53 protein-coding genes and 4 tRNA genes (2 of these 57 cut by a window edge) are annotated in these 57671 nt (G+C 45.8%); 36 read left to right on the top strand and 21 right to left on the bottom strand.

Translation table 11 applies throughout. The features are described from left to right. From P3C17_RS15115 to P3C17_RS15040, 16 genes are all read left to right on the top strand, one after another. On the top strand, positions 1-2062 hold the 3' portion of the coding sequence (locus P3C17_RS15115) for a TonB-dependent receptor (protein WP_300930200.1). 641 nt of this gene lie to the left of the window's left edge; only the last 2062 of its 2703 coding nucleotides appear in the window; its start codon lies beyond the left edge, outside the window; it ends in the stop codon at positions 2060-2062. Positions 2063-2532: 470 nt separating this feature from the next. Then, a complete protein-coding gene (locus tag P3C17_RS15110; protein ID WP_300930199.1) occupies positions 2533-4476 on the top strand; it encodes a S9 family peptidase in 1944 nt (647 codons plus the stop codon). Positions 4477-4653: 177 nt separating this feature from the next. Next, the gene (locus P3C17_RS15105) at positions 4654-4977 is read left to right on the top strand and encodes a hypothetical protein (RefSeq protein WP_233080109.1); all 324 of its coding nucleotides are present in this window, start codon (positions 4654-4656) and stop codon (positions 4975-4977) included. Positions 4978-5029: 52 nt separating this feature from the next. Then, positions 5030-5878, top strand: a complete 849-nt coding sequence (locus tag P3C17_RS15100; RefSeq protein WP_300930198.1) for a DUF692 domain-containing protein — start codon at positions 5030-5032, stop codon at positions 5876-5878. 1 nt (position 5879) lies between these two features. Further along, positions 5880-6617 (top strand): putative DNA-binding domain-containing protein, encoded by a 738-nt coding sequence (locus tag P3C17_RS15095; protein ID WP_300930197.1) that lies wholly within the window; start codon positions 5880-5882, stop codon positions 6615-6617. A gap of 273 nt (positions 6618-6890) precedes the next feature. Further along, a complete protein-coding gene (gene apt / locus P3C17_RS15090) occupies positions 6891-7439 on the top strand; it encodes an adenine phosphoribosyltransferase (RefSeq protein WP_233080106.1) in 549 nt (182 codons plus the stop codon). 65 nt (positions 7440-7504) lie between these two features. After that, the gene (gene dnaX / locus P3C17_RS15085; protein ID WP_300930195.1) at positions 7505-9694 is read left to right on the top strand and encodes a DNA polymerase III subunit gamma/tau; all 2190 of its coding nucleotides are present in this window, start codon (positions 7505-7507) and stop codon (positions 9692-9694) included. Between the two features lie 76 nt (positions 9695-9770). Continuing rightward, the gene (locus P3C17_RS15080) at positions 9771-10106 is read left to right on the top strand and encodes a YbaB/EbfC family nucleoid-associated protein (protein ID WP_300930194.1); all 336 of its coding nucleotides are present in this window, start codon (positions 9771-9773) and stop codon (positions 10104-10106) included. 18 nt (positions 10107-10124) lie between these two features. Next, a complete protein-coding gene (gene recR, locus P3C17_RS15075) occupies positions 10125-10727 on the top strand; it encodes a recombination mediator RecR (RefSeq protein ID WP_300930193.1) in 603 nt (200 codons plus the stop codon). Positions 10728-11119: 392 nt separating this feature from the next. Then, complete coding sequence (gene htpG, locus P3C17_RS15070; RefSeq protein WP_300930192.1) at positions 11120-13051, top strand: molecular chaperone HtpG; 1932 nt, start codon at positions 11120-11122, stop codon at positions 13049-13051. 267 nt (positions 13052-13318) lie between these two features. Then, on the top strand, positions 13319-13960 hold the full coding sequence (locus P3C17_RS15065) for a DoxX family membrane protein (RefSeq protein WP_300930191.1): 642 nt from the start codon (positions 13319-13321) through the stop codon (positions 13958-13960). An 89-nt stretch (positions 13961-14049) separates the two neighbouring features. Beyond that, complete coding sequence (locus P3C17_RS15060; RefSeq protein ID WP_300930190.1) at positions 14050-14610, top strand: sigma-70 family RNA polymerase sigma factor; 561 nt, start codon at positions 14050-14052, stop codon at positions 14608-14610. Then, on the top strand, positions 14603-15313 hold the full coding sequence (locus tag P3C17_RS15055) for a DUF3379 family protein (protein ID WP_300930189.1): 711 nt from the start codon (positions 14603-14605) through the stop codon (positions 15311-15313). Before P3C17_RS15060 ends, P3C17_RS15055 begins: the two co-directional genes overlap by 8 nt. Positions 15314-15780: 467 nt before the next feature. Then, complete coding sequence (gene adk, locus P3C17_RS15050; RefSeq protein ID WP_300930188.1) at positions 15781-16425, top strand: adenylate kinase; 645 nt, start codon at positions 15781-15783, stop codon at positions 16423-16425. A gap of 149 nt (positions 16426-16574) precedes the next feature. Beyond that, positions 16575-16955 (top strand): MAPEG family protein, encoded by a 381-nt coding sequence (locus tag P3C17_RS15045; RefSeq protein WP_300930187.1) that lies wholly within the window; start codon positions 16575-16577, stop codon positions 16953-16955. 3 nt (positions 16956-16958) lie between these two features. Then, positions 16959-17726 (top strand): alpha/beta hydrolase, encoded by a 768-nt coding sequence (locus P3C17_RS15040; protein ID WP_300930186.1) that lies wholly within the window; start codon positions 16959-16961, stop codon positions 17724-17726. On the opposite strand, the gene P3C17_RS15035 is transcribed toward P3C17_RS15040, so the two are convergent. Continuing rightward, positions 17713-18195 carry an Hsp20 family protein gene (locus tag P3C17_RS15035; protein WP_300930331.1) on the bottom strand — a complete coding sequence of 161 codons (483 nt, stop codon included), beginning with the start codon at positions 18193-18195 and terminating at the stop codon, positions 17713-17715. The genes P3C17_RS15040 and P3C17_RS15035 overlap by 14 nt on opposite strands. A 144-nt stretch (positions 18196-18339) precedes the next feature. Beyond that, positions 18340-18948, bottom strand: coding sequence for a thiol peroxidase (gene tpx / locus P3C17_RS15030; protein ID WP_233080096.1), 609 nt, complete (start codon positions 18946-18948; stop codon positions 18340-18342). 145 nt (positions 18949-19093) lie between these two features. Between tpx and P3C17_RS15025 the strand changes: the two genes are divergently transcribed. Beyond that, positions 19094-20125, top strand: coding sequence for a response regulator (locus P3C17_RS15025; RefSeq protein WP_300930185.1), 1032 nt, complete (start codon positions 19094-19096; stop codon positions 20123-20125). Continuing rightward, positions 20126-21082 (top strand): sensor domain-containing diguanylate cyclase, encoded by a 957-nt coding sequence (locus tag P3C17_RS15020; RefSeq protein WP_300930184.1) that lies wholly within the window; start codon positions 20126-20128, stop codon positions 21080-21082. 28 nt (positions 21083-21110) lie between these two features. On the opposite strand, the gene P3C17_RS15015 is transcribed toward P3C17_RS15020, so the two are convergent. The 4 genes from P3C17_RS15015 to P3C17_RS15000 form a co-directional block, all read right to left on the bottom strand. Beyond that, positions 21111-22613 (bottom strand): SpoVR family protein, encoded by a 1503-nt coding sequence (locus P3C17_RS15015; protein ID WP_300930183.1) that lies wholly within the window; start codon positions 22611-22613, stop codon positions 21111-21113. A gap of 23 nt (positions 22614-22636) precedes the next feature. Beyond that, the gene (locus tag P3C17_RS15010; protein ID WP_300930182.1) at positions 22637-23905 is read right to left on the bottom strand and encodes a YeaH/YhbH family protein; all 1269 of its coding nucleotides are present in this window, start codon (positions 23903-23905) and stop codon (positions 22637-22639) included. Between the two features lie 21 nt (positions 23906-23926). Next, a complete protein-coding gene (locus P3C17_RS15005) occupies positions 23927-25849 on the bottom strand; it encodes a PrkA family serine protein kinase (RefSeq protein WP_300930181.1) in 1923 nt (640 codons plus the stop codon). A 231-nt stretch (positions 25850-26080) separates the two neighbouring features. After that, the gene (locus tag P3C17_RS15000; RefSeq protein WP_300930180.1) at positions 26081-26665 is read right to left on the bottom strand and encodes a Fe-Mn family superoxide dismutase; all 585 of its coding nucleotides are present in this window, start codon (positions 26663-26665) and stop codon (positions 26081-26083) included. A gap of 225 nt (positions 26666-26890) precedes the next feature. On the opposite strand from P3C17_RS15000, the gene P3C17_RS14995 reads away from it, so the two are divergent. Further along, on the top strand, positions 26891-27229 hold the full coding sequence (locus P3C17_RS14995) for a Grx4 family monothiol glutaredoxin (RefSeq protein ID WP_300930179.1): 339 nt from the start codon (positions 26891-26893) through the stop codon (positions 27227-27229). A gap of 75 nt (positions 27230-27304) precedes the next feature. On the opposite strand, the gene rnt is transcribed toward P3C17_RS14995, so the two are convergent. After that, positions 27305-27982, bottom strand: a complete 678-nt coding sequence (gene rnt / locus P3C17_RS14990) for a ribonuclease T (protein WP_300930178.1) — start codon at positions 27980-27982, stop codon at positions 27305-27307. Between the two features lie 130 nt (positions 27983-28112). Here rnt and P3C17_RS14985 point away from each other — a divergent pair, with 130 nt between their 5' ends. Further along, positions 28113-28979 carry an OmpA family protein gene (locus P3C17_RS14985; protein WP_300930177.1) on the top strand — a complete coding sequence of 289 codons (867 nt, stop codon included), beginning with the start codon at positions 28113-28115 and terminating at the stop codon, positions 28977-28979. A gap of 19 nt (positions 28980-28998) precedes the next feature. Here the strand turns inward: P3C17_RS14985 and P3C17_RS14980 are convergent, their stop codons facing one another. Genes P3C17_RS14980 through mnmC form a run of 3 tightly spaced genes read right to left on the bottom strand, consistent with a single transcriptional unit; the run spans position 28999 to position 31884 of the window. Beyond that, positions 28999-29436, bottom strand: coding sequence for a response regulator (locus P3C17_RS14980; RefSeq protein ID WP_300930176.1), 438 nt, complete (start codon positions 29434-29436; stop codon positions 28999-29001). Next, a complete protein-coding gene (locus P3C17_RS14975) occupies positions 29421-30035 on the bottom strand; it encodes a response regulator (protein ID WP_300930175.1) in 615 nt (204 codons plus the stop codon). Before P3C17_RS14975 ends, P3C17_RS14980 begins: the two co-directional genes overlap by 16 nt. Before the next feature lies 1 nt (position 30036). Next, positions 30037-31884 carry a bifunctional tRNA (5-methylaminomethyl-2-thiouridine)(34)-methyltransferase MnmD/FAD-dependent 5-carboxymethylaminomethyl-2-thiouridine(34) oxidoreductase MnmC gene (gene mnmC, locus P3C17_RS14970; RefSeq protein ID WP_300930174.1) on the bottom strand — a complete coding sequence of 616 codons (1848 nt, stop codon included), beginning with the start codon at positions 31882-31884 and terminating at the stop codon, positions 30037-30039. A 165-nt stretch (positions 31885-32049) separates the two neighbouring features. Here mnmC and fabB point away from each other — a divergent pair, with 165 nt between their 5' ends. The 10 genes from fabB to purF all read left to right on the top strand — a co-directional run bounded on the left by fabB (position 32050) and on the right by purF (position 44828). After that, positions 32050-33264 carry a beta-ketoacyl-ACP synthase I gene (fabB, locus tag P3C17_RS14965; RefSeq protein WP_300930173.1) on the top strand — a complete coding sequence of 405 codons (1215 nt, stop codon included), beginning with the start codon at positions 32050-32052 and terminating at the stop codon, positions 33262-33264. Positions 33265-33394: 130 nt separating this feature from the next. Next, entirely contained in the window at positions 33395-34522 is a 1128-nt protein-coding gene (locus P3C17_RS14960; protein WP_300930172.1) for a 4-phosphoerythronate dehydrogenase, read from the top strand. Between the two features lie 20 nt (positions 34523-34542). Then, positions 34543-35562 carry an aspartate-semialdehyde dehydrogenase gene (locus P3C17_RS14955; RefSeq protein ID WP_233080082.1) on the top strand — a complete coding sequence of 340 codons (1020 nt, stop codon included), beginning with the start codon at positions 34543-34545 and terminating at the stop codon, positions 35560-35562. Between the two features lie 190 nt (positions 35563-35752). Then, positions 35753-38761, top strand: a complete 3009-nt coding sequence (locus P3C17_RS14950; RefSeq protein ID WP_300930171.1) for a FimV/HubP family polar landmark protein — start codon at positions 35753-35755, stop codon at positions 38759-38761. A 181-nt stretch (positions 38762-38942) separates the two neighbouring features. After that, positions 38943-39737: a tRNA pseudouridine(38-40) synthase TruA gene (gene truA / locus P3C17_RS14945; RefSeq protein ID WP_300930170.1), complete on the top strand. Its 795-nt coding sequence runs from the start codon at positions 38943-38945 to the stop codon at positions 39735-39737. Positions 39738-39872: 135 nt separating this feature from the next. Then, positions 39873-40745: an acetyl-CoA carboxylase, carboxyltransferase subunit beta gene (accD, locus tag P3C17_RS14940; protein ID WP_233080079.1), complete on the top strand. Its 873-nt coding sequence runs from the start codon at positions 39873-39875 to the stop codon at positions 40743-40745. 9 nt (positions 40746-40754) lie between these two features. Continuing rightward, complete coding sequence (folC, locus tag P3C17_RS14935; protein ID WP_300930169.1) at positions 40755-42035, top strand: bifunctional tetrahydrofolate synthase/dihydrofolate synthase; 1281 nt, start codon at positions 40755-40757, stop codon at positions 42033-42035. Continuing rightward, positions 42032-42745, top strand: a complete 714-nt coding sequence (locus P3C17_RS14930; RefSeq protein ID WP_300930168.1) for an SPOR domain-containing protein — start codon at positions 42032-42034, stop codon at positions 42743-42745. The genes folC and P3C17_RS14930 overlap by 4 nt, the downstream gene beginning before the upstream one ends. Before the next feature lie 59 nt (positions 42746-42804). Next, positions 42805-43293, top strand: a complete 489-nt coding sequence (locus P3C17_RS14925) for a CvpA family protein (RefSeq protein WP_300930167.1) — start codon at positions 42805-42807, stop codon at positions 43291-43293. A gap of 20 nt (positions 43294-43313) precedes the next feature. Further along, positions 43314-44828 (top strand): amidophosphoribosyltransferase, encoded by a 1515-nt coding sequence (gene purF / locus P3C17_RS14920; protein WP_233080075.1) that lies wholly within the window; start codon positions 43314-43316, stop codon positions 44826-44828. A gap of 100 nt (positions 44829-44928) precedes the next feature. Here the strand turns inward: purF and P3C17_RS14915 are convergent, their stop codons facing one another. From P3C17_RS14915 to P3C17_RS14900, 4 genes are all read right to left on the bottom strand, one after another. Continuing rightward, positions 44929-45528 carry a Yip1 family protein gene (locus P3C17_RS14915; RefSeq protein ID WP_233080074.1) on the bottom strand — a complete coding sequence of 200 codons (600 nt, stop codon included), beginning with the start codon at positions 45526-45528 and terminating at the stop codon, positions 44929-44931. Positions 45529-45703: 175 nt separating this feature from the next. Continuing rightward, positions 45704-46471: a tRNA isopentenyl-2-thiomethyl-A-37 hydroxylase MiaE gene (gene miaE / locus P3C17_RS14910; protein WP_300930166.1), complete on the bottom strand. Its 768-nt coding sequence runs from the start codon at positions 46469-46471 to the stop codon at positions 45704-45706. Positions 46472-46484: 13 nt separating this feature from the next. Beyond that, positions 46485-47228: a UDP-2,3-diacylglucosamine diphosphatase gene (lpxH, locus tag P3C17_RS14905; protein WP_300930165.1), complete on the bottom strand. Its 744-nt coding sequence runs from the start codon at positions 47226-47228 to the stop codon at positions 46485-46487. Beyond that, on the bottom strand, positions 47221-47715 hold the full coding sequence (locus P3C17_RS14900) for a peptidylprolyl isomerase (protein ID WP_300930164.1): 495 nt from the start codon (positions 47713-47715) through the stop codon (positions 47221-47223). Before P3C17_RS14900 ends, lpxH begins: the two co-directional genes overlap by 8 nt. Before the next feature lie 181 nt (positions 47716-47896). Here P3C17_RS14900 and cysS point away from each other — a divergent pair, with 181 nt between their 5' ends. Then, complete coding sequence (gene cysS / locus P3C17_RS14895) at positions 47897-49276, top strand: cysteine--tRNA ligase (protein ID WP_300930163.1); 1380 nt, start codon at positions 47897-47899, stop codon at positions 49274-49276. 62 nt (positions 49277-49338) lie between these two features. On the opposite strand, the gene folD is transcribed toward cysS, so the two are convergent. Beyond that, positions 49339-50196: a bifunctional methylenetetrahydrofolate dehydrogenase/methenyltetrahydrofolate cyclohydrolase FolD gene (folD, locus tag P3C17_RS14890; RefSeq protein ID WP_233080070.1), complete on the bottom strand. Its 858-nt coding sequence runs from the start codon at positions 50194-50196 to the stop codon at positions 49339-49341. Between the two features lie 243 nt (positions 50197-50439). Here folD and P3C17_RS14885 point away from each other — a divergent pair. From P3C17_RS14885 to P3C17_RS14870, 4 genes are all read left to right on the top strand, one after another. Further along, positions 50440-50516 (top strand) — tRNA-Pro (locus P3C17_RS14885). A 29-nt stretch (positions 50517-50545) separates the two neighbouring features. Beyond that, positions 50546-50622: transfer RNA gene (locus P3C17_RS14880), tRNA-Arg, on the top strand. Positions 50623-50649: 27 nt separating this feature from the next. Beyond that, a tRNA-His gene (locus P3C17_RS14875) sits at positions 50650-50725 on the top strand. Between the two features lie 20 nt (positions 50726-50745). Next, positions 50746-50822 (top strand) — tRNA-Pro (locus tag P3C17_RS14870). A gap of 219 nt (positions 50823-51041) precedes the next feature. Here the strand turns inward: P3C17_RS14870 and fadE are convergent. Continuing rightward, the gene (fadE, locus tag P3C17_RS14865) at positions 51042-53504 is read right to left on the bottom strand and encodes an acyl-CoA dehydrogenase FadE (protein WP_300930162.1); all 2463 of its coding nucleotides are present in this window, start codon (positions 53502-53504) and stop codon (positions 51042-51044) included. Positions 53505-53664: 160 nt separating this feature from the next. On the opposite strand from fadE, the gene P3C17_RS14860 reads away from it, so the two are divergent. Continuing rightward, on the top strand, positions 53665-54429 hold the full coding sequence (locus P3C17_RS14860) for a class II glutamine amidotransferase (protein ID WP_300930161.1): 765 nt from the start codon (positions 53665-53667) through the stop codon (positions 54427-54429). Positions 54430-54450: 21 nt separating this feature from the next. On the opposite strand, the gene P3C17_RS14855 is transcribed toward P3C17_RS14860, so the two are convergent. The 5 genes from P3C17_RS14855 to P3C17_RS14835 form a co-directional block, all read right to left on the bottom strand. Next, positions 54451-55182, bottom strand: a complete 732-nt coding sequence (locus P3C17_RS14855; RefSeq protein ID WP_300930160.1) for a DUF3108 domain-containing protein — start codon at positions 55180-55182, stop codon at positions 54451-54453. Further along, positions 55163-55813 carry a phosphoribosylglycinamide formyltransferase gene (purN, locus tag P3C17_RS14850; protein ID WP_300930159.1) on the bottom strand — a complete coding sequence of 217 codons (651 nt, stop codon included), beginning with the start codon at positions 55811-55813 and terminating at the stop codon, positions 55163-55165. The genes P3C17_RS14855 and purN overlap by 20 nt, the downstream gene beginning before the upstream one ends. 8 nt (positions 55814-55821) lie before the next feature. Then, positions 55822-56865, bottom strand: coding sequence for a phosphoribosylformylglycinamidine cyclo-ligase (gene purM, locus P3C17_RS14845; protein WP_233080065.1), 1044 nt, complete (start codon positions 56863-56865; stop codon positions 55822-55824). 143 nt (positions 56866-57008) lie between these two features. Then, on the bottom strand, positions 57009-57416 hold the full coding sequence (locus P3C17_RS14840; RefSeq protein ID WP_300930158.1) for a hypothetical protein: 408 nt from the start codon (positions 57414-57416) through the stop codon (positions 57009-57011). Positions 57417-57429: 13 nt separating this feature from the next. Continuing rightward, on the bottom strand, positions 57430-57671 hold the end of the coding sequence (locus P3C17_RS14835; RefSeq protein WP_300930157.1) for a LysR family transcriptional regulator. Its footprint extends 652 nt past the window's final position; the window shows 242 of its 894 coding nt (coding positions 653-894); its start codon lies beyond the right edge, outside the window; its stop codon occupies positions 57430-57432.

Genomic DNA, 57671 nt, shown 5'->3' with positions numbered 1-57671 from the left:
TGCGTCAATGAATAACCGTGATGTAATCTTTACCCGTGACCGTGATTATTGGTATCAGTCGCCAGGTCTGTCTACTTACTCGAATAACTTTGGTGTAAAACAGCCTTCAGGCCACTTAACCCAACTTGGTGCTAGCAACCGCTTAAAGCACCCTACTAACGGTGCAGCAGTACCTGGCCTGTGTACTAATGGCGATCAGAGCGATCTGTTCTATACAACTGGTAGCACTGCCGATGACATAAGCTGTCAGTTCGACCATGCTGCTACTTCAGCCAACCTGACTGCGCTGAAAAATACCTCCTTGTTTGGTCGTACTAACTACCAGATCAACGATGACTGGTCACTGTACTTCAACGGCGACATGACCAAGGTAAAAAGTTTTGGTCGTTTTGCTGCATTACCTTCTTCTCCTTGGGTAGGTGGTGCTATCTCTCTGTTACCAGGTACACCTAACCACCCTGGTACTGCACCGGAAGATGGCGGTTTAAACCCGTTCTATGATTCTTACTATGCATCATTTGCTGATCAGGAATTGTCACTGTACCACCGCTTTGCTGCTCTTGGTCCACGCGACAACACTGTTGAAAACACTACGCTGAGCTTTTCTGGTGGTTTTGAAGGTACTATTGGCGAAGTTACAGTAGATATGGGGGCGCGCTATGTTGAAGGTCGTGCACTGAATCTGGGACAAAACTATGTGGTTGGTGGCTTGGCTCAGGCGCCAATTACCAGCGGTGCATACAATATTTATGACCCGTTCTCAGGCAACCCAAGCGCACTGGGTATGACAGCTACAACCAGCCGTGACATGTTCTCTGTGGTTAAAGAGTTCTACGCCAATGCGTCTTTTGATGTGTTTGACTTGCCAGCCGGTACAGTGGCTGCTGCGGTTGGTGCTGAGTACCGTGAAGAAAGATTCCAGGATAAATATGACTTGCTGTCAGCAGCTGGTCAGGTAGCTGGTTCTTCAGGTGCTTCTTCTGGTGGTGATCGTGATGTGACCTCGCTGTTTGGTGAAATGTTGTTCCCGGTACTTGATACTTTAGACATTGAAATCGCAGGCCGCTATGATAAATACAACGACTATGGTAGTGATTTTTCACCAAAAGTTGCTGCCCGCTGGAAACCTATTGAAGACCTGTTACTTCGTGCTTCATATGGTGAAGGTTTCCGTGCTCCAACGCTGAGTAACCTGACCAGCCAGCCAGCATTCGGCGCGGCTTTTACCAGTGACCCTGCGACCTGTATCGCACTGACTGGCGCGGTTTGTACTTCTCCTGTGCAGATCACAACCTACAGCATGGGTAACGTCAACCTGCAGTCAGAGCAATCCAAACAGTACAGTCTGGGCATTGTGTGGAACACGACTGAATGGCTGAACATGAGCGTGGATTACTACAACATTGAGATTGATGGTGCCATCAGCACAACCAGTCTGGCGACAGTAGTAGGCTGTTTACGCGGCACCACAGCTGTTTGTCCTCCTGGCCTGACTCAGTTCCCGAACGGCACACCGATCCCGAACCAGTCGTTAGGTTTAGGTGCTATGTTTGAAGGCAACGATGTAAACGGTGCTATCACAGGTGCGCAATTAGGTTCTGTTAACCTGGGTGTTGTAAACACCAGTGGTTTCGACTTCACTACTCAAACCAAATTCGATTTGGGCTGGGGCCGCTTGAATAACAACTTTAGCATTAGCTATGTTGAAGAGTACTCTTCAAACAATGGTCCAAATGCAGTGGGTGATGATGGCTTCCCTGAATTACGTGCTTCGTTAACCAACGGTCTGGCCGTAGGTGATTTCGACCTGAACTGGAATATCAACTTGATTGATAGCATGGACGATGTCATTGGTACTACTGAGTACCATATTCCAAGCTCGGTGACTCACAATATTCAGGTTACTTACAACACAGCATGGGATGCCAAAATTGCTTTTGGTGTGAACAACCTGACGGACAGAGATCCGGCTGATGCTGCGCTGTTCTCTACTGGCTATAACTCTGAGCTGTACAGCCCATGGGGCCGTGTACCATACGTTCGTTACACTCAACGTTTCTGATAAACGCGTGTAGTTAAAACGTAAGCGAAAATACCAATGCCAGTCAGGTCATCTGACTGGCATTTTTTTTAACTCTAAATCAGCAGCCAGATTGATTGATCTATCCCTCTATGTTTCCAAGCTGCAAATACTTGAAATTTAAAGTGTCGAAGCTGTCGATTCAGGATGAAAAATTCAGTTGTTGTAACAGAATTATTCTGATGACAGATGCGTATGCAGAATCAAAGGGTAAGAAGAAACGGGTTTTGTCGCTGGTGAAAATAGTCAGAAAATAGCGTCGAGTATACAAACTTGTGCTTTGCAAAAGAATACATCTGATCATAAGCTGAGTTTTTGAACAACTATAGTTTGATGGGTTAAAAAATGTTTTTGCTTTTCCCCACAGCTAAAGATTATTTTTAGCTTTAAAAGTGACATAATTGATAATAATATTGAGATACCAAAACTTATAATGTTAAAGGAGTGTAACTTTGTTTTTACTACGTATCTGGATTTTTAGCTGTGCTGTATTGTTTAGCACAACAGCTATTGCAACTATTCCTACCAGTCATTTTTTTGAGCATGCCAAGGTTCGCAACATGAAACTGTCGCCTGATGGTTCTCAGGTCGCTTTTAGCTATGAACATGGTACTGAAGTGAGATTGGCTATTATGCAGGTAGCCAGCAAAAAAATTAAAAGTAGCTTTAACTTTGGTGAGAACAAGCATGTGGTAGCTTTTCATTGGGCTAATAATGAAAGAGTCTTGATGGAAGTCGCTGAAGTGACCGGTAATCTGGTCAGTAAAGAAGGTGTGAGAGTCGATCTTTACGCTGCGAATGCTGACGGTAGCCGCCGCAACTTGATTTTTGAAACGGGAATGTCTGGCTACACCATATTGCATTTATTACCCGACCAACCGGAACGCATACTGATTGGCAAGTTTCATTGGGCAGAGGACAAGGGCATGCGTGCCTTTACATTGGACATTTACAAAGGGAAAGATGCATTTCTGGGTGATCAGCCGCCAGGTGTTGTTGCCAGTCTGATGGCCGATAATAGTGGCACCTTGCGCATGGGGGTTGAGTTTATCGAAGGAAAGACGTTTGACGATAACAAAACCGTATTGCATATCAAAGCTGAAGGCAAATGGCAGCGTCTTGAGTTGCCGGTCAAAAGAGCTAATCCGGTCGTTCAGCCTTTAGGTTTTACTGCAGATAACGAAACTGCTTATTTTGTCTCAAACTTTGACATGCCTGAAGGCGATCGCCAAGGGTTGTTTGCTTACAATTTTAAGACTAAATCACTGGAGTTGGTTGGCCGTCACGAATACTCTGACATCAGTGGCCGTTCACTGGGTCATGATGGTGAGTTACTGGCGATCGACTATGGTACAAGTATCACTGAACATGCTTTTATTAACCAGCGTCATCCGGATGCCTTATTATTAGCGGGTTTAAAAAACGCCTTTGCCGGACAGAAAGTAACTATTACTTCTTTTGACAGCAAAGGGCAGCAAGCTTTATTCCATGTCAGTAGTGACCGCAACCCAGGCGAATTTTATCTGTACGATCTGGAAAATAAACAAGCCCGTTATCTCGCTTCAGTCAGCGCCAATTTGAAAAGTGAACAATTGGTGGCTATGAAACAGGTAAGTTTTAAGGCTCGGGATGGCAAGGAAATTCGTGGTTTCCTGACAACTCCAGCGAATGCGGATAAAAAAGTGCCGCTGATTGTGAATGTCCATGGTGGTCCTTTTGGCGTCTACGACGCTTGGGGTTTTAACCCTGAAGCGCAGTTTTTCGCCAGTCGCGGTTATGCAACCTTGCAAATAAACTTCCGGGGTTCAGGTGGTTATGGTGACGACTTTACGCGTGCGGGCCGATTGCAGTGGGGTAAGTCTATGCAGGACGATGTTACTGATGGTACACGCTGGGCCATAGAACAGGGCATTACTGATCCGGATCGCATTTGTATCTATGGTGGTAGTTATGGTGGTTATGCTGCACTGTGGGGAGTGATCAAAGAGCCTGACTTGTATAAGTGCACCGTTGGTTATGTTGGCGTATACGATATGCCACTGTTTTTTGATGGTGATGGCTCTGATGCCAGCAACAGCCGTAATATCGAGCAGTATATAACATCTCATGTGGGAACTGGAGATGACTATATGCGTTCAATTTCTCCTGTGCATCATGTTGATAAAATCAAAGCAAATATCTTTATTGTGCATGGTTCTAAAGATGTGCGTGTGCCATTAGTACATGCGAACAACCTTAGAAAAGCCTTGGACAAAATTGGTAAGCCTTACGAATGGATGGTAAAAGAAGAAGGCCATGGTTTCTACAAAGTAGAAAACAGGGTCGAGCTTTATAATAAAATGCTGGCGTTTTTTGATAAAAACATCGGTAATGCATCTCAGGTGAATAAGAAGTAGTAACAGATACAGCAACCACAGCCTTAGGTGTGGTTGCTGTATCCTTCAATCGTCATGTCCTTTAACAACTCTCTTGCTGTGCATCAGAAAATTAAATAATGTGCGGCACTCTGAAATTTTCTCTCTGCTTTGCTGGTCTACTTAACGCAACTTATTGCAACTACAAGGAACATCGACATGAAAACGAATAAAACTACTGCTGTTGCCGTCAGCGCTTTAGTATTGGGTTCTTTATCTACTTTAAGCTTAAGCGCCAATGCGAATCCATTTTCAGCTGAACAGCTGAATGCTGGTTATCAGTTAGCCTCAGCTGAAGCTTCTTGTGGTGCTGATAAAGCCAAAGACAAAGAAGCCAAATGCGGCGAAGATAAAGCCAAAGCGAAAGACAAAGAAGCTAAATGTGGTGAAGGCAAATGTGGCGGCGATAAAAAAGACGCCAAAGATAAAGAAAAAACCAAAGAAGCTAAATGTGGTGAAGGCAAGTGCGGTGGTGCTGTATAACACCGAAGAGTGTCAGCCTGCGATTGCAGGCTGACCGCTTTCAGGAGAGCTTATGTCTGATGTCCTTTTTGGTTTAAAAGCTGCAGAAGTTGGTTTGGGCTTACGTCGTGAAATGCTCAATTCTGTGCTGCAACAAACTCAAACCGACATCGACTTTTTTGAAGTTGCGCCGGAAAACTGGCTGCCTTATGGTGGTGCCTACCAGAAAAAATTCCGTCAGTTAACTGAGCGGTATCGCTTTATTTGCCATGGTTTGTCGTTGTCTTTAGGCAGTCCTGATCCACTGGATCTGAATTTTGTCCGCCAAATCAAAGCGTTTTTAAAAGAACATCAAATCAAACTCTACAGCGAACATTTAAGTTATTGCTCTGCCGCTGGGCATTTGTATGATTTGCTGCCTATTCCTTTTACCGAAGAAGCCGCTGTTTATGTCGCAGAGCGTATTCGTCTGGTGCAGGATGTTCTTGAACAGCCTTTAGTCATCGAAAACGTTTCTTATTATGCGGCGCCGGGACAGGAGTTGACTGAACTTGAGTTTACTAATGCGGTGCTGGAGTTAGCTGACTGCAAGCTGCTGTTAGATGTGAATAACATTTACGTCAATTCAGTCAATCACAACTATGATGCGTTGGCTTTTTTAAAAGGCCTGCCAACACAGCGTATTGCTTATGGTCATGTAGCCGGACATTACCGCCAGCATGACAGCTTGCTGATTGATACTCATGGCGCTGATGTGTCTGATCCGGTCTGGACCTTATTGTCCGAAGCTTATTTACACCACGGCTTGTTTCCGACCCTACTGGAAAGAGATTTTAATATTCCGGACCTGCAACAACTGCAACTGGAGCTGGCGCAGATTCGCCGCCTGCAACCAGCCCAAAAAACTAAGTTAAGGGCCTGATATGAAGTTTCAACAGCTTCAGCAGCAGTTTGTTTCTTATCTTCGCGAGCCGGATAACAACGAAAAGCCTGGGGATATAGAACAGGAACGTCTGGATGTGTATCGGGAGTTATTGTTTAGCAATATTTCCGGTTTTGTTTGCGCAGCTTTTCCTGTGCTGAAATCTTTGTACTCAGAGCAGGCTTGGCAGCAGCGTTTACAACTGTTTTTTGCCGGCTATCGCTGCGAGAATCCATTCTTTTTATCCATAGCTCAGAGTTTTTTAGATTTTTCACAGCACCAGTACCAACTGCAGCCCGATGACCCCGTGTTTATGCTGGAATTGGCGCATTATGAATGGTTGGAATTAGAGCTGGCAACCCGCAAAGCTGAACCTGGACGTCCCATACGCGATCTAAAACAGCAGGCACTTCAGTTGTCCGATTTGGCATCAGTTCAGGCCTATCAATACCCAGTGCATAAAATTTGTCTCGAGTTTCAGCCAACAGAAACCGAAGCTAGTTTTTTACTTATTTATCGTAACTCTGATGACGAAGTAAAATTTATCGCGTTAAACCAGCTGACGACTTTATTGCTGCAAGTGTTAGCGCAGCAGCCGGGTTTGACTCTGGCTGAACTGGTGAGCCAATTATCACCTTACGTGCCCCAATTAGACCCAACTCAATTATTGTCGGGAGCAGAAACAATACTGCATGATTTTGCAGAGAAAGGCATAGTGCATGCTTTTCAAGCTGACTAAAATTCATTACCATGTTCAACCTTTTTAGTGAATGAGCTCACATCATGGCAGACGAGAATTTTAAAGAGTCTTTTGGCATTGGCCAGTTAGCGTTATTGATTATCGCATTTGTGGTCTTATTGTGTCTGGCACCCATAGTCAGTTGGTTGCGGATCATCGCTTAAATTTTTGCGAGCGAAAAAGACCGCCCACAAGGCGGTTTTTTTATCTGTGGCATATCGACGCCAATTTGGCGGTATGCAGTTGTTGAATTTTTTAATCAGGATAGTGATGATGAATGCACAATCTCTTTCCGCTTTATTAAGTCAGGTGATCAAAGCTGTGCCTGACTATCCAAAGCCAGGTATTTTATTTCGTGACGTCACCAGTCTGATGTTGGACGCCGACGCTTTTGCTAAGGTGATTGATGCGTTTAAGCAGCAGTATCAGGGCAAAGGTTTTACCAAGATTGTCGGTACTGAATCCCGTGGTTTTATTTTTGGTGCACCTTTGGCCTATGCGATGGGATTACCTTTTGTACCAGTGCGTAAACCGGGTAAATTACCACGTGAACGTATTGCCCAGTCTTATCAACTGGAATATGGCGAAGACACGCTGGAAATTCATAAAGACGCTATAGTTGCCGGAGATAAGGTGCTGTTAGTGGATGACTTATTGGCTACAGGTGGTACTATTGCTGCAACAACCAGTTTAGTCGAGCGTTTAGGTGGTAAAGCCACAGACGCTGCTTTTGTGGTGAATCTGCCGGATTTAGGCGGACAAGCCCGTTTAGAAAAGCTTGGGTTGAACCTTTATAGTCTGGTTGAATTTGCAGGCGATTAATTCTAACAACAGGCAGGTGGCATGAGTTATCAAGTAATGGCAAGATACAGGTGGGCACAGGTGGCATGAGTTATCAAGTGCTGGCAAGAAAATGGCGACCACAACATTTTGGTCAACTGGTCGGCCAGGATCATGTGAAAACAGCGCTGACCAATGCGCTGAATCACAACAGATTACATCATGCCTATTTGTTTACCGGCACCCGTGGTGTCGGTAAAACCACCATAGCCCGTATTTTTGCCAAAAGTTTAAACTGCGAAACTGGTGTTACCTCTACGCCTTGTGGTGTCTGCAGCGCTTGTGTTGAAATTGATCAGGGCTTTTTTGTTGATCTATTAGAAATTGACGCTGCCTCCCGCACTAAAGTAGAAGATACCCGCGATTTACTCGATAACGTGCAATACGCGCCAAGCCGCGGCCGTTATAAAGTCTACTTAATAGACGAAGTGCATATGCTGTCACGCCACAGCTTTAATGCACTTTTGAAAACTCTGGAAGAACCGCCGCCACATGTGAAGTTTTTGCTGGCGACGACTGACCCACAAAAACTGCCAGTCACTGTGCTATCCCGTTGTTTGCAGTTCAGCTTAAAGGCGTTAAGCCCGGAACAAATTAAGCAGCACTTATCTTATGTATTGGCGCAGGAAGGCATTCCGGCTGCTGAAGATGCGCTGGCTTTATTAGCCCGTGCCGCTAAAGGCAGTTTACGCGATTCATTAAGCCTGACTGACCAAGCCATTGCCCAGAGTAATTCCAACATCACTGTGCCTTTAGTGCGCGATATGTTGGGTTATCTGGAGCAGCAGTGGGCTGAGCTGTTACTAGCTGCTGTCATTAACCGGGATTTAGCTGCGCTGAAACAGCATCTGGATCAATTGGTGCAGCAGCATAGCCATTTTGCCCATGTACTGGATGATATGCTGGCCTTACTGCATTTAGCGGCCTTAAGTCAGTTTAACTGGCAGGCTGCTGATTTGGTCACAGACCACAGCGCTTTTGTGCAGCAACTGGCAGAGCAGCAAAGCCCTGAGCAGTTACAGCTGTTTTATCAGTTACTGATCTCTGGCAAAAAAGAATTGGCCTTTGCACCAGAGCCACGTATTGGTCTGGAAATGGCGTTACTAAGAGCTGTGGCTTTTGTGCCTGGAGCTGCTGATACTTCTCCAGCGATGCGCGCGTCGCTTCCTGTATCGCACGCGGCTGAACTAAAAGCGAAATTTAATTTACCTGAAACCGCAGGTCCGGCTAAAGAGTCAGAACCTGCGCTTCATATGGCAGAGTCTTTGCCATCAGAGCCTGAAGTTGTGGTTGAAATACTCCCAGAGCAGCATGCTCCGGCAGAAGCTGTGGAGGCAGTTACACAATCATCAGCTCCCGCTGGTATAGCCGCCTCTATTCTGGCGCGTCGTGGTATAAAAGCGGACCCTGTTAGTGCGGATAGGGCTGTGGAGACTCAGACCGAAAAAAAGTCTGAACCAGTTGCTGCTGTAGCCAAGGCTGCAGAACCCGCTGCTATACAAAGAGCACAAGCTGCTCCAGTTGCAGTTCATCAGCCTGTATTACAACAGCAAGCCCAAGTGAATCAGCCGTCTCAGGCACCGACAGCTCCAGCTGTTATTCAGCATAGTCCGGTTGTTCCTGCTGCTGTGTCAGAACAGCCTGAGGCTACAATGTCTGCTTATCCGGATGAATCTGATCCGTCAGATGTGCCGACTGAAGATGCCGATTTTGCGGCCGACTGGGCCTGGCAGGAATTTCAGCAGCAACATCAATCTGAACCCGTTGCAGAACCGCAGCCAATTGCTGCGCCGGAAGCGAAAGCACAGTACCGCTTTGATGGCGTGATCACGGCCGAGAATTTTTCAGTGCGCCTTGCCGCTCAGGTCGATGAGTGGGCAGCTTTAGTCGATAGTCTGAATTTAGGCGGGTTATTGCGTTTGTATCTGCTACACAGCTGCATCAGTTGGGCAGGTGATACGGTGCAGTTGCTGGTCTGTCAAAGTCAGCAGCATCTGGATAAAGAAAAATTCCGTGCTGAAATTGTCAAAGAGCTGAGTCATGCTTTTAATAAAGCGGTGCAGCTAGACATTCAGTATCAACCTTGGGTTGAGACTTGTCCTGTGGCTATTCAGCAGCGTATTGAGCAGGAACGTCTGGTTTATGTAGAGCAGTTGTTGCAGCAGGATCCATGGGTGGTGCAACTGCAGAAAGAGTTTGGGGCGGAAATAGTCGCTGACAGTATTATCGTCAACTAATTCGTCTTGTATTTTGGGGCTCAAGTCATTATCTTGTCGCCAGTTTAATCGAGTCATTTTTAAAGAGAGTACAGTTATGTTCAAAGGTGGTGGTGGCGGTTTAGGCAATATCATGAAGCAGGCGCAAGCCATGCAGGATAAAATGCAAAAGGCCCAGCAGGAATTGGCTAATCTGGAAGTCACAGGCGAGTCGGGTGCAGGTTTGGTGAAAGTCACCATGACAGGCAACCACAATGTACGCCGTGTCAGCATCGACGACAGTCTGATGCAGGATGACAAAGAAATGGTTGAAGACTTAGTCGCTGCAGCTATTAACGATGCGGTTCGCCGTGTTGAAGAAAATAACAAAGCTAAAATGGCTGCTGTAACAGGTGGTATGCAATTACCTCCTGGTTTTAAGATGCCGTTCTAAGTGGTTATCTGATCCACTATGAGCAAATTTAGCCCATTGTTGCAGCAACTGATCGACGCCTTACGTATATTGCCAGGCGTAGGTCCGAAGTCGGCACAACGTATTGCCCTCCAGTTGCTGGAACGCAACCGCTCTGGGGCTGTGCAGTTGTCGAAGGCTTTGGCTGTGGCGATGGAGAAAGTAGGGCATTGCCAGCAGTGCCGTACTTTTTGCGAAACTGATTTATGTGCGATTTGCTCAGACCCGAGGCGTAGCGACAGTCAAAGCCTTTGTATTGTCGCCTCGTCGTCTGATCAGTTTGCGATAGAGCAAACAGGTCAGTTTAAAGGCCGTTATTTTGTCTTGCAGGGCCAGTTGTCGCCACTTGATGGCATAGGTCCCTCTGAATTGGGTCTGGATTTACTGCAAAAGCAGTTGGGTACAAGTTCAGTGCAGGAAGTGATCTTGGCCACTAACCCAACAGTGGAAGGCGATGCCACAGCCTATTACATTGCCGAGCAGTGTAAAAAGTATCAGGTCAATGTATCCCGTATCGCTCACGGTGTGCCTGTGGGGGGGGATTTAGAGTATGTGGACGGGACTACCTTGTCACACGCCTTTAGTGGCCGCAAACCCATCTGACCTGCGTCCTTGAAGCTGCAGCTTTGTTGGCTTCGCTTCTCGCCCCAGTAATTTTGAAAATATCATGCTTGGCACGGCCTGCGCGTTCTCGCTTCAATCCAAGTGCACATAGGACTGCTATGCTCCTGGGGTCTCGCTTGCTAGCCGCCGCGCTCTAGCTCCAATGCCTTTGCTCAGGACCTTCGTCCTTGACGCTGCAGTTTTGTGCTCTCTGCTTATTCTTTACCCAATTGCCTGATCCTCCATTTTTGTTCTTTGTTTTGCCGCTATTGCCCCCTTGATATTTGTGGGTATTAAACCCATATCCTTGCCAGCACAATTCGAAAGGCGCTACGCCCTTGCATAGGCGCCTTTGCATTTAAAGTCATTCCACGAAAGATAAGGAGCTGTATATGACTGAAACAGTACAAAAACAAAAGCACGGCTTTCAGGCCGAGGTCAAACAACTTCTGCAGCTGATGATCCATTCGCTGTATTCCAATAAAGAAATTTTCCTGCGCGAGCTGGTATCCAACGCCTCAGACGCGGCGGATAAACTACGCTTTTTAGCTTTGTCAGACAGTAGCCTGTATGACAATGATGGCGAATTAAGAGTTCGTATCAGTCTGGATGAAGCCGCAAAAACCATTACCATCAGCGACAACGGTATTGGTATGACGCAGGATGAAGTGATTAGCCATTTAGGCACTATCGCGAAATCTGGCACTAAAGAGTTTTTTGGTCAGCTCTCTGGCGATCAAAGCAAAGACTCTCAGCTGATTGGCCAGTTTGGTGTAGGTTTCTACTCTGCTTTTATTGTGGCCGACAAAGTGACTGTCAAAACCCGTAAAGCCGGTGCACCAGCTGATTCTGCTGTTGAGTGGGAATCGACAGGCGAGGGTGAATACACTATTACACCTATCGTTAAAGCAAGCCGCGGTACAGAAATCATTCTGCATTTACGTGACGAAGAAACTGAATTTTTAAATCAGTGGAAAGTCGAGTCTATTGTCACTAAGTACTCTGACCATATCAGTATTCCGGTCGAAATGTACCAGGAAGGCACGCCAGAGCAAGATGGTGAAGAGGGCGAAAAAATCCCTGCTACTGAAGGGTTCTGGAAAGCGGTCAACAAAGCCACAGCGCTTTGGATGCGTGATAAATCTGAAGTCACAGAAAACGAATATCAGGAATTCTACAAGCATATTTCGCACGACTGGACTGAGCCATTAAGCTGGACTCACAACAAAGTAGAAGGCAATACCAACTACACCAGTTTATTGTTTGTGCCGAAAAAAGCACCTTTTGATATGTGGAACCGTGAAGCCCGTCATGGCTTAAAATTGTACGTGCAGCGTGTGTTTATTATGGATGACGCTGAACAGTTTATGCCAAGTTACCTGCGTTTTATCAAAGGTGTGTTGGATTCCAGCGATTTACCACTGAACGTGTCCCGCGAAATTCTGCAGGATACCAAGGTGACACAAAGTTTACGTAAAGGCTGTACTTCACGCGTATTAAAAATGCTGGAGAAAATGGCCAAAGCTGAAGATCAAACTGAATACCAGACCTTCTGGAACGAGTTTGGTCAGGTGATGAAAGAAGGCCCGGCTGAAGATATGGGCAATAAAGAAAGCATAGCTAAGCTGCTGCGTTTTGCCTCTACTCATAACGACAATGCCGATCAAAATGTTAGCTTAGAAGCTTATGTCAGCCGGATGAAAGAAGGTCAGGACGAAATTTATTTTATCGTTGCTGACAGCTATGAAGCCGCTAAACACAGCCCACATTTAGAAGTGTTGCGTAAAAAAGGCATTGAAGTGCTGTTGTTATCTGACCGTGTTGACGAATGGTTAATGCAGCACCTGACTGACTTTGAAGGCAAGAAGCTGCGTTCTATCGCCAAAGGTGGTCTGGATATCAGCAAGCTGGATGACGAAGAAACCAAAAAAGCTCAGGAAGAAACAGAGAAGCAATTTGCTGCTGTGACTGAACGTTTTAAAACAGCTTTAGGTGATCAGGTTAAAGCCGTAAAAACCAGTCATCGTTTAACCGACAGCCCATCTTGTATTGTCACTGACGAGTTTGATATGAGCACGCAGATGATGAAGCTGATGGAATCTGTCGGTCAGAAAGTGCCGGACGTGAAACCTATTTTTGAACTGAACCCGGATCATGCGTTGGTGAAACATATTGCCGATGTGCAGGATGAAACGCAGTTTAAGCAGTGGGCTGAAGTCTTGTTTGATCAGGCCTTATTAGCTGAACGCGGTAGCCTGAAAAATCCTGCAACTTTTGTCAGCCGCTTAAACGCGCTGCTGCTGGATTTATCGAAAAAAGCGTAAGTTTTACTCTAAGTTTAAAAAGCCTCTGTACATGCAGGGGCTTTTTTATTCGCAGCCATCCGTGGCGCTCACCCTTTGGGCCAATGCTGTGCATTGTTAAAAATTGATCCTGACAATTTTTTATTCGCAGCCATCCGTGGCGCTCACCCTGCCGGGCCAACGCTTCGCGTTGTTAAAAATTGCTCCGGGTAATTTTTTATATACAAAGGAAAGATTTGCCGCCATTCCCCTGTCTTTTATCACAACAGCATGATGCGGAGCCTGATTGTGATCCAACAGAGCATTAGTTTTTACCTGAAGATAGTCACTAAGCTGCAGCAGCTTGATTTTATCCCTCTATTGCTACTGAGGCTGTATCTGACCCCTGTGATGATGCAGGCCGGCTGGACTAAGCTACAAAGCTTTGACAGTACCTTAAGTTGGTTCGCCAACCCGGATTGGGGTTTAGGTTTACCTGCGCCTGCGCTGTTATTGTATTTGGTGATTCTGTTAGAACTTGGCGGCGGTTTAGCACTGCTATTGGGTTTATTCACCCGTCTGACTGCGTTTGGATTAAGTATGACTATGCTGGTGGCTATGCTGACAGTGCATGCAAAAAACGGCTGGCTGGCGATAGCGGATGCCTCAAGCTGGCTGGCAGACGGCACTATTTTCAGCAATGAAGCTGTGATGGCTGCACCAGAGAAGCTTGCCAAAGCCAATGAAATTTTGCAGCAACAGCCTGATTACGACTGGCTTGTCTCCAGCGGAAAATTAGTGGTGCTTAATAACGGTATTGAGTTTGCCGCCACTTACTTTGTTATGTTACTGGTATTGGTTGTCTATGGGGCTGGGCGCTGGTTAAGTCTGGATTATTGGCTCAGTCGCAGAGTCATTAAAGTGCTCACTGCAAAGGAGGTTGAGTCTTGAGTTTTCTTCGCTCCATGTCCTATAGTGAACAGCCGCAACCGGAAACAAAACCGGAGACGGCGCTCTTGCCTACAAGGACAAAAAAACTAATGTGGTGGTCAACTGATAAAACGGCTACAAAAAAACAGACGCCGGAAAAAGAACAGCGCCAGCATAGTTATATGCAGCTGGTGCGTTTGTATCATGCAGATTTGTACCGCTACAGCTGCTGGATTTGTCGAAGCCCGGATATTGCTGAAGATTTGGTGCAGGACACTTATTTACGAGCCTGGAAAAGTATTGATTTGCTACAAAGCGAAGCGTCTGCCAAAGCCTGGTTATTTACTATTTTACGTAATGAAAATGCCCGACGTTTTGAGCGCAAGCAGTTTCAGTATCAGGACGTTGAGCAGGATTTACTGCTGGACGAACATCAGGTGAGCCCTGAACAATTGTACTCACAGCAGCAGCTACTCAAACAAATTGAGAGTCTGGAGCCTGAATACAGCGAGCCCTTGATCCTGCAAATTATCGGCGGTTTCAGCGGTGATGAAATAGCACAACTATTGTCTCTGAATCTCAATACAGTGAACACCCGTTTATTCCGCGCCCGTAAACAGTTACGGGATTTATTAAACCATGAAAGCGTCAGGGAGCAAAAAAATGGATGAGTTAGAAGTTCGTCGTCGTTTGCTGACTGATCCCTATCATTTGACGCCAGAACAACTGCAGCAGTTGCAGCAGGATGTGGATAGTCAGCAGTTTCATCAGGATATACTGGAGCTGGATCAGCACATCAAGCAGCTGTTAAGCCCGCCGGTGCCAAAAACGCTGGAAAATACCTTGTTGATGCAGCAGCACAAACACAAGCAGCAACAACAAAAGCGCTTTTATCAGAATTTGATTGCGTTAGCGGCTTCTGTGGCGTTTTTAGCGGGTTTTGCGCTGAACTGGTCGTTTTTTCTGTATGGTTCACAAAGCCTGGGGGAAAATTCGCTGGCTCATGTGTACCATGAAGAGCCTTATATGCAGCATATGACCACGGCTTTGTCTTTGTCCGATGTAAACGCCAAGCTGGCTGAGTTTGACGCCAGTCTTGCTGAAAATGGCCATGCTGTGGTTTATGCGAACTTCTGTAATTTCCGTGGTACCCGTTCTTTGCATCTGGTACTGGACACAGAGCAGGGGCTGATGACTGTTTTTGTGGTGCCAAAACAAAACTCATTAGATTTTGAAGCTGAGTTTCATGATGATAAATACCAGGGACGTAGCATTAACAGCCATAAGGCTATTCTGGTGATGGTGAGCGATAAAGCTGAAGTGTTGCAACAGGGCGAGCAGCAACTGCTTCAACACCTGCAATTTAAAGCCTGAGTAAAAGAATGGCTTCGGAATGTTTTATGTGCTTCCGAAGCTTTTCTTTATAAAATTCTTTGTTTTATTGATCTCAATCAATTCTGCTGAATTCATTCAGTGCGAAAACTTATTTAATATTATTTAAATCAAATGCTTAGTTAATAACCATTCTGGTTGTTATTTGACCATTTATACAATTTAACCTCAAGAGCTTTACAGCCGCTATTGCGCTGAAACCTAGTAAATATGCACTACCTTAGTCGAATAGCTTATTGTCTTTATTCGACTTTTCTGCCTGTCAGCCCTATTTAAGCTCTATAGATGCCTCAATAGGCTGTTGTAGCAAGTTATCCTACCAAAGTAGGCTTGACTTGGGCTGATCAGGTAAGACAAGCAGACAAATTCCTTGTCTGATGATGCACATTATGTAAAGATTCATCCCTTATAACAAATGGATCAATCCCTGGTTAATTGAGGATCTTTGTATGCGTATTATTTTGTTGGGTGCCCCGGGTGCTGGTAAAGGAACTCAGGCGCAGTTTCTGATGAACAAGTATGGGATCCCACAAATTTCGACTGGTGACATGCTGCGTGCAGCCATCAAAGAGGGCAGTGCTTTAGGTATGGCTGCTAAGCAAGTGATGGATGCGGGTCAGCTGGTGTCTGACGATTTAATTATTGGTTTAGTGAAAGAGCGTATCAGTAAAGAAGACTGTACCAAAGGCTTCTTATTGGATGGTTTTCCGCGCACTATTCCACAAGCTGACGCCATGAAAGCCAATGGCGTGGTTGTTGATCATGTGATTGAGTTTGATGTGCCGGATGATGTGATTGTTGAACGTATGAGTGGCCGTCGTGTGCACCCAGCTTCAGGTCGTGTCTACCATGTCAGTTACAATCCACCCAAAGTGGAAGGTAAAGATGATTTAACCGGTGAAGATTTAGTGATCCGTGAAGATGACAAAGAAGAAACTGTGCGTAAGCGTTTAGGTATTTATCACGAGCAAACTGAACTGCTGGTTGGTTATTACCGTAAAGAAGCCGAACAGGGCCGCACTCAATACCACCATATGGTAGGTACCTTGCCAGTTGAGCAAGTCAGTGCAAAACTTGAGGCGTTATTAGGTTAAGCCCCAGCCGTTTCATCGAAGCCCACCTAGAGTGGGCTTTTTATTAGATCCTGGAACAATTTCTGCGGATTTAACAATTCAATGAGCTTCAGTTTCATCCGCAGACTATTTCAGTCTATAGTTCTGCAGCAACTTCAGGGTTGGTTATTGTGAATTTAACTATTACATCTTTTTATGCCGCCATTCTGGCTTTGATCTACGTGGTTTTGGCGATACTGGTGATACGACAACGTTTTAAGTGTCGTGTTGGTCTTGGCACAGGCAAAGAGCCCCAGCTGTTACAAACAGTGCGGATGCACGGTAACTTTGCCGAATATGTGCCATTGTTGCTGATATTAGTGGCCTTGCTGGAACTACAGCAGAGTCCGGTCTGGCAATTGCATCTGGTGGCTGGTTTAACTTTAGCTGGTCGAGTGTTGCATGCAGTTGGCTTATGGCTGAGCAGCGGTACTTCAGTGCCACGATTTGTAGGTATGATCTCAACTTTCGCGGCGCTTATTGTTGGTGCTGTGTTTTTATTGATGAAGTGATAAATGCAAACCACAGTACTGATGTTGCATAGCTCTCTATCGAGCGGGAGACAATGGCAGGGCTTGAAACTGGCTCTGAAAGCAGACTTTCAAGTACTGAATCCTGATCTGCTGGGTTATGGCAGTAATACAGCCAGTTACCCCAGACCTATGCAACTTGCTGATGAAGCAAATCAGCTGTGGCCTTTGCTGGAAGGAAAGCCTGCAGGTTCTGTGATTTTGATTGGCCACTCCTTCGGTGGTGCAATAGCTTTGCATATGGCCAGAACCCGGCCTGAACTCTTTAAAGCCGTGCTCCTGTTTGAACCCGTGGCTTTTCATCTGTTAAAAACCACAGAGCCAGGTTTGTATCAGCAGGTGCAACAGTTAAGCCAGCAGATGCTGAGCATCAGTCCACAAGACGCCGCAGCGCTTTTTATCGACTACTGGCAAGGCGACGGCTATTTCGCCAATTTGCCAGATGTGATGCAGCAGAAGCTGGCGGGGCAGGTTGGCAAAGTTGCTGCTGATTTTGAAGCTTTAAGCGACGAACCTGCAACGCTTACCGACTACGCCGGAGCAATTCATTGCCCTGTATTGTTGCTTAGTGGTGAGCAAAGCCAATTGTCAGCACAACGTTTGGCAAAAATCTTGGCTGGTGCTTTGCCTTCTGTTGAGTTTCAAACAGTAAAAACGGGCCACATGGGGCCCGTTACAGATGCAGAACTGGTCAACTCTGTTCTGCTTGAGTTTATTCGGCGTTTAGCTGCGACTGAGTCTAGCCATTACTAACTTGGGCTAAATGTTCATTCAGCAGCGCAGGTTCAACTTTGACTGTCGCCTGTTGGTTGATGCTGATTTTGCGTGGTTTTAATGCTTCAGGTACTTCACGCACCAGTTCAATATGCAGCAGGCCATGACTCATCTGAGCGCCTGTTACTTTTATATAATCAGACAGCTGGAACTTACGCTCAAAGTTACGCTCAGCTATGCCCTGATGCAGGAAGCGGCGTCCTTCGGTTTTATCAGCTTTCTGACCACGCACAACTAAGTTGTTATGTTCGGTTTCTATCGACAGCTCAGCTTCGTCAAAACCAGCGATAGCCATGGTAATACGGTACTGATCTTCACCTGTCACCTCAATATTGTAAGGTGGATAAGCAGGCTGCTTTTCATTGCGGGCAGCAGCATCCATCAGGTTAGCCAAATGATCAAAACCAATAAATGAGCGGTAAAATGGGGTGAAATCTAAAGTGTTCATCATCAAATCCTCTAAGGCAATTAATCTATTCTGCTCTTCAAATGAACGAGCAATTGGTTTTATTCCCTGTCAGGGAAATAGCAGGTGCCGGATGGCCACCTGCTTACTTAATATGTGCGCTTAGAGAGTTTTCAAGAGGGAAATTTAAGATTTTTTGCCGGTAATTTGCGCAAGAGCTGCCATGCTATGAGCATAATCTGGCTCTTGTGCCAGAACTGGAACTAACTGTTGATAAGCCAGATTACCTTTAGCATCAATAATTAATACGGCGCGTGCAAGAATGCCCATGTCTTTGATCAACAAGCCGTAGTTGCTGCCAAAATCACGCCAGACTGCGTCTGACAATACCAGTAACTGATCTACTTTCTCTTGTGCGCAATAGCGTTTTTGCGCAAATGGTAAGTCGGTGGATATAGTCATCATCACTACATCCTCTGATACCTTGCTGACTTCCTGATTAAATCTTTTGGTTTGCAGCGAGCAAATGCCAGTGTCGACGCTAGGCACTACGCTGATCAACACAGTTTTGCCTTTAAAATCACTTAACTGAATTGTTTTGAATTTATCGTCGACAACTTTGAAATCCGGTGCCTGTTGTTGCAGTTGTACAGGATTACCTTGTAATTCAACAGCTTTATTGCCTGCTTTTACTTCGGATAAACGGCTTGGTAATTGTGCATTTAAATCAATAGCCCAGACTGCAGGGCTTATGGTCAGACAACAAATGATTGTTTTTATCAAATTTAATGACATCGTTTTGTCTCCGAGATTGGTAATAGGACTGAAAGTGAAAAAAATAGTAGGTGTTGGTTATTTTTTGTCAGATACTACACAGGGTTAGCGCAGAGCCATCTTTCTGACTACACTGGAAAATAACAATACGTGAAGTGAGCCGTAAATGGTAGCAGCAGTTTTGATATGTGACGATTCCAACCTTGCACGTAAACAAATGGCAAGAGCTTTACCTGCAGAGTGGCAGCAGAATGTCCAGTTTGCTGGTCATGGTGGGGAAGCTTTAGACATTTTACAGCGTCAGCCTATCGATTTACTTTTCCTCGATTTAAATATGCCGATCCTGGATGGCTATCAGGTGCTTGCCGCTATTCAGCAGCAACAGATCCCAGTGAAAACCATAGTGGTATCCGGCGACATTCAACCGGAAGCCCGCGAGCGGGTTCTATCTTATGGTGCTTTAGATTTTATTAAAAAACCAGTGGATCAACAAAAGCTAAATCATGTGTTGGGGCTGGTTGAACAAAAAACTGTGCAGCAACAGGAACAGGCCAAAACTGAACCTAAAGTATCAGCAGTCAAAAACACCGGCTCTTTTGTGCTGTCGAACGATTTACGTGATGTTTTTCAGGAATTAAGTAACGTGGCTATGGGCCAGGCTGGTGACTTATTAGCACGTCTGTTGAACGTATTTGTCAAACTACCTATTCCTAATGTAAATGTGATTGAAGTCAGCGAACTGCATATGGCCATAGCCTCTGTCGAACAAAAGGAAAATACCTCTGCTGTTTGTCAGGGTTTTATTGGCGGCGGTGTTGCAGGCGAGGCCCTGCTGATTTTAAACGACTCCAGTTTTGTCGATATAGCCAGGTTGATGCAATACGACGGCGAGCTGACCACTAAGGTGGAGCTAGAGCTGTTGATGGACATCGCCAATATTCTGATCGGCGCTGTATTAAAAGGTCTGTCTGAACAAATTGATATGACCTTTAGTCAGGGCCATCCTGTGGTGTTAGGCCAGCATGCACCTGTCAGTGAGTTGATTAAAGCCAATGCCAGACGCTGGCGTCGTACTTTAGCGATAGAAATAAGCTATGGTATTGAAAACTATAATATCAGCTGCGATTTGTTACTGTTGTTTACCGAAGACAGTATAAAAACGCTGAATTATAAAGTCGAATTCCTTCTGGAAGATTAAATGTCACAAAACAACGTAGATGTATCCGAAATTCACTGGTTGATGGACATGTTCCAGACGGTTGACGTTGGTCTGGTGGTGTTATCTGCTGATTACCGCATTCAGGTGTGGAACGGCTTTATGGAGAACCACAGTGGCCTGACGCCCCGTCAGGTGCGCGACAGATATCTGTTTGATTTATTCTCCGAAATTGATGAAGACTGGTTGCGACGCAAATGCGATCCGGTGATTTTATTGAAAAACCGCGCTTTCACCATCTGGGAGCAGCGGCCTTATATTTTTAAATTCCGCAACTACCGGCCTATTACTGGTTCTGCCGAATATATGTATCAAAACAGCACCATATTTCCGCTGACCGATACTATGGGCAGAGTGACCCACCTTTGTCTGATTATTTATGATGTGACTGATGTGGCGGTCAGCCGGATAGAACTGGAGTCTATGAACGGCCAGTTGCGCACTTTATCCAAAACCGACTTCCTGACCAGCTTAAATAACAGAGGCTTCTGGGAAGAAGCGCTGATCAATGAATACAAACGCATCAAACGCAGCGGCCATCACAGCACGTTACTGATGTGCGATATTGACCACTTTAAGCGGGTGAACGATACCTTTGGTCATGCCGCAGGTGATGCGGTGATCCAACAGGTTGCGGCGGCTGTGAAAAAAAATCTGCGCAGCACTGATGTGGCAGGTCGCTATGGCGGTGAAGAGTTTGCGGTGTTGCTGCTGGATACCACAGTGGATCAGGCGATGTTTTTTGCCGAACGGCTGCGCAAAAATGTTGAAGCTATGACGGTGGAATATAATCAGCAAATATTGAGGGTGACCGTCAGCATTGGCGTGGCCGAACACAACCCAGAGATGGGCGAGTATCGTGACTGGCTGGAAGCTGCGGATAAGGCTTTGTATCAATCCAAGGCGGCAGGGCGCAACTGCATTACTAAAGCTGAATAAAACCACAGCTGCCCTACATCTCCACAATCTATAGCGGGCAGCTACCTAATAGTTTTACGCTACCATCTTCGTTGAGTTGTTCCAACTGCACATTAAAACCCCAAAGTCTGTGTACATGCTTCAGTACCTGTTGGAAATTATCTGCCAGTGGAATACGTTTGTTAGGAATAAATCTTAAGGTTAAGCTGCGATCCCCTGTGATATCCGCGCTGTACACCTGAATGTTAGGTTCAATATTGCTTAAATTGTATTGAGCCGACAAAGTCTGGCGGATTTGCTGGTAGCCTTCAGCGTTATGAATGGCAGCTACTTCCAGCGTGCTTTCTTTGTCATCATCTGTAATGGCAAATAAATGAAAATCACGGATAATTTTTGGCGATAAATACTGGCTGATAAAACTCTCATCTTTAAAATTCTGCATGGCAAAATGTAAAGTTTCCAGCCAGTCCGACCCTGCAATATCCGGAAACCATTCTTTGTCTTCTTCGGTTGGATGTTCGCAAATGCGGCGTAAATCAGTAAACATGGCGTAACCCAACGCATAAGGGTTAATACCTGAATAATATTTGCTGTGGTATTCAGGCTGAAACACTACATTGGTGTGGTTATGCAGCACTTCCAGAATAAACTTGTCTGTGACTAAGTTCTCCTGATACAGATGTTGCAGAATAGTGTAATGCCAGAAGGTCGCCCAGCCTTCATTCATCACTTGGGTTTGTTTTTGTGGATAAAAGTACTGCGAAATTTTCCGCACTATTCTCACTACTTCACGTTGCCAGGGTTTGAGCAGCGGGGCATTTTTCTCAATAAAGTACAAAATGTTTTCCTGAGGTTCAGATGGAAAACGGTACTCATGCTCTGCCGATAAATCGCCTTTATTCGGAATGGTTTTCCACAGCTGATTCACCTGAGATTGCAAATATGCTTCACGGTCTTTCTGGCGTTTTTGCTCCTCATCCATCGAAATTTTTTGTGGCCTTTTGTATCTGTCGACGCCGTAATTCATCAGCGCATGGCAGGAATCCAGCATATCTTCCACTTCGCTGATACCGTATTTTTCTTCGCAGTGACTTAAGTACTGCTTGGCAAATACCAGATAATCGATAATGGATGACGCATCTGTCCAGGTACGAAATAAGTAATTGTTTTTAAAGAAAGAGTTGTGACCATAACAGGCATGCGCCATCACCAGCGCCTGCATTGTCATGGTGTTTTCTTCCATCAGGTAAGCAATACAAGGATTGGAGTTAATGACAATCTCATAGGCCAGCCCCATAAAACCACGTTTGTAGTTTTGTTCGGTCTGGATAAATTTTTTGCCGTACGACCAGTGGTTATAACCAATAGGCATACCAACACTGGAATAAGCGTCCATCATTTGTTCGGCGGTAATCACCTCAATCTGGTTGGGGTAGGTGTCCAGTTTGTATAGTTTGGCGACACGTTCAATTTCTGCCTGATACTGCCCAAGCAGTTCAAAGCTCCAGTCCGGACCATCGGATAGCGGTTGTTTTTGTTCAACAGAAGACATAAGCAACTCCCTGAAGTCAGTAGCTAAGCGGCCTGTTTTTTGAAAAGTTCACGAAATACAGGATAGATGTCCGCTACTTGCCGTATCGGCTGAATGGCAAAGTTATCAAAACTTTGCTGCAGCTTTTCGTATTCGAGCCACAAGCTCTGGTGAGGCCTTGGGGTTATTTCGATATAGGCGTAATAACGCACAAAAGGCAAAATTTGCTGCGCCAGCAAATCAGCACATTGCGGGCTGTCATCGGCCCAGTTATCGCCGTCAGAGGCTTGCGCTGCGTAGATATTCCACTCGGCCGGGTTATATCTGTCTTTGACTATATCGGCCATCATTTTTAGCGCACTGGACACTATAGTGCCACCTGTTTCTTGTGAGTAAAAAAACTCTTGTTCGTCCACTTCCTTGGCCTGGGTATGGTGGCGGATATAGACTACTTCGACATTTTTATAGCTGCGGCTTAAAAACATATAAAGCAGGATATAAAAACGTTTGGCCATGTCTTTCGTCGGCTGATCCATAGAACCCGACACATCCATCAGGCAAAACATCACCGCCTTACTGGTAGGTTCAGGGCGCTTCTGAAAATTGCGAAAACGTAAATCAAAGCTGTCGATAAAAGGCACAGCGCTTATTCGTTTTTCAAGTAGCTCAATTTGCTCCCGCAGCGCCATCAGTTGATGCTGGTCAGGCACAGGTTCTGCTTCGACTAAGGCTAATTTGGCTTCCAGTTCATGCAGTTCACGTTTTTTACCTGCTGTCATAGCGACACGGCGGGCTAAGGATCCTTGCAGTGATCGCACTATATCTATATTGGTGGGCACGCCTTCAGAGCGAAAACCCGCCCGCACATTTTTGTACTGCACCAGCTTATCCAGCTGGTTTTTTTTCAGATTGGGCAGTTCTAAATCTTCAAACAACAAATCCAGGTATTCGTCTTTGGAAATCGAAAATACAAATTCGTCTTCGCCTTCACCATCCGCACTGGCGTCCCCCTGACCTGAACCACCGCCTTGTCCACCTTGAGGTCGTTTGATTTTATCGCCTGGGCTGAATTGGTCATTACCAGGATGCACCCTTTCTCTGTGGCCGCCCTGACCTTGATGGAAAAAAGGCTCCGTAATGTCTTTGCCGGGAATAGAGACTTTTTCACCATTGTTGATATCAGTGACACTGCGTTTGCTGATTGCATCGGATACAGCTTGTTTAATTTGCTGCTTATAGCGGCGAATAAAGCGCTGTCGGTTGACAGCACTTTTGTTTTTGCCATTTAAGCGTCGGTCAATAAAATGCGCCATACAACCTCCAAGGCTCTGACCTTACTGCGATTTGCGAACCCGTAAATACCACTCGCTGAGTAAGCGCACTTGTTTACGGGTGTAGCCTTTCTCCATCATACGGTCGACAAAATCATCATGTTTTTTCTGATCGTCTGTGGAGGTTTTGGCATTAAAGGAAATCACAGGCAACAGCTCTTCGGTGCTGGAGAACATCTTTTTCTCTATCACAGTGCGAAGTTTTTCATAGCTGGTCCAGGTTGGATTTTTGCCATTATTTTTGGCTTTGGCCCTCAGGACAAAATTGACGATTTCATTACGGAAATCTTTTGGATTGCTAATGCCTGCTGGCTTTTCAATTTTCTCAAGCTCAGCATTCAGTGCAGCTCTGTCAAACAACTGACCGGTTTCCGGGTCACGGTATTCCTGATCCTGGATCCAGAAATCAGCATAAATCACATAACGGTCAAAAATATTTTGACCGTATTCGGAGTAAGACTCTAAATAGGCGGTTTGAATTTCTTTGCCGATAAACTCTATGTATTTTGGAATTAAGTAACCTTTTAAATGCTCCAGATAACGCTCTGACACATCGGACGGGAATTGCTCTCTCTCTATTTGCTGCTCCAGTACATAAAACAAATGCACAGGGTTAGCGGCCACTTCGGTTGAGTCAAAGTTAAACACACGGGATAAAATTTTAAAGGCAAAGCGGGTGGATAAGCCCGACATGCCTTCGTCGACGCCCGCGTAATCTCGGTACTCCTGATAAGACTTGGCTTTAGGGTCTGTATCTTTTAAGCTTTCGCCATCATAGACCCGCATTTTTGAGTATAAACTGGAGTTTTCCGGCGCTTTTAAACGCGACAATACCGCGAACTGTGCCAGCGAGGTTAAAGTAGCAGGAGAGCAAGGCGCGACTTTTAACTCACTGTGTTCCAGCAGTTTTTCGTAAATTTTGACTTCTTCAGACACCCGCAGGCAATAAGGCACTTTGACAATATAAACCCTGTCTAAAAAGGCCTCGTTGTTTTTATTGTTGCGAAAGGTCTGCCATTCCGACTCATTGCTGTGTGCCAGAATAATGCCTTCAAAGGGCAGTGCTGCCAAACCTTCGGTGCCATTGTAGTTGCCTTCCTGAGTGGCAGTTAGCAGTGGATGCAGCACCTTAATAGGCGCTTTAAACATCTCCACAAACTCCATCAGGCCTTGATTGGCACGGCATAAAGCGCCTGAATAGGCGTAGGCATCCGGATCGTTTTGAGCAAAATGCTCCAGCTGGCGGATATCCACTTTACCTACTAAAGACGCAATATCCTGATTGTTTTCATCACCAGGTTCGGTTTTAGCAATACAGATTTGATCCAGAATTGAAGGGTATTTTTTTACCACTTTAAACTGGCTGATATCGCCGTTGAATTCATGCAGGCGTTTACTGGCCCAGGGCGACATAATGGTTTTCAGGTAACGCTTGGGAATGCCGTATTCCTGTTCCAGGATAGTGCCATCTTCGTTGACATCAAACAGACACAAAGGACTGTCGTACACAGGTGAGCCTTTGATGTAATACACAGGAACCTGCTGCATCAGCGATTTTAGCTTTTCAGCTAAGGATGATTTACCGCCACCCACAGGACCTAACAGGTATAAAATTTGTTTGCGCTCTTCCAAGCCCTGAGCTGAGTGTTTCAGGTAGGAGACAATTTGCTCTATCGCATCTTCCATGCCATAAAACTCAGCAAAAGCCGGATAACGGCCAATGACGCGATTGGAAAACAGGCGGCTGAGTTTAGAGTCCTGTGCTGTGTCAATCAGCTCAGGCTGACCTATAGCCATTAACAAACGCTCGGCAGCGCTTGCATAACAACTTTTGTCTTTTTTACAGAGTTCCAGATATTCCTGGATGCTGTATTCCTCTTCTTTGGCTGCTTCGTATCTAGATTTGTAGTGCTCAAAAATGCCCATAGTGCACCTCCGAAACTGGTCTGTGGGAACTGAATGCAAATAAAGCCACTGATGTAAGGTTAGACAGTAAAAAAGCGCTTCGCTCAACTAATTCACAGAAAAATATGAATTTTTTTGTAGCGATGAGTAAACAGAACAGTAAGGCTGGACTTTGATTGGGGTCTGGTTTTTAATTCGGAACAAAAGAAAAAGCCCGGCGAGCCGGGCTTCAGGATTTACAACAACAGCAAATTAAGCAGCGAAGTTTTTCGCAGCAAATTCCCAGTTGATTAATGCCCAGAAGGCATTTAAGTAAGTTGGACGTGCATTGCGGAAATCGATGTAGTAGGCATGTTCCCACAGATCCACAGTCATCAGTGCAGTCACTGAGCTGTCAGTAAGTGGCGTGCCAGCATTGCTGGTGTTGACGATATCTAAAGAACCGTCCGCTTTTTTCACTAACCAGGTCCAGCTTGAACCGAAGTTGTTGACTGCTTTGTCATTAAAAGCCGCCTGGAATGCAGCAAAAGAGCCCCACTGTGCAGTAATTGCAGCAGCTAAAGCGCCAGTTGGTTCACCGCCACCATTTGGTGATAAGCAGTTCCAGTAAAAGGTGTGGTTCCAAATCTGAGCCGCGTTGTTAAATACCGGACCCTGAGAAGTACGGATGATGTCTTCTAAAGACTTACCGGCAAATTCAGTACCTTCAACTAATGAATTCAGCTTCACAACATAGGCGTTATGGTGTTTGCCGTGGTGATAATCCAGAGTTTCAGGAGAGATGTGAGGTAATAATGCGTCTTTTGCGAAAGGTAATGCTGGTAATTCGAAAGCCATTGTAGTTCTCCGTAGGCGTTGTTTATGGGGTCTGCATCGCGTAGACTACAAAACCCGACTAAATTACTCAAGTTTTAGTCGTAAATTTCGTGGTCTGAGTTCATTGCAATGCAAGTGTCTGCTCCCCATATTCTTGGGGCATATTGTGAAATCTCAAGTGCGAAACGAATGAACTCAGCGTAAAATGAGACAAATTTTTAAACCCAGTAGTGCCAGAGGCTGAAGATGGAAACCATTGAGAAAATTGAACAACAGTTGGCTGATAACCCAATCATTCTTTATATGAAAGGTTCGCCGAAATTACCGAGTTGCGGTTTTTCAGCTCAGGCTTCTCAAGCCCTGATTGCATGTGGCCAACCTTTTGCGTTTGTCGACATTCTGCAAAACCCTGATATCCGTGCTGAATTACCAAAATATGCCAACTGGCCAACTTTCCCGCAGTTATGGGTGGAAGGTGAGCTGATTGGTGGTTGTGACATTATTCTGGAAATGTTCCAGCGTGGTGAATTGCAGCCGTTAATTAATGAAACTGCCGCTAAACACAACAGCGAAAACGCAGAGTAACTTTGCGTTTGAAGCAAAAAGGCAGCCCAGGCTGCCTTTTGTATTTCTAAATATTTATTGATGAAGTCGAGCCGATTAAGCCGGATCGGATTCTGTACTTTCTTCCTGTTCACAATCATCCATCAGCATAGGTGGCGGCCAGCCTCCAAGTTGATGCCAGCGGTTGACTATGTAGCAAAACAGCTCAGCCGTACGTTCCGTGTCATACAAAGCGCTGTGGGCTTCTTTGTTATCAAAATCAATACCAGCTTGTTTGCAAGCTTTCGCCAAAACCGTCTGACCTAAAGCCAGAGCCGACAAAGTCGTAGTATCAAAAGACACAAAAGCGTGAAAAGGCGATCTTTTTAATTTAATTCGATCAATAGCTGCATTTAAAAAGCCTTGGTCAAAAGCAGCGTTATGAGCCACAACCACAGCACGCTGGCAGTCGGCATCCTTCTGCGCTTTACGTACAGCACGGCAAATTTCAGTCAGAGCTTCCCGCTCTGAAACCGCGCCACGAAGCGGGTTGTAGGGGTCTATACCATTAAAAGCCAATGAGCTTGCTTCCATGTTGGCACCTTCAAAAGGTTCAATATGAAAATGCAAAGTTTGGCTTGGAACAAGCATGCCTTTTTCGTCTATAGTCAACAAAGTTGCAGCGATTTCTAACAATGCATCTGTTTTTGCATTAAAGCCTGCGGTTTCTACGTCGATAACAACAGGGAAGTAGCCACGAAAACGTTGTGCTAACGGATGTAAAGCTTGAGTCATAAGACCTGTGTCCTGATAAGATTGGCAGGTATTATGCCAAAGAAATTGCAAAGCGTCTTGTTTGAGTACCTTGTTTGTCTGGGTTGAAGTTGAAAAAACAACGGGTGTTGAGATGAAAAAAGGGAAACCTATGCGATATAAGCTTTGGCTGGTGCTGTTTTTGCTTTCTGCGACTCAGGTAGAAGCAGGATTGCGTCAGTATTCGGCTACATTGGACCAATCCACCTGGTCTTTACAGCAAAACTCGCCTTTAGTGTGCGAGCTTAGTCATCCGATCCCTCATTTTGGTGAAGCTTTTTTCAGAAGCATGGCCGGGAAAGAGCTGAATATGCAATTTGAACTAAGCATGCTGCGCCTGCCGGATCATTATGCTTTAGCTGAAGTTTTGTCAGTACCACCGGTCTGGCGTCCGGGTGAACAGGCAAAAGCTATCAGCAGTATGAAAATGCTGAAGCAGTTTGATGGTGATTTAGGCAAAGCGGAAAGCTGGATTATGCTGACGGAGCTGGAGCAGGGTTATAGCCCAACCTTTTATTTCTCCGATTGGTATAGCCCTTATGACAAGGTCAGTGTGTCGCTGAATCCTGTGCATTTTATTGGGGCTATGGACCAATTTACCCAATGTGTCAGTGCATTGTTGCCTTATACCTTTGATGATATTGCTTTTACTGTGTTGACTTATGAGTCGGGTGGTGACGAGCTGAGCAAAGCCTCGAAAAAACGCCTCGAGCAAATTGCACAGTATTTAAAGCACGATCAGAGTATCGAAAGTATAGATATTCAGGCTTATAGCGATTCTTACGGTGGTCGTTGGATGAACGAACAATTATCGATCAAACGTGCAGATTCAATCAAAAGCAAACTGGTTAGCTATGGTCTGGAAGAAAGCAGAATTCGCACTGAAGGTTTAGGTGAAAAACGTCATGTGGCTTCAAACGAAAGCTCATTAGGCCGCGCCAAAAACCGTCGTGTTGTCATTCAAATGGAAAAGCCCTGATCACTAAGGGCTTTGGGTGTTAAAGGTTAACCTTGATTTGTTTGTCGTAAAAACGTTCAAATTGTTTAAGCACCGCTAGTATTTTGTCTGCGCTAAAAGGTTTGACAATAAAGGACGCTGCGCCAGCGGCTATGCTAGCCTTTACATTCTCCAGCGTGCTAACCCCACTGACCATCACGACAAAGCAATCTGGTTTTTGTTGTTTAAAACGCTTGAGTAAGTCAATACCGGAACCATCAGGCAGTTCAATGTCCAGAAAGACTAAATCCGGACTCTGCTGGCTAAAAGTTAATAACGCAGAGGATGCATTGTGAGCCTGAAAATAGCTAAAGGCTCTGTATTTTAAATTGTTATGAGAAAACAGGGCTGTCAGATTATGACGCAACAGTTGTCTGTTATAGTCCAAATCGTCTACCAGCAGTATTTTTTGATCCCGCACTTTTATTTTAGTTTGCATGCCTTGCACTGCTCCAGAAACCAGGTTGCACGAGGGAGTTTTTGTTCTGTAGGAAGAGTATTCCAACTGGTTTGAAACTGGTGTGCAAGTTCGCTGATGTGGTCTAAACCGAAGGAGCCAGCACTACCTTTAAATTGGTGCACAATAGCGGCAAACTCTGACCACATACCTTGCGAAGCAAGCTGCTCCAATTGCTTTAGAGATTGCTCTACATGACAGATGTAACCTTCTTTCAGTTCGGCTGGAACCTGTAAGGCTACAGAAGGGAACTCTTCAAATTGCGCAAGCTGCTGTTGTACCTGCTGCCAGTGCAATGGTTTTTTCAATACCAGATCAAAACCAGTTTCTGTGACTTCTTCTGCGGACATGGCCACTATAGGGCGATCAAAACCGAGTTGACGCAATAGTTGCATAGCACTGATCCCGTCCAGTATTGGCATCTGAACATCCATCAGTATTAAGTCGTGTTGATAAGTTAATGCCTGTTGTATTGCTGCATCACCGTTTTCGACCCAACACACTGCATAACCTGATTGTTGTGCTTGCAGTTGAAACAGCTGTGCTAATAACACATCGTCTTCAGCAAAAAGTAAGTTCAAGTTAACCATCCTTAGCATTGAGCCGAAGATACCTTTGGATATCAATACCATCCAGTTGTTGTGCTGTTAAAGGTAGCGGTTCTTTAGCAATCAGACAAGCTAAAACCTCTGCCAGTAACGGCGCCCAGGTTAAACCCCTAGCCCCCAAAGCGCCAAAGCGCCAAAGCTGCTTTTGCTGGCCAAGCACAGGCATATGATCAGGCACAGTGGCGCGTAAACCTGCTTTGGCGGACATCACTTGCGCATCCATAAACCAGTCAGGTGTATTCAATGTCTTATTTACTAAATCGAGGTTTTGTTGATCATCTCCAGCAAGCACTTCGCAGTGTCCACTGCTGCGATCAAAGGTGGCTCCGACACAATGCAACTGCTGATAAGCTGGGGTAATATAACCCTGATGACACACCACAGTTTTTAGTGGCGTCATCCTCTGGCTTTGCAGATGACTGACTTGACCACGAATTTGTCGAAGCGGAAAGGACTCCTGATGATCCAGAGTATTTAATTGTGCGCCTGTTGCCAGCACTACTGTCGTGGCTTGCAAAGTTCCGGCAGATGTTTCCAGCATACAATGCTGTTCGTGTGGAGTGATCGCTTGCACTTGAGCGTTGTAGTGAATGTCGACACCCTGGCTACCAAGCCATTGTGCCATTTGCTGGCAATACTGTTGTGGGCATAACCAGCCTGCGGTTGGAAAAAATAAGCCGTCATAAGGCAAAGCCAGCCCTGCAATGTCTGAAGCTTGCTCTTTGGTTACAGTTCTGAATAAGCCACTTATGGCAAAAGGTTGCTGCTGGATTTTATGTTGGCGTTTAACCAGATTGTCGTTGCAGGCCAGTGTCAACACACCACACCAGTCGGCTGGGACGCTTAACTTTCCAAGCCAGCTTGCATAAAACTGTCTGGCGTATAAAAAACTCTGGCAACTTAAAGATGACATCAGATCGTAAGTCGCGTGCAGGTTAGGATACACAGCTCCCTGACGGTTGTGCGATGCGCCCATGCCCGCTTCTGCATCTGCACACAGCAGTTGAACTTTTAATCCTTTTTGCCGTAATGCAAAAGCAGCATTAATACCGGCGACACCAGCACCTATAACCGTGATGTTGTCTGGTCGCTCTAGGTTCAATTCGGCAGCCTGTTCTGCACTGGCAATCAACATTTCACGCTTTTGACCATGACCTTTGGTTTTTTTTGCAGAAAAACCTGCGTCATTTAAACCACGACGGACAAAACCTGCACAGGTAAAAGTAGAAGCCGTAGTGCCGCTGTGGCTTAGCCTGAACATTTGGTTAAACAAATTTTGTTGCCACATATCCGGGTTTTTACTCGGAGCAAAGCCATCTAAAAACCAGGCATCGACTTTGTTCTGTTCCGGCACTTGCGGCAGCAACTCATTGACATCACCCAGCCACAAATCCAGCACCACAGAGCCGTCATCAAAGATCATTCGATGTGGCCCAGGTAAAGCAACAGGGTAGCTCTGTATTAATAAGGTGGTCAGTTCTGCCAGTTGGGGCCAGGTGGCCAAGGCTTTGGTTAAGTCTGCTTTACTCAGCGGATATTTTTCAAAACTGCTGAAATACAAGCGCTGACAAATGGTTGATTGGGCTTTGTACTGACGAAAACGCAACCAGGTCAGCAGAAAATTTAAACCAGTGCCAAAACCAGTTTCGGCGATATGAAAAAAAGCTCGCGAGTGAGTAAACCAGCGTTCAGGCAGCTGATTTTTATGCAAAAACACATAATCGGTCTCGTCGAGGCCGCCATTGTCGGAAAAATAAATATCGCCAAACAGGTCGGAAACCGGTGTGCCAGCGTCGTTGTAGTGAACCTGTGCTTGTTGCAAGGACGTCAAACCCTATCGAAAAAGAATAAGGTATTGTAACTTAGCCGCAATACAAATAGATAATAGTGTACAACTGTGCGCTGAAAGCGGACCAGTTTCGAAAAGAAACTCCGTACAATGTGCCGCAATGATAAAAAGACATCCGATTTTTTGTTTGGAGTAAGCATGAAAAGAGCAGTGATCACAGGGTTAGGCATAGTGTCCAGCATTGGTAATGATAAACAGCAAGTGCTGGAATCATTAAAAACAGGACGCTCTGGTATTAAAGCGTCTCAGGAATTTGCCGATATGGGCCTGAGATCACAGGTCTGGGGCCAGATTGAAATTGATACCGCCGCATTAATCGACCGCAAAGCCTTACGTTTTATGGGCGATGCAGCAGCTTATGCTTATATCTCTATGCAACAAGCCATTGAAGATGCAGGTTTAACTCCAGAGCAAGTGTCGAATTTCCGCACTGGTTTAGTGGTCGGTTCTGGTGGTGCTTCGTCTAAAACTCAAATTGAAGCAGCTGATATTTTACGCGAAAAAGGCGTAAAACGTGTTGGCCCTTACGCCGTGCCAAAAACCATGTCGAGCACCTGTTCAGCTTGTTTAGCCACTCCTTTTGAAATCAAAGGTGTGAACTATTCTATTAGCTCAGCTTGCGCCACCAGTGCCCATTGTATTGGTCATGCAGTGGAACTTATCCAGTTAGGTAAACAGGACATTATTTTTGCCGGTGGTGGTGAAGAAGTGCACTGGACCTTAGCGATGGAATTTGACGCTATGGGTGCTTTGTCGACTAAATACAACGAAACGCCTGAACTGGCTTCCCGTACTTATGACGCTGACCGCGATGGTTTTGTCATCAGCGGTGGTGGCGGTATTTTAGTAGTTGAAGAGCTGGAACATGCGCTGGCACGTGGCGCTAAAATTTATGCTGAAATCGTTGGTTATGGCGCAACCTCAGATGGCTACGATATGGTAGCGCCAAGTGGTGAAGGCGCAGTACGTTGTATGGAAATGGCGATGAAAGACGTCAAAGGTCCTATCGACTACGTCAATACCCACGGCACCAGTACACCGGTCGGCGATGTGAAAGAATTAGGCGCTATCCAACAAGTCTTTGGTGGCAAATCTCCAGCCATCAGTGCAACCAAAGCTATGACAGGTCATGCTTTAGGTGCTGCAGGTGTGCACGAAGCCATTTATTCATTGTTGATGATGGAACATAACTTTATTGCTCCTTCCATTAACATCAATACGCTGGATGACGCTGCTGCTGGTTTAAATATCGTAACTAAAGCCACAGAAGCTAAACTGACGACAGTGATGTCCAACAGCTTCGGTTTTGGTGGGACCAATGCCACTTTAGTAATGCAAAAATACCAGAGCTAATTTTTCCTCTGTCAAAAAAACGCTGCCTGGTGCAGCGTTTTTTATTGGTTAGTCAAAAATTAACAAATCCGATAGCTCAAAGGATTGAGCGTCGTTACAATACCGCCATTGTGACAGTGGACTGATACAGATGAAGATATACGCCGACGAAAATATGCCGTACGTCAAAGACTTCTTTGCCGAATTAGGTGAGGTCAGGCTGGTTAATGGCCGCACTTTAACTGCGGATCAGATTATTGACGCTGATGTGCTGTTGGTACGCTCTGTTACTAAAGTGAACGAGCAGTTGTTATCAAAAAGCCCAAAGCTTAAATTTGTCGGTACTGCGACTATTGGCACCGATCATATCGATCAATCTTATCTGCAGCAGCGGGGTATTGGTTTTAGCAGCGCGCCTGGTTGCAATGCTCAGTCAGTGGTTGAGTATGTGTTGAGTAGCATCTTTGTGTTGGCAGAAAAGTACCAATGGAATTTGCAGCAAAAAACAGTCGGTGTGGTCGGAGTTGGTAATATAGGTCGAGTGCTGGTGAGTGCTCTTCAGGCCTTGTCCATCAAGGTTTTGTGCTGCGACCCACAACGTGCTGCCACTGAGCCTGATTTTCCGCATATTCCGTTTGAAGAATTATTGCCCCAGCTCGATATCGTCAGTTTTCATGTGCCTTTGGTAAAAACCGGGCCAGATGCCACAGTGGACTTATTGAACAGCCGGACCTTAAAGCTGCTGAAAGCCGATTGCGCTGTGATCAATGCCTGTCGTGGTGAGGTCACCAATAACGACGCTTTATTGGCGGAGGCTCAATCCGGTCAGAAAAGACCATTGGTGCTCGATGTCTGGGCGAATGAACCTGAACCCGATTTAAGCTTGATTCCATACACAGATATAGCCACTGCGCATATTGCAGGACACAGCATTGAAGGCAAAGCTCGTGGTACTGAAATGCTGTATCAGGCATTTTGCCAACAGTTGGGGTTAAGCCCGGCAAAGACCCTGACGCAAGTGCTACCGGAGCCTCAAGTTTCAGAGGTGAAAATAAATTCAAATTTTGGACTTTTAGATGTCCAAAATTTAACCCGGCTGTTATATGATGTGCGCCGGGACGATGCTTTGTTTCGTTTCTATATGATGCAAGATAAGAAAACACAAGGTTTTGACTGGCTTAGAAAGTCATACCCACCGCGGCGTGAATACAGCTCGGTGCGGCTGACAGGACAAGAAGTGCCTGAGTTTTTAACAACATTAGGTTTTAGCAGCCAGTAACAAAAGAAAGGGGAATAACCATGGCTCAGCAATACGACGTCGCTGTGTTAGGTGCTACAGGTTTAGTAGGCCAGCATTTAATTGAAATTTTAGAGCAGCGCGATTTTCCGGTAAATAAACTTTATCCTTTAGCCAGCAGCCGCTCTGCCGGTGGCTTTATCACCTTTAAGGGTAAACAAATCGAAGTACTGGATGCTGAGACCTTTGACTGGACTAAGGTGCAGATAGGTTTGTTCTCTGCAGGTGGCAGTGTATCTGCAACTTATGCACCTCGTGCTGCTGATGCCGGTTGTGTGGTGATCGACAACACCTCTCACTACCGCTACGAAGCCGATATACCATTAGTGGTGCCTGAAGTGAATGCGCACGCTATTGCTGAGTTTCGTAACCGTAATATCATTGCCAACCCAAACTGCTCCACTATTCAGATGCTGGTTGCGTTAAAACCTATTCATGATGCAGTAGGCATTAGCCGTATTAATGTAGCGACTTATCAGTCGGTGGCTGGTGCTGGTCAACAAGGTGTTGAAGCTTTGGCTAAAGAGACTGCACAGTTACTCAATGGTCGTCCTTTGGAAGAAGGCAGCAAGTTTGCCCGTCAGATTGCTTTTAACTGTATTCCGCAAATTGATGTGTTTTTAGATAATGGCTACACCAAAGAAGAAATGAAAATGCACTGGGAAACCCAAAAAATTATGGGCGATGCCAGCATTTCTGTAAATGCGACTGCTGTTCGTGTACCTGTGTTTTATGGCCATGCCGAAGCTGTGCATCTGGAAACCCGCATGCCGATCAGTGTCGAACAGGTAAAAGCGCTGTTAGCCAATGCACCCGGTGTGACCCTGATGGAAGACAACGCAGATTATCCGACTCAGGTAGGCAATGCTGCGGGTCAGGATGATGTGTTTGTTGGCCGTATTCGCCAGGATTTCTCCCATGAAAATGGGATTAACTTATGGGTTGTTGCTGACAATATCCGTAAAGGCGCCGCCACCAACAGTATTCAAATCGCGGAGCATTTAATTCGCGACTATCTGTAAACACAGATTAAAACTAAACAAAGGCTCCTGACGGGGCCTTTGTTGTTTCTAAAGCAATTGATTTAGCAGCCGATATGCAGATAGTGTTTAAGCATAGCCAGTCGCATTCATCTGGTTTACTATTCCAGTGTGGAACGATGTTTGCAGTGTTTTTGTGTCAAAAATAATCTCCGGCCTTAAAGGATCATCGATGCGTTTAGTTGGGCTTCTTATTTTCAGTATTCTGTTGCAGATCTGCGGTGTTAACGCCACAGCAGATACCACCTTGCGTCTTAAAGGCCCAAAAAGCACCGAAAATCCGGCTCGTAGTCGGGTAGGCCCTTTAACTCCCAACGATACCTTATGGCGTATTGCCGAAGAAGCAAGGCCACATCCAGGTTTAAATATTTATCAGGTGATGCATGCCATCTATCTGAAAAACCCTCAGTCTTTCCTTGATGATAACTTCAACCATCTGAATGTCGGTTCTTTCCTGGCTATTCCTAATGTGGATGAAATCATGCAGGTTGATGCCGTAGAGGCGCAACGTAAGTCGGAAGAAGACGACCGGATCTGGGCTGACAGAGTGCGTGCCGCAGCAGCAGCCAAAGTGAAACAAGGTATAAACACTGCACAGCAAAAAGACGTGGATAAAGCCAAGCAGGAAATTAAGCAGGAATTGAGCCGCGTTGAAGGGCAACAAAAGGGACAACTTCTTGATCTGCAAAGCAAACTAGCGGAATCAAAAATTACAGTCGAAGCTGTGCTGGCGGACAACACTGCACTAAAAGATAAGCTGGATCAGTTGGCTGACCAAATGCTGCTGATGAAGTCTCAGGTCGATAAAGACAGCGAAATTCAGCAACAATTGCAGTTGTTAGTAGCACAGCAGGCTGAAATGTTGGCACAACAAAAGGCCCAGATTGAGCGGGAGCAGCAAGGGACAAGTTTTGCCGAGCTGTGGCAAAATATTTCCTCCAGTAGTTTGACCTGGGTGTTATTAGCCACATTACCGACCTTATTTGTGTTGTTTGCGGTATTGGGCTGGATTAAACGACGGACCAGAAAATCAGAGCAAATAGTCAGTGCTGCTACAGCAGTGCCTCAGCAAGAATCAGGCTATCGTTCGCCCTTACCTCCTTTAGATGAAAGTCTGGATTTTGACGAAAGCAGTCTGATGACGCTGGATGAATCTTTGTTGGATACTGGCAGCCAAGGTATACGACTGGATGATGAACCTATTGATTTACATGATGATATGTTACTGGATACCAGAGCAGATGAGTTTGACGACATTCTGATGAATGACGATGACTTGCTGGACAGCAAAGATTTACTCGACGCCAGTTCAATGGATGATGAGCTGCTGGATGATTTGTTGGATCAACCGACAAAAGCGCCAGCCAAAGATTTTGATCCAAATAATATTTTATCTGGCGCTGATTTATCCGCTCTGTTTGATGAAGAACCTGAATTGGATGACCCTGATGATATATTCGCTCAGGCTGTCGCTGAGCAGTTAGCGGAAGAGCAAAAACAAGCAGAGCAGACTGACGATGAACAGGATGAACTGATTGAAGAAATTGAACTGGATGAACCAGATAGCGACACTTTTGCTGTAAGTAATAAGGTTTCCGACGAAACAGATGAGTTCAATCTGGATGAAATAGAAGAAGTTGAAGAAGTCGACTTTGATTCCCTGCTGGATGAATTGGTGGTGACAAACGAAGCGCCTCAAGCTGAAGAAGTGATATCTGACCGATCCCCGGAAGTGCCAGTTGAAGAGGCTGCAGACGTACAGGATCTGATGCCAGAGCAACCTCATTTTGACAGCTCAGAGCTGGATGAATTTGCCGAATCACTTGCTGATGAAGAATTATCCATCTCAGAGCCATTATCGACTGAAGATGAAAGCGATATTGATATTGATGCTTTACTGGATGGCACAACCAACTGGCCTGACAGTGCAAATACAGAGAAGGTAAGTGAGCCTGAACCTGATGCTTTTAATCTGACTGATGAACCAGATCTTGAGCCTGAAACACAAGATGGTGTTGAAACGACTCTGGAATTTGACGAGGATGATTACCCGCTGAGCCCTGGTGATGTTGCTTTGTTGTTATCCGATGAGCCAGCAGAAGAGCAATCAACAGCTATGCCTGCACATTTTCACGCAGATCATGGCGATTTAGCAGAGCTTATCAACGAACTAGAACCTGAAAGTGAGATTCTGGCTGATGAGCAGACCGCAAGCCTGTCAGAACATACAGATGCGACACCGGATCAAGTCTTAGCCGCAGACTCAGATGATCTGGCTGTGGATGAAATTGATAGGCCAGAAGAGATACAGCCTGAAGTATCAGATAACGACGCTGCACAACGTGTTGATGAGATATCAGACGACGTTGAAGCCAATAATGAGGCATGGCTGGAGCTGACTGATCAGGCTGTCGAGCAGCCATCTGGCGAGTCGGTGCCTGATCTTGATCTGCAGGAAGATTTAAGTGTCAGTCGTGTATCTGCTGCCACCTTGTCAGTGGAGAACCCAAGCAAAGTATTAGAAGAATACCCGGATCTGGAGTTTTCTGATGAAGCAGGTTCTGTTGAAGACACAGATGATGATCTTGAACTGGAACAGGACATTGAGGACACCGCAGAGTCCGAAGTGATATCGCATGACACCCAACAGGCCAATAACGACATTGCGTCAGAACTTGAAGCTTTAGATGACACAGACTTTGATGCGTTGTTGGCAGATTATGCTCAAACTGATGCTGAAGTCAGGCTGGCAGATGAAGATATAGCTGATGCTGTGTTATCCGAGTTAGCTCTGGATAAAGCTGACACAGCAACAAAGAACGAACCGTTACCGCAAGCAGAAGCTGAAGTACAGCAGAGCACTCCATCTGATGATTTGGCATTTTCATTACTGGCGCTGGATAAACTACTGGACGATTCTGAAGATGAGCCGCAACTGACTCAAAATCCTGTACGCAATATTGATGTTGGGCTGGAGGATTATCAGGATTTTATTGCCGCACAACACGAACCTGAACTGGATCCGGCTGAGCAGGGTTTTGCTGCCGATTTGGATTTAATTCGTGCTTATATCGAAATTGGTGAGCAGGATGGTGCTGAACATCTGATCGATAAAGTATTAAGTTCTACCGCGCCTGAGCATATCAAGCAAGAAGCTCAAAGCTTAAAAGACCAGCTGTAAATCACAGGGTCAGAGTCAAGACTCTGACCCTTCAGTTTTCCATGTCATAGTGACCTCATGTCGCCACAAAACCACATCATGCTTCTGTTTTTAATACCGAGCGTCGCTTGTAACCGTTAAAATTCGTGAGTTTCCTGCTAGGGCTGAGTTATACTTCCGCCCCTAAATGATGGGAGTCAGAATGCGAATTGCGTTAGGTATCGAATACAACGGTGTAGGTTTATTTGGCTGGCAAAGGCAACGTGAAGTGCCAAGCGTACAAGGTCATCTGGAAGCTGCGTTATCCAAAGTTGCTAATGCGACGATCGAATTGTCCTGCGCTGGCCGCACTGATGCCGGTGTGCATGCGACCGGTCAGGTGGTGCATTTTGATACCGATGCCAACCGTGATATGCGCGCCTGGATAATGGGGGCCAACTCCAATCTGCCAGATGGCATAGCCGTACGCTGGGCAAAACAAGTTTCAGATGATTTTCATGCCCGCTTTTCTGCCACAGCCCGTCGTTACCGTTATGTGATTTACAACAATAAATTCAGGCCTGCCATTTTGGGCGCAGGCTTAAGTCATTATCATCAGGATTTGAATATTGAACTGATGCAGCAAGCCGCTGTCCATTTACTGGGTGAAAATGATTTTACCTCCTTTCGTGCTATCCAGTGTCAGTCGCACAGCCCATTCCGTAATCTGATGCATCTGCATTTAAGCCGGGTAGGGCAGTTTATTGTGCTGGATATTAAAGCCAATGCCTTTTTGCACCATATGGTACGCAATATCACCGGCAGTTTGTTACAGGTAGGAATGGGCTTAAAAGAGCCACAATGGATAGCAGAATTGCTGGCGGCGAAAGATCGGACTTTAGCAGCAGCAACGGCTAAAGCCGAAGGTTTGTATCTGGTGGATGTGGACTACCCTGAACACTTTGGTATCCCGAAAATGCCACTGGGTCCGCTGTTCTTGCCCGACAGCTTTTGCTAACAACTACGACCAGTTAGCTATAGGTTCTATCATGGCTTTGTGCTTTAATAAGCGCCGTTAGCCGCATGATCGGCGCTTTTTTACACAATAAACTAAGTTTGGGCTCAAGCCCTGCTGCGATACCAAGGAACAACTATGAGTTGGTTAGAAAAAATTCTGCCCAGAACTTCGTCTTCGTCCCGTCGTAATATTCCTGAAGGGGTCTGGACTAAATGTACCTCTTGTGAAGCTGTATTGTACAAGGCAGAACTGGATCGGAACTTAGGTGTTTGTCCTAAATGCGACAACCATATGCGTATCAGTGCCAGAGACCGTTTAAACAATTTCCTTGATACCGGTGGTATGGTTGAACTGGCTGCTGAGTTAGAACCTCAGGATCTGCTGAAATTTAAAGACAGCAAAAAATACAAAGATCGTATTGTTGCGGCACAAAAAGAAACCAATGAAAAAGACGCCATGGTAGTAATGCGCGGTACTTTATTGGGCATGCCAGTGGTTGTGGCTTCATTTGAATTTGCGTTTATGGGCGGCTCTATGGCGTCTGTAGTAGGTGCCAAGTTTGTCAAAGGTGTTGAATACGCCATTGAAAACAAAGTGCCTTTTATCTGTTTCTCAGCCAGCGGTGGCGCCCGTATGCAAGAAGCTTTGATGTCTTTGATGCAAATGGCAAAAACCAGCGCGGCTTTAGCTAAGCTGAGTGAAGCAGGTTTACCTTATATTTCTGTGCTGACCGACCCTACTATGGGTGGTGTATCTGCCAGTCTGGCCATGCTGGGCGATTTAAACATTGGTGAGCCAAAAGCTCTGATCGGTTTTGCCGGTCCCCGAGTTATTGAACAGACAGTACGTGAAAAATTACCTGAAGGTTTCCAGCGCAGTGAATTCTTGCTGGAACACGGTGCTATCGACATGATTGTTGACCGCCGCCAAATGCGCGATACAATTGCGCGACTTGTGGCTAAATTCATGCGATGGCCAGCTCCTGCCAAGGAACACCGCGTCGCCTAATAAGGTGTTATGACCAATTTTTTATCGCCTGCAAGCCAATCCTGTCAGACTCTGACGGATTGGCTTTGTTATATAGAACAAAAACATCCGCAACATCAGATTGAACTGGGATTGGGCCGGGTGCTTAACATCGCTCAGCGTGCCGATTTGCATCTACTGCCTGGTAAAAAAATTCTGATCGCCGGTACCAACGGCAAAGGTACTACTGCCCGTACTCTTGAACAGCTCTGCGCTGTGCAGGGCTTGTCTGTCGGTGTGTACAGCTCTCCTCATCTGCTGCAGTTTAACGAGCGCTTACGTATCAACGGTGAAGATGTAGCTGACAGCCTTTGGTGTGAAGCTTTTGCTTTTATCGAGCAATTGCGTGGCGACATAGAGCTGACCTATTTTGAGTTCACCACGCTGGCGTCTTTTTATCTGTTGAAACAACAGCAACCCGATCTTTGCCTGATTGAAGTGGGTTTAGGTGGTCGACTGGATGCAACTAATATCATTGAGCCGGATTTAAGTATTCTGACCACAGTCGATTTAGATCATCAGGATTATTTAGGGCCGGATCGTGAAAGCATTGGTCGCGAAAAAGCCGGTGTGTTTCGCACAAACAAGCCTGCTGTGGTAGGTGAAACCGATATTCCACAGTCGGTACTGAAGTACAGTCAGGATATTCAGGCCCAACTGCTTTGTATTAATGCGGATTACCATTACAGCATTACAGACTCGGGTTTTCATTGGCAAGGTGTACAGAGCCGTTTAGAGGCTCTACCTCTGACCGCAGTCCCGCTGCAGAATATAGCGACTGCTTTTACTGCTCTGGAAGCTTTAGCTTTGTTACCTTCACAGCAACAAGCTAGCCAGGTTCTGGCTGAGTTGAGTTTGCCCGGACGTATGCATTGGTTAAGCAAGACTCCTGGTATTTTATTGGATGTAGCGCACAACCCGCAGTCTGCCGGTTATTTGGCGGCTCAGCTTCAGTTCATCAAAGCAGGTTATGCTCGGGTGCATCTGCTGGTGGGGATGTTAAAAGACAAAGATATACAGCAAAGTTTGGCACCTTTCCACCAACTCGCGGATCGCTGGCATCTGGTGGACTTACCTGGTGCTCGTGGTGCTTCGGCGAATATGCTGTTGGAGCAGTTGCCAACACAATGCAGCTATTCCTGTTATTCAGATTTAGAGTCGGGTTACCAAAAAGCGCTGTTGTCTTTGCAGGCTAATGATTTATTGGTGATTTTCGGCTCTTTTGTTACAGTGTCGGCAGTTCTAGCGCTGCAAAAGGAGACAGATGTATGACCAGCGCCTTTAAAAACCGCTTAATTGGTAGCAGTATTTTAATTATTGCTGCCATCGTTTTTTTACCTGATTTGCTGGACGGGCAAAAACAAGTGGTAAAAAACGAATTTAAAGCTATTCCGGAACGTCCTGAATTTGCCACAGTGCAACAGGAACAGGTGTTCACTAAACAGCAATTAGCTGAAAAGCAGCAGGAATTATTGGCGACTCCGGTGAATGAGCCTGCTGCTGATGCAGGATTACCTGACAATAGCTTTGCGCAAGTGACTGCTGGCGCGCCAGGCAGCGAAGCTGCAGCAGACAGTGCAACTATGGTGGCAGACCCTTCCGACGGCACAAGCACAGATCCTATTCCTGTGCCGACTGAAAACCCGTTAGCGCCAGTGAATAACGCAGCTGCTGCGCCTGTTGCAGAACAACCAGTTGAATCGAAAGGGAATCCGGCACTCAATGAAACAGCATGGATAGTGCGGGTTGGCAGTTTTGGTAAAGTGGAAAACGCCACTGCTTTAGTCGCTAAACTAAAAGATGCTGGTTTTACCACCTTTACCCGTTCAACCACTAATGCTCAAGGCCAGTCTATGGTCAGTGTTGTGGTTGGCCCAGAATTGAAAAAAGAACGCTTGGAACAAAAACTGCCTCAACTACAGCAGCTGACCGGAACTCAAGGTCTGAAGTTGACCGCTTTTAAGCCTATCGAAAATAATTAGGTGTTCAGGCGCGTGTTTTGGTAGAATGCGCGCCGTCCTTAAGCATCCTTTGGTAGCAAATGGTTTGGATTGACTATGCCATTCTGGCAATTATCGGCCTGTCGACTGTCATCAGTCTGGTCCGGGGATTTGCCAAAGAAGCGGTTTCACTGATTATCTGGATACTGGCCTTTTTTGTTGCCAGTTATTATTACCCCTATCTGGCAACCTATTTCACTGAATTGCAGGACGCATTGGTGCGTAATGCGGTCTCCATTGCTGTTCTGTTTATTTCTACTCTTATCCTTGGTGCCTTAATTAACTACCTGATTGGCCGTTTGGTTGAATCTACAGGTTTATCCGGCACAGACAGATTACTTGGCCTGATCTTTGGCGCCCTGCGTGGTGTTCTGGTGGTCAGCGCGTTGTTATTTTTCCTGGATGCTTTTACCAGCGCAGATCAAACCGACTGGTGGCAAGCGTCCAAACTAATACCCGAATTTGGTTTTATCATTGAATGGTTTTTTGAATATATCAAAGCCCATTCCAGTTTTATGCAGCGACCCTAAGCGTGGCGAGGAAATAATCGATGTGTGGTATTGTTGGAATCGTAGGTAAGTATCCGGTCAATCAGGCGTTGTACGACGGTTTAACTGTGTTGCAGCACCGTGGTCAGGATGCCGCCGGCATAGTGACAGTAGACAACAAAACCTTACGCTTACGCAAAGCCAATGGCTTAGTGAAAGACGTATTTGAAGCCCGCCATATGCAGCGTTTGTCTGGCAATATGGGCATAGGCCATGTGCGTTACCCAACAGCGGGTTCTGCCAGTACGGCCGAAGCTCAGCCCTTTTATACCAATAGCCCTTTTGGTATAGCGCTGGCGCACAACGGTAATCTGACGAACTCTGAAGAGTTAAAAGACGAGCTATTCCGTACAGCCCGTCGTCATGTCAACACCAACTCAGACTCAGAAGCGCTATTAAACGCTTTTGCTCATGAGCTGGATATTCATGCCGATATGCACGTCAATCCTGACCATATTTTCCGTGCTGTTGCCAATTTACACCGTAAAATTCGTGGTGGTTACGCCGTGGTGGCTGTGGTCATTGGCCATGGTTTAGTGGCGTTTCGCGATCCTAACGGTATTCGTCCTCTGGTGATGGGGAAACGTGAAACTGCACTTGGCACAGAGTATATGGTGGCTTCAGAGAGTGTAGCTTTAGATGCTGACGGTTTTACTGTGCTGCGTGATGTGGCACCAGGTGAAGCTGTCTATATCACTGAAGACGGTGAACTGTTCAGCCAGCAATGTGCTGAAAACCCAAGTTATGCGCCATGTATTTTTGAATACGTGTATTTTGCCCGCCCGGACTCCACCATAGACAATGTGTCTGTGTATGCCTCTCGTGTTGCCATGGGTAAAAAGCTCGGTGAAAAAATCAAAAGAGAATGGGCGCATTTAGATATTGATGTAGTGATCCCAATCCCTGAAACCAGTAACGATGCAGCTTTGCAAATTGCACATGAGTTAGGTTTACCTTACCGTCAGGGTTATGTGAAAAACCGTTACATTGGCCGTACTTTTATTATGCCTGGACAAGGGGAGCGTAAAAAGTCCGTCAAACGTAAGCTGAATGCTATTTGGCAGGAATTCAAAGGCAAAAACGTCTTGCTGGTGGATGACTCTATAGTTCGCGGTACTACCTCAGAGCAAATCATCGATATGGCGCGTGAAGCGGGCGCTAAAAAAGTGTATTTCGCCTCTGCTGCTCCGGAAATTCGTTTCCCGAACGTCTATGGTATTGATATGCCATCAGCCAACGAGCTGATAGCTCATGGTCACGATGTGGACAGTATCTGCAAAATCATTGGTGCTGATGGTTTGATTTTCCAGTCATTAGAGGATTTGGTCGACGCAGTCCGTTCTGAAAACCCTGAGTTAAAACGTTTTGAAACTTCAGTCTTTGACGGTGTTTATGTGACAAATGACATAGATCAGGCATATCTGAATCGTTTGGATGCACAGCGCAATGAAGCGTCCAAACGCAAAAAAGAAGCCGAGTTATCTGCAAGTTTAGATTTGCATAACGAAGGCAACTGATCGGTCAGAGCTAATCTTGTGAATTAAAAAGGGCCAGTTTTTAACTGGCCCTTTTTGCTTTTGTGAAATCCGCGATTTGAGAATGCTATCTTAAAATAAGTTAATGCGTAAAAGCCGGACCGAAACCTGAACTCCATAAAATAGCGGTAGCAGTCATTACACAAACCAGCAGAATTAAACCTGTGGTTACGACCGAGCTGGCGTAGATAAAACCACGTTCTTCAGGAATATGCATCAGAATAGGCACACCCACATACAACAAATACACTGAATAGGTTAAGCCTGCCAAACCCACTAGCATCACAAACCAAAGCTCAGGGAATAAAGCGGCAAAACCTACCATAAAAAGTGGAGTGGAGGTGTAAGAGGCTAATTCCAGTGTCTGAGTATAGGTAGGTTCGGAACCAAAAGTGTGAGCCATCCAGTGCGCCAGGTAAGCCAGTGCGAACACCCCACCTATTAAAGCAATATACATAGCGACAGAAAGCATCATGGCGCTTTCTGCGGTTAAACGTATAGGTTCACCCACACCAATGCTCCAGCCGATGTGCACTGCTGAATAATAAGCGCAAAGAGAAGGAATTAAGGCAATAAGCAGGATGTGAATTAAACTGTATCTGAAACTTTCGTGACGAGCGTCTATCGTATGCCATTCTTCTTTAGGATGGGCATACAGTCCCCATAAGTGATTTAAAATCATAGTTGTTATCCTTGGCTACTACGTTGTTCATTACAGGGTATAGCACAAACCCTTACCTTTGTTATGGCTAATAGAACGAGGTTCGTCAAGTTTAAAGCAGAAAATCTGTAGTAAGCAGAGCAAAGCTGGATCAGAGCAGCATATACAGAGGTTTAAATGGCGAGAAATAACGACCTTAAATGGCCGTAATGGGGGCACCGCTATGGAACTTAAAATCCGCATCCGGGCTTGAAATCAGCTCTGCTTCCAGTTTGCCAAAAAAGCGAACCCGTTCGGTAATATCAGATTTGGAGATCACCTGAGCCAATTCCAGATAATCGGCAAAATGCCGTGCTTCTGAGCGAAGTAAAGAGGTATAAAAGCTGGCTAACTCCGGGTCAACAAATTCTGCCAGCTTGGCGAAACGCTCACAGGAGCGGGCTTCGATATAAGCACCACATATCAGTTTATCGATCAGAATTTGTGGTTCATGGGTTTTGCAGTTTTGGATCAGGGTTTTGGCGTAACGACTGGCGCTAATATTTTCGTAAGGAATGCCACGCGCCTGCATAATCTCCAGCACCTGACAAAAATGATGCAACTCTTCGCGAATTAACAGCACCATGCGATCGATAATACGATCAGAGTGCGCAAAATCAGAACGGCCTATAATGCTTTTATTCAGTTTTTCAGCCTGCTTTAAACTTTGAATATCCCCATCAAAACGATAAGCAAAATCTTCAAAAGGCTTTAGCCAGTTCAGTAAAGTTAAAGAGCTGTCTTTATCACAAGCATAACGGCGCAACAGATACATAGCGGTTTGAGCCGCTTTTAATTCACAGATCAAATGGTCCTGTAATAACACAGCCAAACGCTCTGGCTTTTGTGCTTCCACTAACCAGCTGTCCGGCGTTTCACACTGTAAAAATTGATGTATAGGCTGAAGTAATTCGGTAAAGCTCATAAAAATCTCAGCATTAAGCCTGGGACAAGGGGTTGAAGTGCAGTTGCCAGCCGTCCGTTGACACATCCAGATAAGAACTCTGACTGTACCAGTCACCTAACACATAACGTTGAGCTGTGCTGCCATCGTTACCTTGCAATTGATGCACTGCAGGTCTGTGGGTATGACCATGGATCAAATGCTGCACCTGATACTGCGCCATCACTTTAGGGACTTCATCCGGCGTGACATCCATAATTTCGGATGTTTTACCTTTTTTATCCATAGCACTGACACGACGGGCTTTGCGCGCCAGATGTTGACGGTACCACAGCGGTAAAGACAAAATCAGCTTTTGCCACCATTTCTGATCCCACCAGGCCCGAAACTTCTGATAACCAATATCCAGAGTGCAGAGCGAATCTCCATGCATCAATAAAGTAGGAGTACCATATAAATCGACCACAGTCAGAGGATCAAGCAACTGCATGCCAGAGCGCTTTGCGAATTTTTGGCCAAGCAAAAAGTCGCGGTTGCCGTGGCAAAAATAGACGGGCACAGATTTAGCGGATAGGGCCTTGATAGCGCCAGCGACTTCAGCCACCAATGGCGAGGGGTTATCATCACCAATCCAGACTTCAAACAAATCGCCGAGAATATAAAGCGCATCAGCCTCTGCTGCTTTTTGCTGTAAAAAAAGCAAAAACGCCGCGGAAATATCCGGGCGTTGTTCGCTTAAATGCAGATCGGCAATAAAAAGGCTGTGGCCTTTAGCCATGGATTTCTGCTTTTTCGATGATCACAGCATCGTTTGGTACATCAGCATGGCCAAACTTGCGTCCTGTAGACACAGTTTTGATTTTGTTGATCACATCCATACCTTCGACCACTTCACCAAATACACAGTAACCCCAGCCCTGAGAAGTTTCTGAGCTGAAATCTAAGAAGTCGTTGTTGGCTACGTTAATAAAAAACTGGCAGGTGGCTGAATGCGGGTCGCTGGTGCGGGCCATGGCCACAGTACCTGCTTTGTTAGCCACTTTATTATTCGCTTCGTTTTTGATTGGTTTGCCCGGCTCTTTTTGTTCCATGTCAGGAGTAAAACCGCCGCCCTGGATCATAAAGCCATTGATCACACGGTGAAAAATGGTGTTGTCATAAAAACCTTCTTTGACGTAGTTCAGAAAGTTTTCGACTGTTACAGGGGCTTTGTCGGCAAATAATGCCAGTTTAATAACACCAAAATTGGTATGTAAGCTAACCATGATCATCTCCTATGGCTTAAAAACGGCGATAGTGTACCGCAGCTGTCGTATATACCCAAGTAACTTCAAGATGCAGAATTCAGATAGAACAAAGCAAGAAAGCGAGGATAGCTCAAGACATTTGCTAATGTTACACTGTTGCGCTTTGTGACCTATGATTTGATGATTTCCCGAGGAGCCCATGCTGCAGATTTTTAATACCCTGACCCGTAAAAAAGAGTCCTTTGTGCCTTTAGTGCCTGGCAAAGTTTCTATGTATGTCTGCGGCATCACTATTTATGATTTCTGTCATGTTGGTCACGCCCGTACTTATGTTGCTTTTGATGTAATGAACCGTTACTTACGCTTCAGCGGTTATGACGTCACTTATGTGCGTAACATCACAGATGTTGACGACAAGATAATCAAACGTGCCAATGAAAACGGTGAAAGCTGCGATGCTTTAACGGCTCGTTATACGGTCGCTATGCACGATGATTTTAAAGCATTAGGTTTAATGCCTGCCGATATTGAACCTCGCGTCACCACTCATATGGCTGAAATTATTGAGCTGATAGAAACTTTGGTGGCTAAAGGGTATGCCTATATAGCTTCTGACGGTGATGTGTTGTTTGATGTCAGTAAATATGAAGCTTATGGTCAGCTCAGTCACCAGAACCTGGATATGTTGCAATCTGGTGCCCGGGTGGAAATTGACCAGGCCAAAGACGACCCGCTGGATTTTGTACTATGGAAAATGGCCAAACCAAATGAGCCAAGCTGGTCATCGCCATGGGGCGAAGGGCGTCCAGGCTGGCACATCGAATGTTCGGCCATGAGTGCAAAGCATTTAGGCAAACATTTTGACATTCACGGCGGTGGTTCAGATTTACAGTTCCCGCACCATGAAAACGAAATTGCTCAATCCTGCTGCGCTCATGACACACCGTACGTCAATACCTGGATCCATACAGGTATGGTGCAGGTGGATAAAGAAAAAATGTCTAAATCTTTAGGCAACTTCTTTACTGTGAAAGATGTGCTGGCAGAGTACAACGCTGAAGCTGTGCGTTATTTCCTGATTTCCAGTCATTACCGCAGCCAGCTGAACTACTCGGCTGAAAACTTACTGCAGGCGCATTCCGCTTTAGGCCGTTTGTACACAGCCTTGCGTGAAGTCAGCCCTGCGACAGATGTTGATATGAACAATGACTACGTTAAAACCTTCCGTGCCGCTATGGATGACGATTTCAATACAGCTCTGGCTTTGCCTGTGTTATTTGAACTGGCGCGTGATATCAACAAAGAAAAAGCTACAGATCCGGCCAAAGCCTCACAGCTTGCGGGCTTGTTAATTAAACTCGGCAGTGTGATGGGTATTTTGCAGGGGGATGCAGAGACTTTTTTACAGTCGGGCACGGATTCAGATGATGTTGCTGAAATTGAAGCTTTAATTACAGAGCGTAATACAGCACGAGCTAACAAAGACTGGGCTGCAGCTGATGCTGCCCGTGACGCTTTGGTGGCGAAGGGGATTATTCTGGAAGATAAAGCAGGTGTGACCACCTGGCGTCGGGGTTAGCTAAAAATGGGGTCAGAACACATTATTTGCATGGCAAATAATGTGTTCTGACCCCATTTTAACTACTGGTCGTGGAACTGCTCGCAAGCTTCTAAAGTATTTTCAATCAGGCAGGCCACTGTCATAGGGCCTACACCACCAGGCACTGGCGTAATAAAACGTGCGTGCTCTTTGGCTTTATCAAATTCAACGTCACCGACCAGTTTGCCGGATTCCAAACGGTTAATACCGACATCAATCACCAGCGCACCAGGCTTAATCCAGTCGCCTGGAATAAATTCAGGCTTGCCTACGGCCACCACCACTAAATCAGCACGGCGTACATGCTGCTCAAGCTGTTTGGTGAACTTATGGCAGACAGTGGTCGTGCAACCTGCTAATAACAGCTCCAGCGCCATAGGGCGGCCTACAATATTGGACGCGCCTACCACTACTGCATCCATACCACGGATTTGAATGCCCGTGCTTTGCAGCAGCTTAATGATGCCTTTTGGCGTACAAGGGCGCAGGGCAGGCATACGTTGTGCTAAACGGCCTATATTGTAGGGGTGAAAACCATCGACATCTTTCAGTGGATGAATGCGTTCCAGAATAGCCGAAGCGTCTAAACCTGCAGGTAAAGGCAATTGCACCAGAATGCCGTCTACTTTTTTATCAGCATTTAAACTGTCGATTAAATCAAATAGCTCTTGCTGTGTTGTGCTAGACGGCAAATCGTAAGAAAAAGATTCAAAACCTACTTCTTCACAGGCTTTACGTTTACTGCCTACATAGACCTGAGAGGCTGCATCCATACCTACCAGTACTACCGCAAGGCCCGGAGCTCTTTTTCCTGCTGCAAGGCGTTGCTGAACTCTTAATGCGACCTGTTGACGGGTAGATTGAGCTACCGCTTTGCCATCTATGATTTGTGCTGCCATAAAACTGCTCTGTTGACCTGAAACCTGAGGATTTGTATTTTCGCACAGCTACGTCAAAGAGGCCAAGCAGATCAGTTTAACTGGCGTAAAAAGTTAAAAAATCAGCATATTTTCGCGCTATTGATGCCTTTTACAGCAAATGGGTTCAAATATTAAGCAATCAGTTTTTTAGCTGCAAAAAAGGTTTGACGCTCCAAGGGTTGGGCTGTAATATTCCGCCCCGTTGCAGTAGTGTAGCGAAGTCGGTGATTAGCGCAGCTTGGTAGCGCACTTGGTTTGGGTCCAAGGGGTCGCAAGTTCGAATCTTGCATCACCGACCATTTAAGAGAGCCTAACGGCCTCGAATTTGGCGCCCGTAGCTCAGCTGGATAGAGCAACGGCCTTCTAAGCCGTGGGTCATAGGTTCGAGTCCTATCGGGCGCGCCATTGCAACATGAAGAAAGTTCTACCGTGGTGGCTGTAGCTCAGTTGGTAGAGTCCCGGATTGTGATTCCGGTTGTCGTGGGTTCGAGCCCCATCAGCCACCCCATTTTAGACTGGTTTATATGTCGGTGATTAGCGCAGCTTGGTAGCGCACTTGGTTTGGGTCCAAGGGGTCGCAAGTTCGAATCTTGCATCACCGACCATTCTCCCGGTCAAAACAATAACAGCAGCAATGCTGTTTTTTGCTTTCTGACGTTCTGAAAATCTGCACTACTACAAACAAAAACCTCCACATGCTTTTCTTCCTGTTCAATGCTCCTCTTAAGCTTTACCTTTCTCCTTATCTAAATCTCTGAACCATGTATTTTTACAGGCAAAAAAAAAGCCTGCACAGGGCAGGCTTCTTTGTCGGTTATCGTAGCTTAAGCGGCAACAGATTTAGCTTTTGGCTTTTTATCAAACAATGATTTATCAGCAGCCAGTTCCAGTGGATCAAAATCATCCACGTTAATGGTGTGCAGACGGCCTTGTTCAGCCACTCGCAGCTTCTCTGCTTCAGCTTCGGTGATCACACCTAGTTCTAAACCCAAAGCTGCGACTTCGTGTAAGCGGAAGAATGGCAGACGTTTATTCGCTGCATGCACCACTTTGTCGAAGATAGGCTCAGCCGCCAGAATATCAGTCAGGGCTTTTTCAATTAAACCGATCTGGTTGTTTGGCTCCAGCGTCAGATAGACGTTGGTCGCTAAGCGGCTGCGGGCTTCACAAGGTGTTTGCATAATACGCGACACCTGATGATCCAGCTGATCTGAAGGTTTACGTAAAGTACGACCCCAAGGGAATAACAGCTTGCCTAACACTGAACCTACGATACGATTCGGGAAGTTATCCAGCATTTCATCCAGTGCTATCTGAGCTTTGTACATATTGTCTTCACAAGCCCATTGCACTAAAGGTAGATCCTGCGCCGGACGGCCATCGTCGTTATAACGCTTCAGTACGGTAGACGTCAGATACAACATGGATAATATATCGCCTAAACGGGCGGAAATACGTTCGCGGCGTTTTAAGTCACCACCCATGGTACCCATAGCGACATCAGACATAAGTGCCAACGCAGCACTGTATCTGTTCATTTGTTTGTAGTACTTAGCTGTTGCATCCGAATACGGGCTTGAAGAGAAGGCTGAATTGCTTACCCCTAACCATAAAGCACGGAAGAAGTTGCTGATGCTAAAACCAATATGACCAAACAACGCATGATCAAAAGCTGTCACTGCAGCACGTTCATCTTCTAAACCAGCAGCCTGTAATTCAGCCAATACAAATGGATGGCAACGAATTGCACCCTGACCATAGATAATCATATTACGGGTCAGAATATTGGCGCCTTCCACTGTGATGGCAACAGGCGCGCCCTGATAACCGCGGGCTAAATAGTTGTTCGGGCCCATACAAATGCCTTTACCACCATGAATATCCATCGCATCAATAGTCACCTGACGCATACGCTCTGTCATATGGTATTTAGTGATAGCGGAAATAACAGATGGCTTTTCGCCTAAATCGATAGAGCCTACCGACATAGTAGTAGAAGCTTCTGCCATATAGGCGTATCCGCCAATACGGGCTAAGGCTTCTTCAATACCTTCCATTTTACCTATAGGCAGTTTGAACTGACGACGAATACGGGCATAAGCACCTGTCAGTAGGGCTGCAGCTTTGATACCACCAGTGCTGTTTGACGGCAGAGTAATAGCACGGCCTACTGACAAACATTCCACCAGCATACGCCAGCCCTGACCAGCCATTTTTGGACCACCGATGATGTAATCCAGCGGCACAAAAACTTCTTCACCCTGAGTAGGGCCATTCTGGAATGGTACGTTCAGCGGGAAGTGACGACGGCCAATTTTGACGCCTGGTGTAGAGACAGGGATCAAAGCACAAGTGATGCCTAAATCTTTTTTATCGCCTAATAAACCGTCCGGATCCTGCATTTTGAATGCTAAACCCAATACAGTAGCTATAGGAGCCAGCGTGATATAACGCTTGTTCCAGGTCAGGCGCATACCAATAATTTCCTGGCCTTCCCATTCGCCTTTACACACTATACCCAAGTCCGGGATAGCGCCGGCATCAGAGCCAGCTTCAGGGCTGGTTAAGGCAAAACAAGGAATTTCTAAACCTTTGGCCAAACGAGGCAGGTAGTGGTCCTGCTGCTCTTTGGTACCATAATGTTGTAACAGCTCGCCTGGGCCTAACGAGTTAGGTACACCAACTACGCTGGATAACACCATGCTTTTGCTGGTTAATTTTTGTAGTACACAAGACTGGGCATAAGCAGAAAACTCCAGACCACCGTATTGCTTTTTGATGATCATCGCGAAGAAGCCATGGTCTTTCAGGTACTGATACACTTCTGGTGATAAGTCAGCACGCTCGTGTGTGGTGTGCCAGTCATCTACTATGGCCAGTAATTCTTCACATGGGCCATCTAAAAACGCCTGTTCTTCTGCACTTAAACGCGGTTTCGGATAGTTGTGCAGTTTGTGCCAGTCTGGCGTGCCACGGAATAGATCGCCTTCCCACCAGGTGGTGCCGGCATCAATAGCTTCTTTTTCTGTGGTCGACATTTCCGGCATAATCTTGCGGTACATTTTCAACAGCGGCTTGGTTAAGTACTGTTGACGTATACTGGCTACATTTAATGGTACTGCGACTATTAAAAACAGCACCCAACTGACGACACCCACTGTATCAGTGAAGGTCGCAACAGCTAATAAAGCAGCGATGACTGCTGTAAACATAGTTAAACTTGCTCTGTGGTAGGCGAGCACGGCGACTATGCCAAGCAAGGCTACCCAAAAAAATAACACATCCATAATTTACTCCTGAGAACTAGAGGTCAGACCACTGTGGGCTTAGAGTAGTGTGCCTGTTGCAAAGATGCAAGTAATTCCTTACTTTGCAGCTTGGTTTACTGTCAACTTTTGTTGCAGCTTCAGTGTGTCGTGTTACCAAGTATAGGAAGCTATCTGATTTATGTGTGAGTTATTAGGAATGTCAGCCAATGTGCCGACCGACATCTGTTTTAGCTTTAAAGGCTTAAGAGAGCGGGGTGGCAAGACGGGTCCGCATAAAGATGGCTGGGGTGTGGCTTTTTATCAGGGTAAAGGGGTTAGTACTTTTAAAGATGCCGATCCGAGTTATCAGTCTGAAATTGCGCGGCTTATCAGTGACTACCCCATTAAAAGTACAGCTGTGGTGGCGCATATCCGTCAGGCCAACAGTGGGGGAGTGGGGCTTGAAAATACCCATCCTTTTACCCGTACTTTATGGGGGCGTTACTGGACTTATGCCCACAATGGTCAGTTGCATGGTTTCGAAGCTTTAGCGACCGGCAAACATCTTGTGGTAGGGCAAACCGACAGCGAACATGCGTTTTGTTATCTGCTCAATGCGCTCGAACAACAGTTCCCTACACCACCTGCAGATATGAAGCAGGCTTTCGATTACCTTGCTAGCTTGTGTCCGGCTTTGCAGCAGTTAGGTGTGTTTAATTTGTTGATATCAGATGGCGATTACTTGCTGGCGTATTGCAGCACCAAACTGCATTGGATCACCAGAAGAGCGCCTTTTGGTGTGGCACTGCTGTCTGATATGGATGTAGATATTGATTTTTCAAAAGAAACCACTGAAAAGGATGTAGTGACTATTATTGCGACTTTGCCGCTGACCTGTAACGAACAATGGCAGGTGATGACGTCGGGACAAGCACAGTTGTTTAAAGCAGGAGAGCCGCAATAAGCGGCTTTATAAGAGAAAAGTTTAAGGTTTGAACGTTGCCAGCTGAATATCAAACTGCTCGACATTGTCTTCTGCCTGCCATAAACGGACCAATAAATAATCCAGCTCCGGTGCTACCCAGGCTAATACTTGTTTGTCTGGACCAGTGCCAGTGCGTTCAATCCGTATCGCTTTTACTTTACCGTAGGGCAGGGACAACCATTCTTCGCCAGCCACTTTAAAGCTGTACTTACGTTCTTCACCATGACGGTTCAGTACCTGATAAACAAATTCAGTTTTCCCGGCTTTTAAATCCAAAGCCAGCTGGCCGTGGTAACTCAAAGGGTCAAGCCATTGCTCGTTCCATTGCACAGCTTTGGTCTTTTTAGATTTTCCAACCCTTAGCTCTTTGTTTTCCCAGTTCAGGTTTAACTCGTAATAACGGTTCGGGCCTGAGCCAGTGCGCTTCATCACATAACGGTTTGGTTGAATACGGCCATCTTTGACACTGAAAAAAGACTGTTCAGAGCGTTTATCTGTGAAAATCAGCCAACTGATATCACTGCTGTAGCCCAACTCGTAACCTTGTTCAGTGACTTTGACATAACGTTTGGCTTCACCGTGTTTTTTGTCGGAACGCAATACATTGTAACTGGCTTCAAAAGTTGATAACTGTGCTAAAGGCACAGCTGCAGGTTCTTCAGCTGATAAAAGACTTGAAAAGAGTAAAAAAAATGACGCACTAAGGCGCCATTTATTCGTCATCCTGGTCATTTGCATATCCATGGTCAGACAATAAAAGGCCATCTAACAATGCCTTATCTGACTGCTGTTGTAAACGGTTCTGACAAAACCAGCGTACAACTAATGGATAAATACGATGTTCCTGCTCGTGTACACGTTGTGCCACTGCATCCGCATCATCGCCCGGAAAAACCGGAACCTTGGCTTGTAAAATGACAGGACCGCCGTCTAGCTCTGCAGTGACAAAATGCACTGAGCAGCCATGTTCAGTGTCCCCTGCATCAATAGCGCGCTGATGGGTATTCAAGCCTTGATATTTCGGCAATAACGAAGGATGAATATTCAGTAAGCGGCCTTGATAATGCTGGACAAATTCAGGCGTTAAAATACGCATAAAACCAGCAAGCACCACCAAATCAGGCTGATGCTGATCAATAGTTTCAATCAAAGCTTTGTCATAAGAAGCACGGTCGGCATAGGCTTTATGATCAAGCACTAGAGCTTTAGCTCCGGCTTTTTTTGCCCGTTCCAAACCATAAGCTTTGGCTTTGTTTGATACAACAGCTGTGACTTTACCCGCGATAAAACCAGCACTGCAGGCATCTAAAATAGCCTGCAGATTGGAGCCACTACCTGAAATCAGTACCACAATAGATTTCATGGTTGGGTTTAGCCTTCAATCACAACTTGAGCCTGGTCGGCAGCAACCTGATTGATTTCACCTAAGTGCCAGGCGTTTTCGCCAGCTGCTTTTAACTGGGCTAAAGCCGCATCTAAGTGAGTGGCAGGAACTACGACGATCATGCCTACACCACAGTTGAAGGTGCGGTACATTTCGTGACGTTCGACGTTACCTTGCTGTTGTAACCAACTGAAAATAGCAGGCCACTGCCAGCTGCTCTCGATGATTTTTGCCTGAGTGTTTTCTGGCAGTACACGTGGGATATTTTCCCAGAAACCGCCACCCGTGATATGGCACAAGGCATGTACAGGCATAGATTTAATCAACGCCAGCAGGTTTTTTACATAAATGCGGGTCGGCTCTAACAGGTGGTCAGCAATAGTTTTGCCTTCCAGCATGGTTTGAGGATCCTGGCCACTGACTTCCAGCACTTTACGAATTAACGAAAAACCGTTGGAGTGAGGACCTGAAGCCGCTAATGCAATGAGCTGATCGCCAGCTTTGACTTTGCTGCCATCGATGATTTCAGACTTCTCAACCACACCTACGCTAAAACCTGCGATGTCGTAGTCTTCACCGTGATACATACCTGGCATTTCAGCAGTTTCACCACCGACCAGAGCACAACCTGCCAGCTCACAGCCTTTGGCTATGCCTTCTACTACAGTAGCAGCAGTATTTACATCCAGTTTGCCAGTGGCGTAGTAGTCGAGGAAAAATAAAGGTTCAGCACCTGAAACCACTATGTCGTTGACACACATGGCCACTAAGTCGATACCTACGCTGTCATGGCGTTTTAAATCCATAGCCAGACGCAGTTTAGTACCCACACCGTCAGTGCCAGATACGAGTACCGGCTCTTTATAGCCCGCAGGGATTTGACACAAAGCACCAAAGCCGCCTAAACCGCCCATTACTTCTTTACGGGTTGTGCGTTTTACCGCACCTTTAATACGGTCAACCAAGGCCTCACCGGCATCAATATCCACACCAGCGTCTTTGTAACTTAACGACGTTTTTTGCTCGCTCACGGCAATCCCCAAATGGCTAAAAAGTGAAGGTCCAAAAAAATTGGCGGCATTTTACCTTGTAAAGCCGCCAGACAAAAGGATTTACTGCACAGCATTCTGTGAATGCGGATGAAACCGCTGCAGAACTTTGTGCCAAAGTCCTGTTATTGCATCACATTGCTCATGGCCTGAGCCACATAATTGCGCAGACTGGCGCTTGGGGTTTTGGCAATCTGATGATAAACCAAAGAGGCAAAAGGAAATTCTTTACCGTTGTAGCGCACACAAATGTAAGGTGCTTCGGGGGCCGATTCATCGTAATACCACTGGCCGCCGACATGATGAATAAAAACTTCACCTGTATAAGCACCAAATACATTAGATAAAGTGAATAAAACCTCATCAGCGTGGCGTTGTTCCTGTTGACGTAAAAACAGTTCGCTGAGTATTTCGTCGACTTTAGTTAAGCTGTCCAGACTAAAATCTAATAACACCTGGTGCTCTTCCGCTGCGTATACAACAGCATCCTGTGCTGTCACTTTCATTAATTCAGTCACTTCTTGGTGATTCATTATTATCCCCTGATTAGTAGTTTTTATGTTCGGCTAATAACAGCTCTCGTAACTGACGGCTGCCAGGCCCCAGAGTTTCTTCTTTGGGTGTAATTAAAGCTAAAGGCACAACACGGGCTGAACTTAATGGAATACTAAGGCAGACCAGAACGCCGGTTTTTACCAAATCATCGATTAGAAATTCAGGTAACCAACAAAACCCAATACCGCTTTTCAGTATATCTATAGCTTCAAAAAAATTATTTACAGTCCAGC

Source organism: Rheinheimera sp. 1928-s (assembly GCF_029269265.1).
In the GTDB taxonomy this organism is placed as follows: domain Bacteria; phylum Pseudomonadota; class Gammaproteobacteria; order Enterobacterales; family Alteromonadaceae; genus Pararheinheimera.
Note: the sequence above shows the minus strand (reverse complement) of the source record. Positions and strands in the feature narration are given on the sequence as shown.

Excerpts from the sequence above, each read along its gene's own strand:
- P3C17_RS15105 (WP_233080109.1), top strand. The coding sequence starts at position 4,654 with ATGAAAACGAATAAAACTACTGCTGTTGCCGTCAGCGCTTTAGTATTG.
- P3C17_RS15100 (WP_300930198.1), top strand. The coding sequence starts at position 5,030 with ATGTCTGATGTCCTTTTTGGTTTAAAAGCTGCAGAAGTTGGTTTGGGC.
- P3C17_RS15095 (WP_300930197.1), top strand. The coding sequence starts at position 5,880 with ATGAAGTTTCAACAGCTTCAGCAGCAGTTTGTTTCTTATCTTCGCGAG.
- apt (WP_233080106.1), top strand. The coding sequence starts at position 6,891 with ATGAATGCACAATCTCTTTCCGCTTTATTAAGTCAGGTGATCAAAGCT.
- dnaX (WP_300930195.1), top strand. The coding sequence starts at position 7,505 with ATGAGTTATCAAGTGCTGGCAAGAAAATGGCGACCACAACATTTTGGT.
- P3C17_RS15080 (WP_300930194.1), top strand. The coding sequence starts at position 9,771 with ATGTTCAAAGGTGGTGGTGGCGGTTTAGGCAATATCATGAAGCAGGCG.
- recR (WP_300930193.1), top strand. The coding sequence starts at position 10,125 with ATGAGCAAATTTAGCCCATTGTTGCAGCAACTGATCGACGCCTTACGT.
- htpG (WP_300930192.1), top strand. The coding sequence starts at position 11,120 with ATGACTGAAACAGTACAAAAACAAAAGCACGGCTTTCAGGCCGAGGTC.
- P3C17_RS15060 (WP_300930190.1), top strand. The coding sequence starts at position 14,050 with ATGTGGTGGTCAACTGATAAAACGGCTACAAAAAAACAGACGCCGGAA.
- P3C17_RS15055 (WP_300930189.1), top strand. The coding sequence starts at position 14,603 with ATGGATGAGTTAGAAGTTCGTCGTCGTTTGCTGACTGATCCCTATCAT.
- adk (WP_300930188.1), top strand. The coding sequence starts at position 15,781 with ATGCGTATTATTTTGTTGGGTGCCCCGGGTGCTGGTAAAGGAACTCAG.
- P3C17_RS15040 (WP_300930186.1), top strand. The coding sequence starts at position 16,959 with ATGCAAACCACAGTACTGATGTTGCATAGCTCTCTATCGAGCGGGAGA.
- P3C17_RS15035 (WP_300930331.1), bottom strand. The coding sequence starts at position 18,195 with ATGAACACTTTAGATTTCACCCCATTTTACCGCTCATTTATTGGTTTT.
- tpx (WP_233080096.1), bottom strand. The coding sequence starts at position 18,948 with ATGTCATTAAATTTGATAAAAACAATCATTTGTTGTCTGACCATAAGC.
- P3C17_RS15025 (WP_300930185.1), top strand. The coding sequence starts at position 19,094 with ATGGTAGCAGCAGTTTTGATATGTGACGATTCCAACCTTGCACGTAAA.
- P3C17_RS15020 (WP_300930184.1), top strand. The coding sequence starts at position 20,126 with ATGTCACAAAACAACGTAGATGTATCCGAAATTCACTGGTTGATGGAC.
- P3C17_RS15015 (WP_300930183.1), bottom strand. The coding sequence starts at position 22,613 with ATGTCTTCTGTTGAACAAAAACAACCGCTATCCGATGGTCCGGACTGG.
- P3C17_RS15010 (WP_300930182.1), bottom strand. The coding sequence starts at position 23,905 with ATGGCGCATTTTATTGACCGACGCTTAAATGGCAAAAACAAAAGTGCT.
- P3C17_RS15005 (WP_300930181.1), bottom strand. The coding sequence starts at position 25,849 with ATGGGCATTTTTGAGCACTACAAATCTAGATACGAAGCAGCCAAAGAA.
- P3C17_RS15000 (WP_300930180.1), bottom strand. The coding sequence starts at position 26,665 with ATGGCTTTCGAATTACCAGCATTACCTTTCGCAAAAGACGCATTATTA.
- P3C17_RS14995 (WP_300930179.1), top strand. The coding sequence starts at position 26,891 with ATGGAAACCATTGAGAAAATTGAACAACAGTTGGCTGATAACCCAATC.
- rnt (WP_300930178.1), bottom strand. The coding sequence starts at position 27,982 with ATGACTCAAGCTTTACATCCGTTAGCACAACGTTTTCGTGGCTACTTC.
- P3C17_RS14985 (WP_300930177.1), top strand. The coding sequence starts at position 28,113 with ATGCGATATAAGCTTTGGCTGGTGCTGTTTTTGCTTTCTGCGACTCAG.
- P3C17_RS14980 (WP_300930176.1), bottom strand. The coding sequence starts at position 29,436 with ATGCAAACTAAAATAAAAGTGCGGGATCAAAAAATACTGCTGGTAGAC.
- fabB (WP_300930173.1), top strand. The coding sequence starts at position 32,050 with ATGAAAAGAGCAGTGATCACAGGGTTAGGCATAGTGTCCAGCATTGGT.
- P3C17_RS14960 (WP_300930172.1), top strand. The coding sequence starts at position 33,395 with ATGAAGATATACGCCGACGAAAATATGCCGTACGTCAAAGACTTCTTT.
- P3C17_RS14955 (WP_233080082.1), top strand. The coding sequence starts at position 34,543 with ATGGCTCAGCAATACGACGTCGCTGTGTTAGGTGCTACAGGTTTAGTA.
- P3C17_RS14950 (WP_300930171.1), top strand. The coding sequence starts at position 35,753 with ATGCGTTTAGTTGGGCTTCTTATTTTCAGTATTCTGTTGCAGATCTGC.
- truA (WP_300930170.1), top strand. The coding sequence starts at position 38,943 with ATGCGAATTGCGTTAGGTATCGAATACAACGGTGTAGGTTTATTTGGC.
- accD (WP_233080079.1), top strand. The coding sequence starts at position 39,873 with ATGAGTTGGTTAGAAAAAATTCTGCCCAGAACTTCGTCTTCGTCCCGT.
- folC (WP_300930169.1), top strand. The coding sequence starts at position 40,755 with ATGACCAATTTTTTATCGCCTGCAAGCCAATCCTGTCAGACTCTGACG.
- P3C17_RS14930 (WP_300930168.1), top strand. The coding sequence starts at position 42,032 with ATGACCAGCGCCTTTAAAAACCGCTTAATTGGTAGCAGTATTTTAATT.
- P3C17_RS14925 (WP_300930167.1), top strand. The coding sequence starts at position 42,805 with ATGGTTTGGATTGACTATGCCATTCTGGCAATTATCGGCCTGTCGACT.
- purF (WP_233080075.1), top strand. The coding sequence starts at position 43,314 with ATGTGTGGTATTGTTGGAATCGTAGGTAAGTATCCGGTCAATCAGGCG.
- P3C17_RS14915 (WP_233080074.1), bottom strand. The coding sequence starts at position 45,528 with ATGATTTTAAATCACTTATGGGGACTGTATGCCCATCCTAAAGAAGAA.
- miaE (WP_300930166.1), bottom strand. The coding sequence starts at position 46,471 with ATGAGCTTTACCGAATTACTTCAGCCTATACATCAATTTTTACAGTGT.
- lpxH (WP_300930165.1), bottom strand. The coding sequence starts at position 47,228 with ATGGCTAAAGGCCACAGCCTTTTTATTGCCGATCTGCATTTAAGCGAA.
- P3C17_RS14900 (WP_300930164.1), bottom strand. The coding sequence starts at position 47,715 with ATGGTTAGCTTACATACCAATTTTGGTGTTATTAAACTGGCATTATTT.
- cysS (WP_300930163.1), top strand. The coding sequence starts at position 47,897 with ATGCTGCAGATTTTTAATACCCTGACCCGTAAAAAAGAGTCCTTTGTG.
- folD (WP_233080070.1), bottom strand. The coding sequence starts at position 50,196 with ATGGCAGCACAAATCATAGATGGCAAAGCGGTAGCTCAATCTACCCGT.
- fadE (WP_300930162.1), bottom strand. The coding sequence starts at position 53,504 with ATGGATGTGTTATTTTTTTGGGTAGCCTTGCTTGGCATAGTCGCCGTG.
- P3C17_RS14860 (WP_300930161.1), top strand. The coding sequence starts at position 53,665 with ATGTGTGAGTTATTAGGAATGTCAGCCAATGTGCCGACCGACATCTGT.
- P3C17_RS14855 (WP_300930160.1), bottom strand. The coding sequence starts at position 55,182 with ATGACCAGGATGACGAATAAATGGCGCCTTAGTGCGTCATTTTTTTTA.
- purN (WP_300930159.1), bottom strand. The coding sequence starts at position 55,813 with ATGAAATCTATTGTGGTACTGATTTCAGGTAGTGGCTCCAATCTGCAG.
- P3C17_RS14840 (WP_300930158.1), bottom strand. The coding sequence starts at position 57,416 with ATGAATCACCAAGAAGTGACTGAATTAATGAAAGTGACAGCACAGGAT.